51 protein-coding genes, 1 tRNA gene and 4 pseudogenes (1 of these 56 cut by a window edge) are annotated in these 57,671 nt (G+C 51.5%); 28 read left to right on the forward strand and 28 right to left on the reverse strand.

Features of this window, described 5'->3' with window-relative positions; all coding sequences use genetic code 11:
• Positions 1-438: the final stretch of a LysR substrate-binding domain-containing protein gene (locus tag A4S02_RS08720; RefSeq protein ID WP_228142333.1), read on the forward strand. 444 nt of this gene lie to the left of the window's left edge; only the last 438 of its 882 coding nucleotides appear in the window; the start codon falls outside the window, past its left edge; its stop codon occupies positions 436-438.
• Here A4S02_RS08720 and A4S02_RS15140 read toward each other — a convergent pair.
• Positions 341-1,098 (reverse strand): IS5 family transposase gene (locus tag A4S02_RS15140; RefSeq protein ID WP_099046885.1). Its coding sequence is split into 2 segments (ribosomal slippage): positions 341-777 and positions 777-1,098, totalling 759 coding nucleotides; the frame shifts between segments, so codons are not numbered across the junction. The genes A4S02_RS08720 and A4S02_RS15140 overlap by 98 nt on opposite strands.
• A gap of 186 nt (positions 1,099-1,284) precedes the next feature.
• Between A4S02_RS15140 and A4S02_RS16305 the strand changes: the two are divergent.
• A pseudogene (locus A4S02_RS16305) lies at positions 1,285-1,620 on the forward strand (FUSC family protein); the annotation flags it as partial.
• Between the two features lie 104 nt (positions 1,621-1,724).
• Positions 1,725-2,300 carry an FUSC family protein gene (locus A4S02_RS16310; protein ID WP_265733682.1) on the forward strand — a complete coding sequence of 192 codons (576 nt, stop codon included), beginning with the start codon at positions 1,725-1,727 and terminating at the stop codon, positions 2,298-2,300.
• A 322-nt stretch (positions 2,301-2,622) separates the two neighbouring features.
• Here the strand turns inward: A4S02_RS16310 and A4S02_RS08740 are convergent.
• Together A4S02_RS08740 and A4S02_RS08745 are read right to left on the reverse strand one after the other, a co-directional pair.
• Positions 2,623-2,699, reverse strand: a tRNA-Arg gene (locus tag A4S02_RS08740).
• Between the two features lie 119 nt (positions 2,700-2,818).
• Positions 2,819-3,928, reverse strand: a complete 1,110-nt coding sequence (locus A4S02_RS08745) for an alpha/beta fold hydrolase (RefSeq protein WP_070323532.1) — start codon at positions 3,926-3,928, stop codon at positions 2,819-2,821.
• 60 nt (positions 3,929-3,988) lie between these two features.
• Between A4S02_RS08745 and A4S02_RS08750 the strand changes: the two genes are divergently transcribed.
• The gene (locus tag A4S02_RS08750; RefSeq protein ID WP_019087819.1) at positions 3,989-4,204 is read left to right on the forward strand and encodes a zinc-finger domain-containing protein; all 216 of its coding nucleotides are present in this window, start codon (positions 3,989-3,991) and stop codon (positions 4,202-4,204) included.
• 94 nt (positions 4,205-4,298) lie between these two features.
• Positions 4,299-6,491 (forward strand): protein-disulfide reductase DsbD family protein, encoded by a 2,193-nt coding sequence (locus tag A4S02_RS08755; RefSeq protein WP_070323533.1) that lies wholly within the window; start codon positions 4,299-4,301, stop codon positions 6,489-6,491.
• On the opposite strand, the gene A4S02_RS08760 is transcribed toward A4S02_RS08755, so the two are convergent.
• From A4S02_RS08760 to A4S02_RS08800, 9 genes are all read right to left on the reverse strand, one after another.
• Positions 6,488-6,826, reverse strand: coding sequence for a DMT family transporter (locus A4S02_RS08760; protein ID WP_003624383.1), 339 nt, complete (start codon positions 6,824-6,826; stop codon positions 6,488-6,490). The two genes, A4S02_RS08755 and A4S02_RS08760, sit on opposite strands and share 4 nt — an antisense overlap.
• Positions 6,827-6,844: 18 nt before the next feature.
• Positions 6,845-8,113 carry a serine--tRNA ligase gene (serS, locus tag A4S02_RS08765; RefSeq protein ID WP_070323534.1) on the reverse strand — a complete coding sequence of 423 codons (1,269 nt, stop codon included), beginning with the start codon at positions 8,111-8,113 and terminating at the stop codon, positions 6,845-6,847.
• Positions 8,114-8,116: 3 nt separating this feature from the next.
• The gene (gene tatC, locus A4S02_RS08770; protein ID WP_070323535.1) at positions 8,117-8,947 is read right to left on the reverse strand and encodes a twin-arginine translocase subunit TatC; all 831 of its coding nucleotides are present in this window, start codon (positions 8,945-8,947) and stop codon (positions 8,117-8,119) included.
• On the reverse strand, positions 8,944-9,612 hold the full coding sequence (gene tatB / locus A4S02_RS08775) for a Sec-independent protein translocase protein TatB (RefSeq protein ID WP_157885537.1): 669 nt from the start codon (positions 9,610-9,612) through the stop codon (positions 8,944-8,946). Before tatB ends, tatC begins: the two co-directional genes overlap by 4 nt.
• A 72-nt stretch (positions 9,613-9,684) precedes the next feature.
• On the reverse strand, positions 9,685-10,551 hold the full coding sequence (gene scpB, locus A4S02_RS08780; protein WP_070323537.1) for an SMC-Scp complex subunit ScpB: 867 nt from the start codon (positions 10,549-10,551) through the stop codon (positions 9,685-9,687).
• Positions 10,548-11,465 (reverse strand): segregation and condensation protein A, encoded by a 918-nt coding sequence (locus A4S02_RS08785; RefSeq protein ID WP_019087825.1) that lies wholly within the window; start codon positions 11,463-11,465, stop codon positions 10,548-10,550. Before A4S02_RS08785 ends, scpB begins: the two co-directional genes overlap by 4 nt.
• Before the next feature lie 20 nt (positions 11,466-11,485).
• A complete protein-coding gene (locus A4S02_RS08790; protein ID WP_070323538.1) occupies positions 11,486-12,463 on the reverse strand; it encodes an SPOR domain-containing protein in 978 nt (325 codons plus the stop codon).
• Positions 12,463-14,262: an arginine--tRNA ligase gene (gene argS / locus A4S02_RS08795; RefSeq protein WP_019087827.1), complete on the reverse strand. Its 1,800-nt coding sequence runs from the start codon at positions 14,260-14,262 to the stop codon at positions 12,463-12,465. Before argS ends, A4S02_RS08790 begins: the two co-directional genes overlap by 1 nt.
• Before the next feature lie 47 nt (positions 14,263-14,309).
• Complete coding sequence (locus A4S02_RS08800) at positions 14,310-15,530, reverse strand: deoxyguanosinetriphosphate triphosphohydrolase (RefSeq protein WP_082246801.1); 1,221 nt, start codon at positions 15,528-15,530, stop codon at positions 14,310-14,312.
• A gap of 123 nt (positions 15,531-15,653) precedes the next feature.
• Here A4S02_RS08800 and A4S02_RS08805 point away from each other — a divergent pair, with 123 nt between their 5' ends.
• Together A4S02_RS08805 and A4S02_RS08810 are read left to right on the forward strand one after the other, a co-directional pair.
• A complete protein-coding gene (locus tag A4S02_RS08805; RefSeq protein ID WP_019087829.1) occupies positions 15,654-16,022 on the forward strand; it encodes a HesB/IscA family protein in 369 nt (122 codons plus the stop codon).
• The gene (locus A4S02_RS08810; protein ID WP_019087830.1) at positions 16,019-16,804 is read left to right on the forward strand and encodes an exodeoxyribonuclease III; all 786 of its coding nucleotides are present in this window, start codon (positions 16,019-16,021) and stop codon (positions 16,802-16,804) included. The genes A4S02_RS08805 and A4S02_RS08810 overlap by 4 nt, the downstream gene beginning before the upstream one ends.
• A 60-nt stretch (positions 16,805-16,864) precedes the next feature.
• On the opposite strand, the gene A4S02_RS08815 is transcribed toward A4S02_RS08810, so the two are convergent.
• From A4S02_RS08815 to A4S02_RS08830, 4 genes are all read right to left on the reverse strand, one after another.
• The gene (locus A4S02_RS08815; protein ID WP_070323539.1) at positions 16,865-17,683 is read right to left on the reverse strand and encodes an alpha/beta fold hydrolase; all 819 of its coding nucleotides are present in this window, start codon (positions 17,681-17,683) and stop codon (positions 16,865-16,867) included.
• 124 nt (positions 17,684-17,807) lie between these two features.
• Positions 17,808-18,848 carry a glycosyltransferase gene (locus tag A4S02_RS08820; RefSeq protein WP_228142335.1) on the reverse strand — a complete coding sequence of 347 codons (1,041 nt, stop codon included), beginning with the start codon at positions 18,846-18,848 and terminating at the stop codon, positions 17,808-17,810.
• Positions 18,849-18,969: 121 nt separating this feature from the next.
• Complete coding sequence (locus tag A4S02_RS08825; RefSeq protein WP_070323541.1) at positions 18,970-20,007, reverse strand: ELM1/GtrOC1 family putative glycosyltransferase; 1,038 nt, start codon at positions 20,005-20,007, stop codon at positions 18,970-18,972.
• The gene (locus tag A4S02_RS08830; RefSeq protein WP_070323542.1) at positions 20,000-21,325 is read right to left on the reverse strand and encodes a lipopolysaccharide biosynthesis protein; all 1,326 of its coding nucleotides are present in this window, start codon (positions 21,323-21,325) and stop codon (positions 20,000-20,002) included. The genes A4S02_RS08825 and A4S02_RS08830 overlap by 8 nt, the downstream gene beginning before the upstream one ends.
• Positions 21,326-21,668: 343 nt before the next feature.
• Between A4S02_RS08830 and pqqA the strand changes: the two genes are divergently transcribed.
• The 5 genes from pqqA (at position 21,669) to pqqE (ending at position 24,873) form a co-directional block, all read left to right on the forward strand.
• Complete coding sequence (gene pqqA, locus A4S02_RS15145; RefSeq protein WP_014457297.1) at positions 21,669-21,749, forward strand: pyrroloquinoline quinone precursor peptide PqqA; 81 nt, start codon at positions 21,669-21,671, stop codon at positions 21,747-21,749.
• A gap of 88 nt (positions 21,750-21,837) precedes the next feature.
• The gene (gene pqqB / locus A4S02_RS08835) at positions 21,838-22,749 is read left to right on the forward strand and encodes a pyrroloquinoline quinone biosynthesis protein PqqB (protein ID WP_070323543.1); all 912 of its coding nucleotides are present in this window, start codon (positions 21,838-21,840) and stop codon (positions 22,747-22,749) included.
• Positions 22,746-23,486 carry a pyrroloquinoline-quinone synthase PqqC gene (gene pqqC / locus A4S02_RS08840; protein ID WP_070323544.1) on the forward strand — a complete coding sequence of 247 codons (741 nt, stop codon included), beginning with the start codon at positions 22,746-22,748 and terminating at the stop codon, positions 23,484-23,486. Before pqqB ends, pqqC begins: the two co-directional genes overlap by 4 nt.
• 20 nt (positions 23,487-23,506) lie before the next feature.
• Entirely contained in the window at positions 23,507-23,782 is a 276-nt protein-coding gene (gene pqqD, locus A4S02_RS08845; RefSeq protein WP_026019183.1) for a pyrroloquinoline quinone biosynthesis peptide chaperone PqqD, read from the forward strand.
• Complete coding sequence (gene pqqE / locus A4S02_RS08850) at positions 23,779-24,873, forward strand: pyrroloquinoline quinone biosynthesis protein PqqE (protein ID WP_070323545.1); 1,095 nt, start codon at positions 23,779-23,781, stop codon at positions 24,871-24,873. Before pqqD ends, pqqE begins: the two co-directional genes overlap by 4 nt.
• A 69-nt stretch (positions 24,874-24,942) precedes the next feature.
• Here the strand turns inward: pqqE and A4S02_RS08855 are convergent, their stop codons facing one another.
• Positions 24,943-25,956 (reverse strand): hypothetical protein, encoded by a 1,014-nt coding sequence (locus A4S02_RS08855; protein ID WP_070323546.1) that lies wholly within the window; start codon positions 25,954-25,956, stop codon positions 24,943-24,945.
• A gap of 138 nt (positions 25,957-26,094) precedes the next feature.
• Positions 26,095-26,775: an ATP-dependent Clp protease proteolytic subunit gene (locus tag A4S02_RS08860; RefSeq protein ID WP_019087840.1), complete on the reverse strand. Its 681-nt coding sequence runs from the start codon at positions 26,773-26,775 to the stop codon at positions 26,095-26,097.
• Between the two features lie 46 nt (positions 26,776-26,821).
• On the opposite strand from A4S02_RS08860, the gene A4S02_RS08865 reads away from it, so the two are divergent.
• The 5 genes from A4S02_RS08865 (at position 26,822) to recJ (ending at position 33,602) form a co-directional block, all read left to right on the forward strand.
• The gene (locus A4S02_RS08865; RefSeq protein WP_070323547.1) at positions 26,822-27,994 is read left to right on the forward strand and encodes an OmpA family protein; all 1,173 of its coding nucleotides are present in this window, start codon (positions 26,822-26,824) and stop codon (positions 27,992-27,994) included.
• Positions 27,995-28,131: 137 nt separating this feature from the next.
• Positions 28,132-29,364 (forward strand): LL-diaminopimelate aminotransferase, encoded by a 1,233-nt coding sequence (locus A4S02_RS08870; RefSeq protein WP_019087842.1) that lies wholly within the window; start codon positions 28,132-28,134, stop codon positions 29,362-29,364.
• On the forward strand, positions 29,361-30,674 hold the full coding sequence (locus tag A4S02_RS08875) for a homoserine dehydrogenase (protein ID WP_019087843.1): 1,314 nt from the start codon (positions 29,361-29,363) through the stop codon (positions 30,672-30,674). Before A4S02_RS08870 ends, A4S02_RS08875 begins: the two co-directional genes overlap by 4 nt.
• Positions 30,675-30,754: 80 nt before the next feature.
• Positions 30,755-31,753, forward strand: a complete 999-nt coding sequence (gene glpX / locus A4S02_RS08880) for a class II fructose-bisphosphatase (protein ID WP_019087844.1) — start codon at positions 30,755-30,757, stop codon at positions 31,751-31,753.
• Positions 31,754-31,769: 16 nt separating this feature from the next.
• Positions 31,770-33,602, forward strand: a complete 1,833-nt coding sequence (recJ, locus tag A4S02_RS08885; RefSeq protein WP_070323548.1) for a single-stranded-DNA-specific exonuclease RecJ — start codon at positions 31,770-31,772, stop codon at positions 33,600-33,602.
• 93 nt (positions 33,603-33,695) lie between these two features.
• On the opposite strand, the gene rpoH is transcribed toward recJ, so the two are convergent.
• Positions 33,696-34,655, reverse strand: a complete 960-nt coding sequence (gene rpoH, locus A4S02_RS08890; RefSeq protein ID WP_019087846.1) for an RNA polymerase sigma factor RpoH — start codon at positions 34,653-34,655, stop codon at positions 33,696-33,698.
• A gap of 249 nt (positions 34,656-34,904) precedes the next feature.
• Complete coding sequence (locus A4S02_RS08895) at positions 34,905-35,918, reverse strand: RluA family pseudouridine synthase (RefSeq protein WP_019087847.1); 1,014 nt, start codon at positions 35,916-35,918, stop codon at positions 34,905-34,907.
• 47 nt (positions 35,919-35,965) lie between these two features.
• Between A4S02_RS08895 and A4S02_RS08900 the strand changes: the two genes are divergently transcribed.
• Positions 35,966-37,084, forward strand: coding sequence for a FecCD family ABC transporter permease (locus tag A4S02_RS08900; RefSeq protein WP_162272819.1), 1,119 nt, complete (start codon positions 35,966-35,968; stop codon positions 37,082-37,084).
• The gene (locus A4S02_RS08905) at positions 37,081-37,893 is read left to right on the forward strand and encodes an ABC transporter ATP-binding protein (RefSeq protein ID WP_070323550.1); all 813 of its coding nucleotides are present in this window, start codon (positions 37,081-37,083) and stop codon (positions 37,891-37,893) included. The genes A4S02_RS08900 and A4S02_RS08905 overlap by 4 nt, the downstream gene beginning before the upstream one ends.
• A gap of 19 nt (positions 37,894-37,912) precedes the next feature.
• Here the strand turns inward: A4S02_RS08905 and A4S02_RS08910 are convergent, their stop codons facing one another.
• On the reverse strand, positions 37,913-39,376 hold the full coding sequence (locus A4S02_RS08910) for a protein adenylyltransferase SelO (RefSeq protein ID WP_070323551.1): 1,464 nt from the start codon (positions 39,374-39,376) through the stop codon (positions 37,913-37,915).
• A gap of 281 nt (positions 39,377-39,657) precedes the next feature.
• On the opposite strand from A4S02_RS08910, the gene A4S02_RS08915 reads away from it, so the two are divergent.
• From A4S02_RS08915 to A4S02_RS08930, 4 genes are all read left to right on the forward strand, one after another.
• Positions 39,658-40,758, forward strand: coding sequence for a branched-chain amino acid aminotransferase (locus tag A4S02_RS08915; protein ID WP_070323552.1), 1,101 nt, complete (start codon positions 39,658-39,660; stop codon positions 40,756-40,758).
• 187 nt (positions 40,759-40,945) lie between these two features.
• Positions 40,946-43,747 carry a DNA polymerase I gene (gene polA, locus A4S02_RS08920; protein WP_070324228.1) on the forward strand — a complete coding sequence of 934 codons (2,802 nt, stop codon included), beginning with the start codon at positions 40,946-40,948 and terminating at the stop codon, positions 43,745-43,747.
• A gap of 4 nt (positions 43,748-43,751) precedes the next feature.
• Complete coding sequence (locus A4S02_RS08925) at positions 43,752-44,372, forward strand: SCO family protein (RefSeq protein ID WP_070323553.1); 621 nt, start codon at positions 43,752-43,754, stop codon at positions 44,370-44,372.
• Positions 44,373-44,467: 95 nt separating this feature from the next.
• Positions 44,468-45,214 (forward strand): lysophospholipid acyltransferase family protein, encoded by a 747-nt coding sequence (locus A4S02_RS08930; RefSeq protein ID WP_019087855.1) that lies wholly within the window; start codon positions 44,468-44,470, stop codon positions 45,212-45,214.
• An 80-nt stretch (positions 45,215-45,294) separates the two neighbouring features.
• Here A4S02_RS08930 and proP read toward each other — a convergent pair whose 3' ends face one another.
• A complete protein-coding gene (gene proP, locus A4S02_RS08935) occupies positions 45,295-46,755 on the reverse strand; it encodes a glycine betaine/L-proline transporter ProP (RefSeq protein WP_019087856.1) in 1,461 nt (486 codons plus the stop codon).
• Between the two features lie 353 nt (positions 46,756-47,108).
• On the opposite strand from proP, the gene A4S02_RS08940 reads away from it, so the two are divergent.
• Positions 47,109-47,441 carry a hypothetical protein gene (locus A4S02_RS08940; RefSeq protein WP_070323554.1) on the forward strand — a complete coding sequence of 111 codons (333 nt, stop codon included), beginning with the start codon at positions 47,109-47,111 and terminating at the stop codon, positions 47,439-47,441.
• 197 nt (positions 47,442-47,638) lie between these two features.
• On the opposite strand, the gene cydB is transcribed toward A4S02_RS08940, so the two are convergent.
• The 3 genes and pseudogenes from cydB to A4S02_RS08955 all read right to left on the reverse strand — a co-directional run.
• Entirely contained in the window at positions 47,639-48,655 is a 1,017-nt protein-coding gene (cydB, locus tag A4S02_RS08945) for a cytochrome d ubiquinol oxidase subunit II (protein WP_208858875.1), read from the reverse strand.
• Between the two features lie 5 nt (positions 48,656-48,660).
• Positions 48,661-49,534 (reverse strand): annotated as a pseudogene (locus tag A4S02_RS08950) (cytochrome ubiquinol oxidase subunit I); the annotation flags it as partial.
• 156 nt (positions 49,535-49,690) lie between these two features.
• Positions 49,691-50,251 (reverse strand): annotated as a pseudogene (locus A4S02_RS08955) (cytochrome ubiquinol oxidase subunit I); the annotation flags it as partial.
• 490 nt (positions 50,252-50,741) lie between these two features.
• Between A4S02_RS08955 and A4S02_RS08960 the strand changes: the two are divergent.
• The 4 genes and pseudogenes from A4S02_RS08960 to A4S02_RS16355 form a co-directional block, all read left to right on the forward strand.
• On the forward strand, positions 50,742-51,773 hold the full coding sequence (locus tag A4S02_RS08960; RefSeq protein WP_070323555.1) for a Dyp-type peroxidase: 1,032 nt from the start codon (positions 50,742-50,744) through the stop codon (positions 51,771-51,773).
• A gap of 1 nt (position 51,774) precedes the next feature.
• Entirely contained in the window at positions 51,775-52,569 is a 795-nt protein-coding gene (locus A4S02_RS08965; protein WP_070323556.1) for a family 1 encapsulin nanocompartment shell protein, read from the forward strand.
• A 432-nt stretch (positions 52,570-53,001) separates the two neighbouring features.
• A complete protein-coding gene (locus A4S02_RS08970; RefSeq protein WP_408736031.1) occupies positions 53,002-54,492 on the forward strand; it encodes an amino acid permease in 1,491 nt (496 codons plus the stop codon).
• A pseudogene (locus tag A4S02_RS16355) lies at positions 54,492-55,148 on the forward strand (hypothetical protein); the annotation flags it as partial. The gene A4S02_RS08970 and the pseudogene A4S02_RS16355, both read left to right, overlap by 1 nt.
• Positions 55,149-55,174: 26 nt before the next feature.
• On the opposite strand, the gene tnpC reads toward A4S02_RS16355, so the two are convergent.
• From tnpC to tnpA, 3 genes are all read right to left on the reverse strand, one after another.
• Entirely contained in the window at positions 55,175-56,785 is a 1,611-nt protein-coding gene (gene tnpC, locus A4S02_RS08980; RefSeq protein WP_070323557.1) for an IS66 family transposase, read from the reverse strand.
• A 63-nt stretch (positions 56,786-56,848) separates the two neighbouring features.
• Positions 56,849-57,196, reverse strand: coding sequence for an IS66 family insertion sequence element accessory protein TnpB (gene tnpB, locus A4S02_RS08985; RefSeq protein WP_020944072.1), 348 nt, complete (start codon positions 57,194-57,196; stop codon positions 56,849-56,851).
• On the reverse strand, positions 57,193-57,552 hold the full coding sequence (gene tnpA, locus A4S02_RS08990) for an IS66-like element accessory protein TnpA (RefSeq protein ID WP_070323187.1): 360 nt from the start codon (positions 57,550-57,552) through the stop codon (positions 57,193-57,195). The genes tnpB and tnpA overlap by 4 nt, the downstream gene beginning before the upstream one ends.
• Between the last annotated feature and the right edge of the window lie 119 nt (positions 57,553-57,671).

Consider the following 57,671-nt stretch of genomic DNA (forward strand, 5'->3'; position numbering starts at 1 on the left):
CTGATCCCCTCAGAAGGGCCTTTTGATACGCATGCCCTCTATCAAGAACAACACGTATTGGCTGCTGGCGAAGGTATAACACTCCCTCACACGCGCCATTGTTCATGGGAAACCATCGGTCAGTTGCCTTTGGGGCTCCTTAACTCGCAAATGCGTAGTCGGCAGTTTATAGATGCAGCGTTTCGTGAAGCCGGCGTAAAACCGTACATCATGCTAGAAACAAATGCTTTGGAACTTCTGCACACAGAAGTGCTTGCCAGTCGCCTTGCAACCATCCTGCCGGTAGCCGCCCTTCCTGAACGCAGCGGTATATTACAGACACGTTTGCTAGGCTCAGGACTCATAGCCAGAACAAGACGGTTGCGGCGAGGCAGACTGCGGAGAAGAAGACGGTCGGGCATCTGTCATAGCGTGTTGCGACCCGTCTCCAGTCCTTGAGCCTGCCGAACATGATCTCGATACGGTTGCGTCTTTTGTATTTCCGTTTGTCGTATTTGACCGGTTTTGCGCGAGATTTTCGACCAGGAATACAGGGTTTGATCCCTTTCTCCTCCAGGGCCTCTCTGAACCAGTCAGCGTCGTAGCCCCGGTCTGCCAGCATCCATTCGGCTGATGGGAGACTGTCCAGAAGGGCAGCGGCACCAGTATAATCACTGATCTGACCTGCTGTCATGAAGAAGTTGAGCGGACGTCCGTTCCGGTCAGTGACAGCATGCAGCTTCGTATTCATCCCGCCTTTGGTCCGCCCGATCAAACGGCCTGGGCCCCCTTTTTTAACCGCAGGCTCGAAGCCGTGCGATGGGCCTTGAGATAGGTCGCATCAATCATGATTGTCTGAGGCTCTGCCTTGCCAGTAGCCAATCCCTCCATCATGCGGATGAAGATCCCCATAGCACTCCAGCGCTTCCAGCGGTTGTAGAGCGTCTTGTGTGGACCGTATTCCCGGGGGGCATCACGCCAGCGCAGACCATTTCTGTTCACGAAAATGATCCCACTCAACACACGACGGTCATCAACGCGAGGTTTGCCATGGCTCTTCGGGAAAAAGGGCCGCAGACGATCCATCTGTTCCTCGGTCAGCCAATACAGGTCACTCATCTTCAGTCTCCTCACAGAGGCTGAATCAGATTTCCGCAATCAAATCAATGGGTCCTGAGCCTAGAAATGGGCCCGCATTCTCATGCCGCGGATCATGCGCGTGCAGCTTTTGCAGGCATGATTACCATGCTGGCCCGCGGATATGGCCTTGCCCTGACGCATCAACTCACACCAACAGAACGCACCATGCTGGCTGATGAAGCAACCATTCGCCAACATATTCAGGCCTGCATGTACCCAAAATCAGGAGATCATTTCCGTTTTAAGCTGCAATCTCGCAGGCATGCCGTAGAAGCCATGGATAACGGTATCCGGGCCTGTTTGGGCATTCTGGGGGCGTGGCTTGTGTGGGAAGTGACGGCATGGCCCGCTGGCCCTACGTTTTTTTCTTTTGTTTCGCTCGTCTATGGCTTGCTGGCCACGCGTGAAAATCCGCTTTTAGCGGCCGCCCCTTTTTTTAAGGGTGCTTTATGGTGCGGGCTCATTGCTGCTTTGTACGCGCTACTGGTTATACCCGCCATTACAGCGCCAGAACTTCTGGTTCTGTTCCTGTTTATTCCGATGATTATTGGCGGGCTGGCTGCGCGACACACACACACACAGCAGGATATGCTTTTTCATTCAACATGTTCCTGCCTGTGCTGCTTGGCCCTGCCAATCAGGGCCGATTTGATGAGCAATCTTTTTTCAACACCATTCTGGCGTTTCTGGGGGCTGTATTGTTCGCCCGGTGGACTTTTCTCATTATCTTTCCCTTCCGGCTTGATTCTCACATGCGCCGCACACGCAGATGGATAGAAAAAAGCCTTAATCACCTAGCCCGTACAGGTGATAGAACCCTGCCCCATATCTGGCTTTCCAGAAATGCCGAAAGCCTTGTAAGAATTATCAACACCTCCAAGTCTCTCCCTCAGGAAAAAACGGAGCATTACATTCAAGAACAGATCTTATACATGGTGAAAGGCCTGTATCTGATCTTTCTGCGGGATACTTTGAAAGATAAAACACTTCCCGAGGCTTTAAAAACCGAACTCAAAAAAATCCTTCGGATCTGGGCATCCGGTAGCCCTGTGCGCATGCAACAAACTCAGGATTTTCTAAACAGACTGAAGCAGGAAGATTTCCCACCTTCTACTCCAGCCCAAGCGCTCATGGAAAAAATATGCACATATCTGCATGTTCTGGCTGCCCCCATGAAATAATGGCTTTTCAGCCCCGTTCACGGTTTTGCATATTTGACGCTGAAAAACTTACAGCCCGAAAGAATACTCCGTATGCCTCAACCTAAAAACCATACACCAAATACGGATCAGGCAACACACCGGACTGCTAAATCTCAAACAAGAGCCAATTTGGGGAGCGGCGCCGGTATTACCGCATTTTTAGGTTTTATCGGATTTATTGCTTCCCCTCGGGCAAGCCTACGTAGCCTATTGGAAGATGCAAAAGACCATTACCGCCGCAAAAAGTAATGCTCAGCGAGACAAGCTGTATGCCACCAAAACTATCAATAATTTTAAGGGATGGTGGACCCGGCGCGATTCGAACGCGCGACCTTTGCCTTCGGAGGGCAACGCTCTATCCAGCTGAGCTACGGGTCCGTGCGCCTTCCCTAACGCAATTCAGGGGTATTTGCCAAGCCTCTATCTGCATTATCCTGATAACTTCCGCAGATGGCGTTTGCTCCGTATTCCGGCCCTGTGGTTCTGGATAGATAGATTTAACGCGCCAAACCATCGAACCATGAGGCCGGAAACCACTTTCCCTCCGACTTTACCGGGTTTTGTGCCTGCCATGTGCTGGCCGCAACATCTCCACCTGATGGCAAAAAACTGTCTGGTTGCGTGATCCAGCTTAGCATGTCCTGCATCACCTGTTTGCCATTTTTATCACGCAGCAGCAAATGGTGGCCGCCGGAAATCAGATCCAACCGCGTGCTTTTGGGCAGGGTTTCCCATACTTTGGCCATCGCTTTGGAGGGCACAAGTTGATCTTTATCCCCATATACACAAAGCAGTGGCCCTTTCATCTGCGGCGCCACGGCAGCGGCCTGCCTCATCAAGCTCACCAACCCGCGTAAGGCCTCTAGCTGGGTAGCTCTCAAAGTAAGTGGATCAAAATACAGGCGCAAAAGGGCTGCCGGATTATCACTTGCCACCACATGCACGGGCAGTTCCCGCCCTGTAACCAAGTGGTGTGGGAAAAGCGTTGCCAGAACATCCAGCGGAATATCTGCTCCAAGCCCCAGATTCCACACAGCAGGCGCTAACAGCAACGTGCCTGCAACAGATGGAGCATCTGACTTAGACATGAGAAGCATGAGAATAGCGCCCCCCATACTTTCCCCAGTCAGATAAAGCGGTATCTGGGGATTTTCTTGCTGAAGAATAGCTATTTCTTCACGCACATCCTGCACCATACGCTCTGCACCCGCCCATTCTCCACGCTTTGGGGCTTCTCCAAAACCGCGTTGATCAGGCGCCACCACCGTTATGCCTTGTCTGGCAAAAAATGGCGCAGGTTGCTCCCACGCATCACGGCTATCGTTAAACCCGTGCAGCGCCAACAATATGCCCCGAGGCTGCCCTTGTGCCTTCCATACGCGTGCTGGAAGCACCACCCCATCCGCTAGCGTAAAGATGCGATCAGGCGGAACCAGCCGAGCAGCTGCAGCAAAACGTGGTGAAGGCTTTGGGGGATCAGGAAGTTTCATACTGCATCCTGTCAAACTCAAACACACAACCAATAACGCGCAACCGTATCGTCCATATCTGCTCACGCGCATGGGAAGATAAGAAAGGTGCAAAACCATAGCCCAGACAGCTATCATGCACACAGCCAGCACATGTTGTTCATTTGGGCATCATAGCAAAAAGGGAATACCACACCTATGTTGATACAGCCTGCCAACCCTGTGCCGCATCCCAAACTAGGGCATGTTGAAACCATTATGGTGGACAAACGCAAAATTGCCTGCGATGGCGGCTTGGGCGCGCTTGGGCACCCGCGCGTATGGCTGAAAATTGGCGGGCATCAAACCGTATGCCCCTATTGTTCACGCCTGTTTGTACTACAACCAGATGCCGAAGCCCCAGCAGAACACTAACTGCTTTTTCTACATCCTGCGTCTTCAACAACATCAGCTTACAATTACAGGTGAGTTTGGCCTATGCTGCGCGCTCCTTACCGCAGAATGCACCATGAGTTTGCCTGTTATGCCCTTTTCGCGTCTTACTGCCTTTAGCCTGCCTTCTGCTCCTGCCTCGATGCAGACAAAAGGCAACGGGCGTGGCCTTGTAGGCTGGTTGACTCTTCCTGTTGCCATTTTGGCAGCAGCGCTTGTTTATTCACATCCTTCAGCCGCAGCAGAAAGTTCTCAGGTTAAAACCGGCCATAGCATTGCAAGCCTGATAACCGCGTCTGATACAGTTGGCGCTAATAGCCCCTTACACATTGCTTTGCGGCTACAACTTCAGAATGGTTGGCACACATACTGGCAAAATCCGGGAGATGCGGGAGACCCTCCAGCTATCACCATCAATGCTGATGGCGCGTTGCAAGGCAGCACGCAAACCATCCAATGGCCGGTTCCGCAACGCATCCGCGATTCTTCACTTATGTCTTACGCCTATACTGGCGATGTAATCCTGCCTCTGGAACTTCCTCTTCAATCAGCAGATCAGAAATCAGACAAGGTCAACATCATGGCGCATGCAAGCTGGTTGGTGTGTGAGCATGTATGTGTGCCCGAAGAAGCTGATCTTGCGCTCACATTGGATAAAGGCCCACCTGCACCTTCTGCTCAAGCCACTTTGTTTGAGCAAACATCGCAGCGCACCGCTGTGCCTTCACCTTACGCAGCAACTTTTTCCTCTAACGGCATTTTACAGCTAACTGGCAAAGATCTCAGTCCTTCATCCGTATCCGATGCGTGGTTTATGCCGGAACAACAAGGAAAGATTGCCGAAGCCGCTGAGCAAAAAACCATCATCCGCAATGGCTCTGTAACGCTGCATCTTAAGCCGACTACAAACTTTTCTGCCCTGCGATCTTTATCTGGAATTGTGGTTTTAAAGGATAAAGCCGGCACAGAACGCGCCCTACAAATTCATGCCAGCCTTGGCACACTTACCGATCCAGCAGAAAATACACTCGCTGCTTCTGCCGGATTTGTGCAGCAAATGCTGTTTGCCTTTATTGGCGGCCTTATCCTAAACCTGATGCCCTGTGTATTTCCGATCTTGGCCATGAAAGCTCTGGCAATCACCCGGCTCGGACATGCGGCAAGACGAGAACAAATTCTTAGCGCAGCATGTTATGCAGTTGGGGTTATCGGCAGCTTTACTCTATTGGGCGCCACCATGATGGCGGCTCGTCTAACAGGTTCTGCCGCAGGCTGGGGCTTCCAGTTTCAGTCCCCTCTTTTTGTGGGAATGATCTGCTGGTTGCTTTTTGCCATGGCCCTGAACCTTCTGGGCGTATTTGCTTTCTCTGCCGTATCTCTCAATAGCTCACCTCATACACGCCACCACTTGTGGAACGATATTTTAACAGGTGTACTTGCTGTTGTTGTGGCCTCCCCCTGCACAGCCCCTTTTATGGGCGTGGCTATTGCTGGGGCTCTGTCTGGCCCTCCTATTGCTGGGCTTACCATATTTGCAGCACTCGGGTTGGGTTTAGCCCTGCCCTACCTGCTGATTGCAACATTCCCTTCCTGTGCCAGAATTCTGCCGCGCCCCGGCGCATGGATGGTCTATTTGCGCCAGTTTCTGGCATTTCCCCTACTGGCATCCTGCGTATGGTTGTTATGGGTTGCCACGCTGGAAGGTGGCGCTTCCATAGTTGTCTTGCTTGGATCTGGCATGGTGCTTTTGGGGTTGGCCGCATGGGTGTATGGTCTGGCCCAGACACATCAGAACACATTATCTGATCGCAAACGCTTTGCCTTGCACGGTTTGGCATTATTGGCATTACTTGGGGCACTTTCTCTCCTGCCCGTATTACGCCAACAAGCAGCAGCTCCATCTTCTGCCCAAGGTATGACCTTGCCCGAAGGCGTAGAAGCTTTTTCCACCGCGCGTCTACAAACCCTACATGCCAGCGGCAAAGGCGTGTTTGTAGATATGACAGCCGCATGGTGCATTACCTGCTTGGTAAACGAACGCGTGGCGTTAGATGTGCCGGAGGTGCGCGAGGCCTTTAAAACCCAGAACGTCAGCCTGCTGCGTGGAGATTGGACAGCGCACGATGCCGCCATTACGGCCTTCCTACGCCAACATGGGCGCGATGGTGTACCTTTTTACCTGTTCATTCCGGCTAACGGAGCGCCCATAACGCTGCCACAGGTGCTCACACCGGGGTTGGTTATTAAAACCATCAGTTCCACACGTTAATGTTGTATGGAACCTGAAAACAGATTGATAACCAGCACCCCAACCATAATTAGGCCAATACCAATAAGGGCTGGTGTATCTAGCATTTGTTTGAAAAACAACGCACCAATGCCAGAAACCAGCACAATACCTACCCCACTCCAGATGGCATAAACAATGCCCGTTGGAATGGTTTTGAGAGGGATGGATAGAAAATAGAAAGCACACCCATACGCAGCCAGACTGGCAACAGCATAACCCCAACGTGCAAACCCGTGCGAGGCTGTGAGCAAGGATGTGCCGATAACTTCAGATACAATGGCAATCGCCAAGTATAAGGAGGGTTTGGAAACCATTGTATCTAAGCCCTATTTTTAGCTGATTTTTTCAACGCCCCCCATATATGGGTGCAGAACATCCGGCACGCTAACAGAGCCATCTTCGTTCTGATAGTTTTCCATCACCGCAATAAGGGTGCGGCCTACAGCAAGGCCAGAACCATTCAGCGTATGCACAAAAACAGGTGCAGCACCCGCCTGCGGACGATAACGGGCATTCATGCGACGGCCCTGAAAATCCCGTGTATTGGAGCACGAAGAAATTTCCCGCCAAGCCCCCTGCCCCGGCAGCCATGCTTCCAGATCAAAGGTTTTAGCTGCGCCAAACCCGGTATCCCCTGCGCATAGCAGCACACGGCGGTAAGGAATATTTAGCTTTTCCAGCACCTTTTCTGCACAGCGCGTCATGCGCTCATGCTCGGCATCGCTTTCTTCTGGCGTGGTTACGGAAACCATTTCCACTTTTTCAAACTGATGCTGGCGGAGCATTCCACGCACATCTCGCCCAGCAGCCCCTGCCTCGCTTCGGAAACACTGGCTCAGTGCTGTCATACGCAATGGCAGTGCCGATGCTTCCAGAATATCGCCAGAAACAGAAGCTGTAAGCGGCACTTCTGCTGTGGGAATAAGCCAGCGGCCATCTTCCGTGCGGAAAGATTGATCTGCAAATTTTGGCAGCTTGTCTGTTCCGTACATGGCATCATCATTCACCATGACAGGCACTTGAGTTTCCGTATAACCATGTTCGGTAACATGCAGATCCAGCATAAACTGGCCCAGTGCACGTGCCAGACGCGCGATACCACCACGGAGCACTACAAAACGTGAACCAGAAAGCTTGGCTGCTGTTGCAAAATCCATCTGCTTCAGCGTTTCACCCAGCTCAAAATGCTGCTTGGGTGTAAACGTAAAGGCAGGCTTTGCCCCCCATTCATGCTGCACCACGTTTGCGCTTTCATCCGGGCCTTCAGGCACGGTAGCATCCAAACGGTTTGGCAGATTGGCCAAAAGTGCTGTGCTTTCACGCCCCAGCACATTCACCTGTTCTTCCAGCGCTTCCATTTCTGCGCGCAAGGCCAAGCCTTCGGCTTCCAGATCACTGCTATCACCACCATTCCGCTTCAGGGTTCCAATTTCACGCGCCAGTGCTTTGCGACGCCCCTGCTTTTCCTGCAACACGGTCTGGGCCTGGCGGCGTTCTCCATCCCATGCCAGCAATTTGGCAGAAACAGGCTCCACCCCACGGCGGGCAAGATCGGCATCAAAAGCAGCGGGATCAGCCCGCAGGGCGCGAATATCATGCATGGGTCAAGGAACCTCCTGCTGGGTGTTGGATGTATCTTCCGCTTGGCTGGCCTTCCACTTCGGTTCGACCAAGCGCGCGCAGATAATGGAAATTTCGTAAAGTAAGACCAACGGCACGGCCAGACCGATCTGGGTAATGACATCTGGCGGCATCAGAATAGCGGCGATAACAAAAGCGCCCACAATGGCGTAGCGACGAAACCGGCGGAGCATATCTGCCGTAACAATGCCCACACGTGCCAGAAGCGTAAGCACCACTGGCAGTTCAAACGCCACGCCAAAAGCCATGATCAGTTTCATGACCAGAGAAAGATATTCGGAAACCTTGGCTTGCAGTTCAATCTGCACGCCATCATGTCCTGCGCCTGCTGTTTGGAATGACAGGAAGAAACGCCATGCGATGGGGAAAATAAAGTAATAAGCCAGCGATGCCCCAACCAGAAACAGAATAGGCGTTGCAATTAAAAACGGAGCAAAAGCGCGCTTTTCCGATCGGTAAAGGCCGGGGGCTATAAAAATCCATGCCTGCATGGCCACAACAGGAAAAGACAGAAAAGCCGCGCCAAAAAACGCTACACGAATATAGGTGAAAAATGCCTCATACAGAGCAGTGTAAATGAGATGCGGCTGTTCACCCTGCTGGCGCATAATTTCACCCAACGGGCGCGCCAGAAACAGATAGATATCACCTGCGTAGTGGTAACACAGCGCAAAACACAGAATAAAAGCCGCACCTGCCCACAATAAACGACGACGCAATTCCAGCAGATGTTCGATCAACGGCATTGGCTGATCGTGAATAGGATCTTCCCCCACGGTTTCGTTTTCGTTCATGGTTGATGATCCATTATCTGCTGTTCTGGCTCAGCCCCTTTTGGCGGCTCTGGCTGTATATCCACATCCTGCTGCCAAGCCGACCGGCTTGGGCCAGATACGCGCCCCAATCTTTCACCCGGCGCCACACTGCGCCCACCGTGCATGATGCGCACTGGTGGCAAAAATGCTGGTGGGTGTAAGCGTTCCTGCTCTTTCAAAATGCGGCGCACAATATTGGGCGGCAATTCTGGAGGGGCACTGGCAATATCTTCATCGGTTACGGCTGGCTCATACGTGCTGGGCACATAAGCAGAAACATTGGTTGTGCTTTGTGTGCTGGAAGCTGGCATATCCAATGCACGAGGGCCTGCGGGAATATGTTTTTCAGCAATTTGTGGTGGAGGGGCGAAGGAGCTGCTTAACGTGCCATCGGAATCAATGGCCTTCATGATCCGGTTGCGTACATTGAGATTTTTGAGATCTCGAACCTGATCGCGCACTTCTGTCAGATCAGCTTCACGCACCATTTCATCAACGTGAGACTGAAACTCCCCCGCCAGTTTGCGTGCCTTTTTCACAGCCCCTGCCAGCCCACGAATGGCCACGGGCAAATCCTTCGGGCCGATGACGACCAGAGCCACGGCGCCAATCAGCGCGATTTCAGACCAGGCAAAATCAAACATGGGCAGTTCCGTTGCTGCACGCACCGCACGGGAAAAACAAAAATGCCCGCGCAACTAGATGCAGAGTATCTATCATGAGCCTTCTGGCGCGGGAACATGCGGTTTTATGCTTTCTTCCGCAACTTCTGGCGTTATCTCTGCCTGCGCATCTATATTTTCAGCACCTTCGGCTAGATCAACCTCCGTTTGTAACGCACTATCCGGTTCTGCATCAGCGTCTGATGTATCAGGCGTATGTTCCGTTTGGTCTGTGGACTCTTGCGCGCCTTTTGCAAAAGCAATTTCTGTTTGTGGCCGCCCCATTGCCCCTGCATTTTCAGGCACTTCCACCAACAGTTCTTCCCTACGTGGCAGGTCAGCCAAAGAGCGTAAACTAAAGTGACGTAGAAAATCCTGAGTTGTGCCCCACAACACCGGCCGCCCCGGCACTTCCTTGCGCCCTTTTGGCATGATGAGTGCAGATTCTATCAGCGTATCCAGCACATTCTGCCCAAGGCTTACGCCACGTATTTCTTCTATTTGCACGCGCGTGCAGGGCTGGTGATAAGCAATAATCGCCAGTGTTTCCATAACCGCGCGTGAAAAACGGCGAGGCCGTTCAAGCACACGCGTAAGAGCTGGCGCCAAATCTGGCGCTGTCCGAAACTGCCACCCTCCGGCTATTTCAACAGGCATTACACCTCGGCCATTGTAACGCTGCACAAGGGCTTGCAAAACGGCCGTAACAAAAGCGGCCAGATTATCTACACCATCTGGCACAAGCTGGCGCAATTCCAGCAACTCCGCCAAGCGGCGCGCACTTACGGGTTCGGTAGACGCAAAAATAAGTGCTTCAGCCAAGCGTAGAGCTTCTTCTGAAACCATAGTGTTTTCAGGCTGAACCACCTTAATGGTCTCTGCACTTTCAAAAGCAGTATTATCCGCTGTGTCAGTGGTCATGCATTTTGTGCTTCTTCTGTGGAAAGGGTGCTTTCAGCGCCATCATGCCCAGGTTCGTGAGTTTCTTCATGCGGGCGCAACATAATCTGCCCAAACACCTCTTCCTGCCGCAATTCCAGCCTTCCACTTTTTGCCAATTCCAGCCCTGCAATAAGTGTACCTGCCACAGCAGCACGCCGTTGGCGCACAGCATCTGCACCTTCTGCCTGTTCAGGCAAGACATCTGGCAAAAAAATATCCAGACTGCTCCAGCCCGGTGGCGTTTCTCCTAACAGACGTGTCAGCCTGCTTAAGGCATCTTGCACTGTCCAGAACCGTAACGTGCGTGGCGCATAAATACGCTTGCGCGCATTACGCCGCATGGCTGCCATATAGGCCCGCATAAGCTGTGGCATATCCAGCGCCAGACCAGAACGGTCTATTTCTACCAGATCTTCTGCTACACCACGGGCAAACACATCCCGCCCCAATCTGGGTCTGTCATCCAGCCAGCGGGCCAGTTCACCCATACAGGCAAGCTCTATCAGCCGCTCCTGCAACAGTTCTGCGGCTTCTTCACCTTCTACGGCGAGTTCATCATCCGGGGGAAGTAGCAGACGGGATTTAAGCCATGCCAGCCATGCCGCCATAACCAACCAGTCTGCGGCCAGTTCTAACCGAACCCGACGAGCATTTTCTACAACGGCAAGATATTGTTCTACCAGTTGCAGAATAGAAATACGCGCCAGATCAACCTTTTGCGCCCGTGCCAGATCAAGCAGAAGGTCCATAGGGCCTTCAAACCCCTCCAGACGCAACAAAGGCACACGTGGCACCTGCTCTGCCTGCGTATCAACATGAGCGGGCAGCACACCGGAAACCTCTGCTGGGCTTAGCGCACTTTCAACATCTGCCTGCGTGTGTCCTGCTTCCATTCTGCCAGACCAGTTACAGCTTACTGCCGCACTGCCATACACGCCATGCCGCGTTCTCGCACTGCAGAACAGAATTCACGCGCAGTTGCCACAGAAGCAAAGCCTTTTACCCGCAAGCGATAGAACGTGGCATTATTCTGCTCCGTCCGCACGAAGGAAGGCGTGCTATCTCCGAATAAGGTGGGATAACGAGACTTCAGGCGTGACCACTCCTTACGTGCCTCATCTTCGTTCTGCACCGCAGCCAGCTGCACCTGATACTTTCCACCCTCTACACCGCCATGTGGCACAGTTGATGTTTTTGTATCAGCCGGCGCTGCTTTACTTGTTGCAGCAGTATCCTTGGTTGGAACAGGCGTGGCTGGCTTGGGTTTCGGGTTATTTTCAACCGATTGCGCAGCCGCAGTATCCCCTTCCTCTCCGCCAGTAGAGGCTTCAGTTTCTTCCTGCGCAGGAGTGCTTTGTGCATCTGCCGAAGGTGCCGCTGCCGTTGGTTCTGCACCTGCTCCTTCAGCTCCTATTGCCGGAACTGGTGCCCCCTCTGTCTTACCAGAATCATTCCCTCCCTGTGCGCCGTATTGGGCAGCCAAGGCTTCGGGATTAGGTTTTTCTGGGGCCGGAACAGGGTGTGCTTTTGGGTCACCTTCCTCATCCGGCATGGCAACAGAATCAAGCTGCATTCCACCCGGATCAACCGGCTTTGTGCGCATAGAAACCGGCGGCGGCCCCATAATGGCGATGCCATGCTGATGGTGCCCCATCAGCGCCCAGCCACCAATACCCAACACCAGCAAACCACCCAGACCGGCAGCCCCATAAACCAGACGCCGCGTGCCCGTATCACTACTTAAAAAGCGGGTCAGCACGTTCTCCGTTGGGCGGCTACCCACAGCAGATGGCCGCGTAGGTGCTGGATCTTCGTAATCCATGCTCATGCGCTCACGCGCACGGCTGATCCTGTCATCTGCTGAAAATTTGGGGCGGTCTTCATCACTCATCAGCGCATTTCCTCCACGGGTTCCACACCCATGACTGCAAGACCAGAGCGGATAACTACCGCCGTAGCTGCAACAAGGGCAAGACGCGCACGGGTGGACTCTACGGCATCAGGCTGAAGGAAGCGCAAAGAGGCATCATCCCGGCCACGATTCCATAGGGCATGAAAATCACCCGCCACATCGGCAAGGTAGAAGGCCACACGATGGGGTTCCCGCGCAAGCGCTGCGGCTTCCACCATACGCGGCCATTCTGCCAGACGGCGGATAAGCGCCATTTCGGCATCTGCTGTCAGAGATTCGAGCGATGCAGAGGCAAGAGCACCATCGTCCGTATCACCATACACGGCGGCTTCTGCTGCGGCCCGCAACACGGAGCGGCAGCGTGCATGGGCATACTGCACATAAAACACCGGGTTATCGCGCTGCTGCGCTACAACCAAATCAAGATCGAACTCCATCTGGGCGTCGCTCTTGCGGGTCAGCATGGTAAAGCGCACCGCATCACGCCCGACTTCATCAATCAGATCACGCAAAGTAACAAACGTACCAGCACGTTTGGACATTTTAACGGGCTGCCCATCACGCAGAATATGCACAATCTGGCATAGCACCACTTCAAGCGGCACCGTATCGCCCGTAATTGCCTTAACGGCGGCCTTCATGCGTTTGACGTAACCACCGTGATCGGCACCCCAAACGTCAATCATCATCTGCGCACCGCGCGCTACCTTGTCTGCATGATAGCCAATATCGTTGGCAAAATAGGTATTGGTGCCATCAGACTTGCGCAGCGGGCGATCAACATCATCCCCAAACTGAGTGGAACGGAACAGAAGCTGCTCGCGCTCTTCCCAATCTTCCGGCAGCTTGCCTTTGGGTGGCTCCAGCACGCCTTCATACAACAGGCCCTGCTGTTCGAGCTTGCTGATAGCCGCATCTGTTACGCCACGGCGCAGCACTTCGGCTTCTGATGTAAACACATCATGATGCACGCCAAGGGCTGCCAAATCTTCCTTAATAGCCGTGAGCATATGCGCCACGGCAAAACCGCGCACTGTTTCCAGCCATGTGGCTTCTGGCGCTGGCAGAGGCGCCCCATCGGCATCAGTTTCTGTCAGCTTGTTTCCGTATTCCGCAGCCAGTTCCATACCTACGGGAATAAGGTATTCCCCTTGATATTGCAGGCCACCCGGTGCCAGCGCAGAAAAATCATCCTGCGTCATTTTGGTACCAAGGGCTTGCAGGTAACGCCAGTAGGCTGCCCATGCCAGCGCCCTGACCTGTGCACCGGCATCATTAATGTAAAATTCCTTGGTAACAGCAAAGCCTGCCTTGGCCATAAGGTTAGCAAGGGCATCCCCCACCACGGCGCCACGGCAATGCCCAACATGCATTGGCCCTGTTGGGTTGGCGGAAACATATTCCACATTCACCCGTAGGCCCTTGCCTGCCTGAGATGCCCCATAGGCTTCACCCGCATTCAACACTGCGGGCAGGATGCCGCGCATGACATCGGGCTTGAGCGTAATGTTGACAAACCCCGGCCCTGCAGCGGCTACAGAGGCAACTCCTTCTACCTTTTGCAGGGCGGTTACCAGATCAGCCGCAATATCTGCCGGTTTACGGCGTGCCACCTTGGCCAGCAGCAGAGCGGCATTGGTTGCCATATCTCCGTGCGAGGGGTCTCGCGTTGGAGTCAGTTCCACGCGGGCCAGCGTTTCTTCCGGCACATTGGGCAGCAGTTCCTGCACAATGGCCAGAACATGTTGACGGTAACGCTGAAACACACAGTCAGACATAAAACACTTAACCCCGTAATAGTAAGAAAGCGCTGGAAGCGCGTTTATCAGCCTGCAACAGACAGGTCCGTCAACCGTCTATGTTCTTCCATCGCATAGCGATCTGTCATGGAAGCTACATAATCCGCCACCACACGCCGTAACCCTGTGGCATCTTTTCCCTCTGCCTCCCGCTGCCATTCAGCCGGCAACAGAGATGGCGACTCCGTAAGCGTATCAAAAAGCTCCGCTGTAACGTGCCGGGCTTTATGCGTCATACGGTTCACACGCCAATGCCGATACAAATGAGCAAACAGAAACTTACGGATACCTTTATTGGCCTGAGCCATGGGTTCGTGAAACGCCACGACTGGGCCGGAAGCAGCACGTATATCCTCCACATGCCGAGGCGCCAGCCCCTGCAAGCGTTCACGCGTGCAGATCAGCACATCCGTAACCAGTTTATGAATAACCCGGCGCACCATTTCATGGCGAATACGTTGTAAGGTCCGCTTATCCTGAGAAGGCAGGTCAGCCGCAGCCTTCCGCACTTCAAACAGTTCTTCCCCCACCACTGGCACATCCACCAGATCATCCAGCGAGAGCAGGCCCGATTTCACGCCATCATCTAGATCATGCCCGTGATAGGCAATGTCATCTGCCAGCGCCGCAACCTGCGCCTCGGCTGAGGCATATGTGGAAAGTTCCAGCGGGAACAGCGCATCCAATTCCAGCAATCGCGCAGGCGCACGTTTAACTGGGCCATTATGTTTGGCCAGCCCTTCTAACGTCTCCCACGTCAGGTTCAATCCATCAAACGCCAGATATCGGCGTTCCTTCAACATCACCTGCCGGAGGGCCTGCGTGTTATGGTCAAACCCGCCCCATTCCTGCATATGAGCAGACAGTGCATCTTCTCCTGCATGCCCAAAGGGTGTGTGCCCTAAGTCATGCGCCAAAGCGACGGCTTCTGTCAGATCTTCATCCAGCTTTAGAAATCGAGCCATGGAGCGAGCCACCTGCGCCACTTCCAAAGAATGCGTCAGGCGCGTACGAAAGAAATCTCCCTCATGGTTCACAAACACCTGAGTTTTATATTGCAGGCGGCGAAAGCCCGAAGAATGAATAACCCTATCCCGATCACGCTGCCACGGTGAACGTGTAAGAGATTCTGGCTCATCATACAGGCGGCGCGCTCGGCCTTCTCCCGGTTGAACGGCATAGGGCATCAGATCCCTGCATTCTGTCGTGTCTGGCACCCCTGCGGTTTCCTTTGCTGCACGGTCCACCAGCCTATTGCCGGCATCTAATCCGAATGAAACTTATAGGAGTTTAGAATATTCCGCCAAAGTTGACTATTCTTGGCATCTTGCCCCTTCAAACCAGAGGGCGCGCAAGCTATTTAAGAGAGTATGACACAGCCAACACCCTTTTCCGTTTCGGAATCTGCAGCAAACCGCATTGCCAGCGTGATTGCCAAAAAGCAGGTCACTGCCGCCCCAGAAAATCCTGCACCGGTTGCCATGCGCGTATCTGTAGAAGCCGGGGGATGTAACGGCTTTCAGTATCTTTTTACACTCATCCCTGCGGCTGATATTGCAGCGGATGATACGCGCATAGAAAGAAACGGCGCACTGGTTGTGGTTGATCCTGCCAGCATGGATTTGCTGGCAGGCGCAGAGCTTGATTTTGCAGACAAGCTGATGGGCGCACATTTTGCAGTGAACAACCCTAATGCTGCGTCTTCCTGCGGCTGTGGCACAAGCTTTTCTGTGGCATGAAACTCGCAACTTGGAACGTAAACTCCGTCCGGCAACGCCTGGATCTGGTTTTGGATTGGCTAAAGCGCGAACAACCAGACGTGCTGATGATGCAGGAAATCAAGTGCGAGACGGACCTGTTCCCTAAATCTGCGTTTGAGGATGCTGGCTATGGTTGCGCCGTAGTAGGGCAGAAATCCTACAACGGGGTTGCCACCCTTGTGCGCGGAGATTTTAGCGTAACGACTGATCATCTCCCCAGTTTTTCAGACCCAGCAGCGCGGTATGTAGAAATACGCACCCAAGGTGTTGTGTTAGGTAATCTGTATCTGCCCAATGGCAATTCGGGCGGAGAACAGGGCTATGCCACCAAGCTTGAATTCTTAAACGCCCTTACAGCCCGCGCGCGCTTGTTGCTGGCAGAAGAAACAGATTTTGTATTGGCGGGTGACTATAATATCTGCCCTGCCCCCATAGATTGCGCCCCCGGAGCCCTTGGCCCAGAAGATGCGCTTGTACGCCCACAAAGCCGGGCCGCGTATCGGCGCCTGTTATGGTTGGGGCTGACGGATGCTTTACGGGCAGTGCACCCAACAGGCGCAGCTTACACATTCTGGGATTATCAGGCCCGCGCGTGGGAGAGAGATTGTGGGCTGCGGATTGACCACATGCTGCTTTCGCCTCGCCTTGCAGAACGGCTGCAAACCGCTGAGTCAGATAGAAATGAACGCGCTATGCCGCGCCCATCTGACCATGTGCCATTTATTGTGACGTTAAAAGACCCAGCCAAACCAAACGTTTAAAACGTAAAAACCCCGGCGTAATTCTACATTGCGCCGGGGTTAAGTTACGTGCCTAAAATATCAAACTCTTGCGTCTTGAACCGAGAGAAAATCCTTTAAAGCCGCGTTAAACAGCTCTGGTGCCTGCAAAAAGGCGAAGTGGCTTGTATCTGGCAAGAGCATCAAAGAGGCATCAGGAATATGCGCGGCAAGATAATCCAGATGTGAGCGGTTGATCATCTCATCCCTGTCTCCATCCACAATCCATGCCGGGCAGCGGATAGCAGCCATCTGATCTTCCGTGAACAGTGCATCGTGCTGCCACTGCCAAAGGCCCCAAACATCTTTATAGAATGTCCCGAACTGGTCAGGCGTAGGAGAAAGCCGCTTATAATCCTGCTCAGCACGTTTCACAAATGCATCCACCACTGGGTTATCACCACATTGCATGTTCAAGCCAGCCAATGACATATGTGGGCCATATGCAAAAATACGTGCAATTTTATCCGGATACGTTGCCGCCAGAATAATACTCTGCACGCCACCATCGCTCCAGCCGATAATACTGGCTTTAGGGATTTCCAGATGTTCCATGAGCCGTGCAATGTCATGCGCCATCTGTTTGTAGCTCATGGGTTTATCGCCAAGCGTGCTACGCCCATGCCCCCTGCTATCAACAATAATCACACGGTGCGTTGGGGCCAGAAATGCCGCCTGCAAACCCCAGTAATCTGAGTTTGCCATACCACCATGCAGCATGATGACGGTATCTGCCCCCGCGCCACCTACTGCATAATATAACGAACACCCATTGATCTGAGCATGCTGCCCCTTGAAATTTGCCAAGGGTGCGGGCGTTGTCGGCAATGTTTGCCAACGTAAGTGTTTGCGATCAGACATGCCTCTTCTCCTTAAATCACAATGCAACGGGATATTTTCTGCCCGTTCATTTCTTCAATTTAGGAGCTTATTTTGTTATAACAACACCAGGGCAACCCATCATACCAGTTATACAGAATTTCTTTCAAACCATTGGAGGGGGTGTTTGAAAATCTGCGGCTTTGCCTGCTTTTACGGCCTGCACAATCAACTTCCATCTTCTATACACTAAGTGTGGATGCTGGAAATGATAGTAGATACTCTGCTTGTTTTTAAAAATAATCTTCGACAAAAAATATAAAATAATATTCGCATCATAAATATACTTATTTTTTACAAACTTTCTTTCAATATAAACACGATTCCGAATGGAAAAATAAGTTCGGGAAAAGTTTTCTTCTTCACGCAGCCAATGCTGTAATGCGGAATCATTGACCTGCCATGATAGTTCCAGATCTTTCAGGACACTATTCTGGCACGCCCAAATTTGCCCTCCGGTTTCTGTAATCCGCAGAGTAAAGTCATAATCATCAAAATAAAGAAAAAGACGCATATCCGGCAGGCCTATTTTTTGAATCCAGCTTTTATGAAACCAGAAACCACCATAAGCCGACATCTGCATTTGCAAACATTTTAGCCCATCCTTCTGCCAAACCTTTGCTTTTTGCTTCCGCAGCAACGTTTGCATGGAAAAGCCAAAAAATGAGTTTTTTGTAATGCCGTGATACTTACAGGTTTTAAAAAGTTTCTTATATGTTGTTTTATCTTCTCTAAAACTGCTTAGGCATATTTGCGCATTTGCGCCCATACCTGTCCATGCTTTGGAAAGGGCATTCAGGGAATCTGGCTCAGGCCTGTTATCATCATCCAGCACCCAGATATGCTGTGTATTTTCACGCGCCGCCGCCGCTTGAATAGCAGCATGAAAACCACCGGCAGAACCAGTGTTGGTTGGCAAACGCACAATGGTGAGACGATCTGTCCCGAATATTTCTGGCAATCTGGCAATTTCTGCCGCCACACTTTTTTCCGTGCCGTTATCTACAACAACGGCAGACCCAGCACCTGCACCAAAAACACCTTCTAAAACCTGCTTTAGAAATGGAACTCGGTTACCATACGTCACAATGGCCGCGCATGTTCCTTGCAGAACTGTCTGCTTATTCCGTTCAAGAGTATCGTGCATGCACCTGTCTGCCCGTTGTGAAATGCCGTTATAAGTCGTCAGCCGAAACAGACTTCCTAAAGGCAGAAACCATAAACGTGGCAAACATTGCCACACTATCCAGCATATCTAATGCTGATGCTTATCTGGCAATAAACAAAGGCAGTTTCATGATACTCTCATAACATTTTTGCATATCATCATCCCGCCGGGGTGCATCTGGCTGCCATCTCAACATTTGTGCAGAAACCTGCGGTGTTACCAAATGGATATAATTCTGCTTGGCCAAAGTGGAATGCCACTTATCAAAGCATGTTCCACTTCCCAGCCAACCACGGCGTACGAACCCGTTGCGGATATTTTGCAGCCCCCACCGATCTACACTGGCTTGCAAGCGTGTCATGAAGCTGTGCTTAGGCCGTAATGGAAACAACCATACAGGCACACCTGTGCGGCACGCATCTGCCAACATGGATGCACTGTCTCCGGTTACAACAAACCTGCCAGCTTCCCGCAAAAACTTCTGAAACGGGTTAACACCTTTCCGGAACGTGTAAATCTGCATTGGAATGGTTTTGCTGATATCTTCCAACCACCCTTCAGCCTCAACAGGGGTTCTTGGGCTTGTAAACACATGCAAAGGTTCATGATGCGCTTGTGCCAGTTCATGGCTGAAACGTAGCAGTTTATATGTGTCCTGCTTACTCAGAAAAAACTGCCGCGATGGCGCGCCATATAAAACAATGGTACCACCATGCCGCGTAGATGGGTCTATTTGCGGGATAAACGTCTGGCTTTTATTTGCACCATTTAAGGGAAACCTTAAGCGTACTACATTGGATGCTGCTGGATAATCATCTTGCGGCAGAATAATTATCAGATCCAAATCGGCTGCGGGCACATGGCTTGGCCGCCCCAATTGCACAATAGCTGGCATGCTTTTACAATGTGCACGCAATGCCAATGCAGCCTGCACTGCATTCCCAAAAGACAAAATCAGCCGAAGGTTTTGAGTATTTGGAATCTGCTCCGGCAATCTGAAATTTGCCTCAAGCGGAATAATTTGGCACGGCAACCCAAGCATACCTGCCAAGGCCCTACACTGTGCCATTTCACCGGCGCGGTGGGTATCCAGTATCCATACCTCAGATGTATCAGAAACCGGAGCTACCTCAGCCATTGCCTCTTCCAAAATCCTGCTTTCGGCTCATCAACAGGTAAGGCACAAGGCGCGTCAGGAAGATCACCAACTCGCCTATCAATGTTGCCAGACCTGCCCCAGTCATCCCCAATCCTGAAGTTAGAAAATACAGCAAGGGCAGTGTTACGCACATTGTAAACAACCGCCCCAGCAAAATCTGATGAGCGCGGTTGAGAGAAACCAGCAAAGGCTCTAGCGGCACATCCCATAAATCCAGAATGGCAGTTAATATCATCAACAGCAAAAGCGTGCGGGTGCCAGACCACGGCACAGTCAGCAGCACGTGCAATAACCAAGGCCCCAGCACAAAAACAATAGCCAGCACCGCTGCCGAAAATACGCCTAGCACTTGCAAGATACGGTGCGTGACCTGCCGAATGGATGCCCAGTCTCGCTTATCTTTCAAAGCCACCAGTTCTGGATACAAGGCTGGAGTCATCATCTGGGCTGGGCGAGCCAGACCATCAGAAATTTGCCATGTCACGTTATAAATGGCGGCACTCTGCGGCCCAAGAACGGCACCTACAATCATCACCGTCAGACGGGAAGAAAGCCGTGCAAGCGCCTGATTGATGCTGACAGAAAAAATAAAGCGCCAGATACCTTTGATAGGGCTTACCCAAGGCACGCCAAATATACGGAAGTTCTGCAAACTATCGGAGCGTAAAAGCAGATACGCGCCCATTCCGTAATTGATAAAGAATGATGCCGCCGTTGAGATATACCAGATCACCAAAAAGCTGGTGAAAGACCAATGCCAAAACAGCCCGGCAAGGCTACCTACCAAACGGATCAGCCCACTTCCGCTATCTGCCAGCACTGAAAGTTCATACCGATCCAGCAGCCGCATAACGCCCATGGCGCCGCCTGTGTTCATGAACAAAATAACAGTCATGTACCAAAACGGCGTGGCAGAAGAGGCATCTCCCCAGCCCAAAAGATTTCCGAACCATTCACACAGCAACAAGGCAACGCCCATACCTGCCACCGCACCTACGCCATCTAACAACATGCAATGGCGTAAGAGCATCTGAAACGGATGCCTGTCTCCATTACGGTACAAACTGCTGCCGTATTGCAGCAATGGTTGCCAAGATTGAAACCGCAACCCAGCCGAACAGGAAAGAACAAAGGAATTGATAAGCAGTAGAACACCGTAATCCTGCAAGCCCAATGCGCGTGCGGAAACAGCCGTGGTTATAAGTGACAAAACAGCGCAAAACCCGCGCCCCCCCAGAATATACCCGGTATTGCGAAAGACACGGACAAACAGCGCCTTAACCTGACTACTCATCATGCGTGCGTCTTACCCCAACCGCGTATCTGGTCATTCATCTGTTTCCTCCCCGGCATAGTTACCCCGCTGGGCTAAGGCCTTGCCTGTGTGGGCTGCTTTAGAAGACTCCGTCAGCCAAGACAAATCTTGCACACATTTTGTGCGGTTGCGGTGTACAGCCCCTCTTTTATTCACAGTTGCGTGAAAATAGGCCCCCTACCCGCCTGTTTGGAGGGTAAAATACTTGCGTGATAGACATTTTTCATCACACTGCAAGGCGCAAAAGCGGCTTTTTCCTGCGGATCTTTATCTCAAGAACCTGTAGGAATCTGCGCTGTTTCAACTCAATCAAGGAGACAGGCTCATGGCTTGGACTGCACCAAAAGTTACCGAAATCCCGTTGGGCGCTGAAATCAACAGCTACGTTTGCGGCCAGAAGAAATAAGTCAGGGTTATACCCAGCTTAGCCGCCAGCCATTACCGGTTTTAACGCCGGTTTTGCACTGGCGGCTTTTTTATTTAGATGTGTTGTTATGCTTGAGATTGTTGTTCTTGGTGCAGGTGCAGGTGGTGGTTTTCCGCAATGGAATTCTAACGCCCCCGCTTGCCGCCGTGCCCGTGCGGGAGACCCCGCAGCCCTTTCCCGCACTCAGGCATCCATTGCCGTAAGCGGAGATGGCCAGCACTGGTATGTGCTCAATGCCTCGCCCGATCTGCGCACCCAGATCAACCAGACACCGGATATGTTCCCGCGTGAGGGGCTACGCTCCACCCCTATTTCTGGCGTTGTTCTCACAAGTGGAGAAATAGATGCCATTACAGGCCTGTTAACTTTGCGGGAACGGCAGCATTTCAACCTCTATGCCACACAGCCTGTTCTGGATCAGCTCAACGCAAACCCTATTTTCAATGCCTTGGATCGCACACTTGTTCCGCGCCATGTCATGCAGCCAGAACACCCTATTGCCTTGATGCCTGCTGGGTTTAGCATCACGCCATTTATTGTGCCGGGTAAAGTGCCCCTTTACGCAGAAAAGGCTGAAAACCCTGCTGAAATCATGAGCAATGGGGAAAACATTGGGCTGGAAATAACGGATGGTCACGCCCGCGCCCTGTTTATTCCCGGCTGCGCGATGATGACGGATGCCCTACGCAATCGCATAAACGGTGCAGATGTTGTGTTCTTTGATGGCACATTGTGGACGGATGATGAAATGATCCACGCCGGCCTGGGCAGCAAAACCGGCCACCGCATGGGCCATATGTCCATTGCAGATGCGCCAGATGGTACCATTGCTGCCTTCCGCCCCCTGCATGTGAAACGTAAAATTCTCATCCACATCAACAATTCCAATCCTATTCTGCTGGCCGATTCTCCAGAACGCCGTGCCGTAGAACAAGCTGGATGGGATGTTGCATTTGATGGAATGAAAGTCTCGCTATGACCAACCAACCGCTCACACCAGATGAACTAGAAAAAGCCCTGCGTGCCATAGGCGCAGAACGCTACCATAATCTGCACCCTTTCCATCGTGCATTGCATGACGGCAAGCTGAATAAAGGGCAGGTTCAGGCATGGGCGCTGAACAGATATTATTACCAGGCCAGCATCCCCGCTAAAGATGCCTCTCTCCTTGCGCGCCTTCCCACTGCCGAACTGCGGCGTGAATGGCGGCGACGACTGGAAGACCATGATGGCACAGAACCGGGTTCTGGTGGCGTAGCCCGCTGGTTGAAGCTAACAAATGGGCTTGGGCTGGACCGTGCCTATGTAGAATCGCTTGAAGGGTTGCTACCCGGCACGCGCTTTGCGGTAGAGGCCTATGTGCATTTTGTGCGTGAACGTTCTGTGCTGGAAGCTATTGCATCTTCCCTGACAGAACTGTTCTCCCCCACCATTATCAGCGAACGCGTTTCGGGCATGTTGCAGAACTATGCCTTTATTACTGAAGAAACACTGGCTTACTTTAAGCCGCGCCTCACACAGGCACCGCAGGATTCTGCTTTTGCGCTTGCTTACGTAAAGGAGCACGCTCGCACAGTAGAACAGCAGCAGAGTGTATTAAACGCACTGAAATTTAAGTGTGGCGTGCTGTGGTCCATGCTGGATGCATTAGATTATGCTTATGTCACACCCGCTCGTATTCCACCGGGCGCTTTCCGCCCAGAAACTGCAGCATGAGCCTAATATCTGATACTTCAATGGTTTCTAAAAACAGCATCCTCCGCTTTGCGCGGGGTACACGCCTGCAATATGACCGCGTGCGAGAAGTATGGTTCATTCAAGCACCTGAACGGGCCTTTCATGCAGACCCTATCGCGGTTGAAGTGCTGCAACTTATAGATGGCACCCGCAATGTGGAGCATATATTGGATCTGCTCTGCCAAAAATTTTCTGCCCCGCGGGACGTTATCGCACGAGATGTACTGGATCTTTTACAGGATCTGGCCACCAAGCAGGTTTTGCTAGCAGTATGAGTGCTCCTCCACCGCCCATGAGTTTGCTTGCAGAGCTAACGCACCGGTGCCCTCTGCAATGTCCTTACTGTTCCAACCCCTTGCAACTAGAGCCACGCACGCAGGAGCTTAGCACTCAAGACTGGAAACGTGTGCTGAGTGAAGCTGCTGAAATGGGCGTGTTGCAGGTTCACTTTTCTGGTGGTGAGCCTATGGCACGGCCAGATCTGCCCGAACTTGTGGCCCATGCAGCCAAAGCAGGATTATACAGCAATCTGATCACCTCCGGCGTGCTGCTTCACGCCAAAAACCTGCAAGAGCTGGCTAATTCTGGGTTAGACCACATTCAGCTTTCCTTTCAGGATTCCGAAGCTGAGAGCGCAGACCATATTGCCCATATGAAGGGTGCCCACGCTAAAAAGCTTGAAGCAGCACAGCTTATTAAAGCCGAAGGCCTGCCTCTCACACTTAACTTTGTAATCCATCGGCAAAACTGTGAGCGTGTGCCTACCATGCTGGCCTTGGCTGAACAGCTTGGGGCCAGACGCGTAGAAATTGCGCATACGCAGTATTATGGCTGGGGGCTGCTCAACCGTAATGCGTTATTACCCAGTCGTGCTCAGGTGGAAGATACAGAAAAGGTGGTTGCAGAAGCGCGCGTGCGCCTTGCTGGCCGCATGAGCATAGATTTTGTAACACCAGATTATTACGCAGATAGGCCCAAACCCTGCATGGGTGGATGGGGCCAACGTTTTCTAAACGTTTCCCCCGCAGGCAATGTGCTGCCATGCCACGCAGCAGAGAGTATTCCGGGCATTCAGATGCCTTCTGTTGCAGAAGGATCTCTCGCTAACATTTGGGAAAATGCGCCTTTGTTCCGCCTGTTCCGTGGCACAGATTGGATGCCTGAACCATGCCAATCTTGTGCATTCAAGGAAGACGATTGGGGCGGATGCCGCTGCCAAGCTTTGGCACTAGCGGGAGATGCTACAGCGACTGACCCTGTATGCCACCGTGCACCGGATCATGATCTTATTGCCCAAGCCATAACAGAGCGTCCAGAAACGCCGCCGCCTTTTCATTATAGGCGATATGGCAACGACAAAGTTTAAGGCAGATAAAAAATCACCCAGCCAATCCGAACAAAATAATCGGTCTGGCTGGGATAATCTTAAAACAAATTAAGCTGCTGTTTTACGGTTTGCCTTGAAGACACCGCTTGCGAATTCCCAGCACCTTCCGACATCACGAATAACGCGTGCAATGGCAGGCGTGGTTGTGGGGCGAAGCAGGCGCGGATCATAGCCGGAAAAACGCCGGTCATCCTCATCCAGACAAAGCTGCATGAAATCAGGCAAATTGATCTGAATATTGGTAACTTCCTTGGTGCCAGTTACCGTAAAGTTGTTGTCCTGCGTATGTACCTGGCCTTCATCATCCACCGTACGCACAAGAGACAAGCGCTCGTAACCAAGGAAAGCCCAAACAGCCAGAACCTTCAGTTCAAAGTAAGGCCGCCGCCACCAAGGCATAACAGCTCGGTTCCATGCCAGCCAGTTGGCAAACAGAAGGATATGGCGGCATTCCTCCTGCATAATGGGCTCAAACGTATCTGTTAGTTCAGGCGGAAAATAGCCGGAACGCTTGGCCAGCTCAAACATGCCAAAAGCAAAAAAACTATCTGCACATTCAGAAAAGCCTGTCACCAGATAAGCCCATTCAACGTCCTTAGGCTCAACGTAAGGTGGTTCCGGCGCCATGGGAATATCATAGGCTGCCACCATTTTGGACAGCACTTCCTTATGCCGGTTTTCCTCCCACGCATTGCGGGAGATGGCATCCTTCATATCCGGGTCTGTAACCAGATTGGCATAAGCAGCCATACGCAGGCGGGCCTTGCCTTCTGTCTGTACGGCAATATCCCAGATCGGCAGGGAGGTCACGCGCTTGAGCGTTTCCGGGTCCAACTTAGGCCACTTAATAACGGATGGCCTGTAAGGATTAAACGTCTCGCGGAACATGGCCGCCAAGGCCTGTTTATGTGCCTCAGACCCCGGCTTAAGCGGCCCTTTTACGGGGCTTACCCAATGGCGGGCCCGATAATCAGCCTCTTCCACTGCTGCCTCATTGGGCGGCGGGGGCAGATCATCCATGCTTTCAGGCAGATGAGAATAGATATCGCTCAGAGAACCCATGTGAGGAACCTGTTTTCTAGGGATCTCGCCTGATACGACACCCAACCGTTTGGGCAGACATTCTGGCAGATCCAGTAACGCAAACGCGCCTGCCTCGCCCAATCCAGAGATGGAAATGCGAAGCAGGCGCGATGTGTATTAGTGCAGATCAGATAGCTTTGAAATGATCTTGGTCACTAAGCCGTAATCAATCGCTTCCTTGGCGGACATCCAGTAGTTACGATCCGTATCTTTTGCGACTTTTTCATAGCTGTGGCCGGTTTCCTTGGCGAAAATCCGGTTCAACCGTTCACGCATCTTGATAATTTCACGTGCTTCAATGTCGATATCCGTTGCCGGGCCACGCACACCACCCATCGGCTGATGCAGCAAAAAGCGCGTATTTGGCAGGCAGAATCGGCGATCTTTATGGCCAGCAGCAAAAATCAGCGCCCCAGCAGACGCCACCCAGCCTGTACCAATCATGTTGATTGGTGCAATCGAATCGACAAAGCGGATCATGTCATGGATCGTGTCACCACTTTCCACATGCCCACCGGGAGAGTTGACGTAGACATCAATCGGCTGGTCAGATTCACCTGCCAGCGCCAAAAGGCGGCCCGTTACATCACGGGCGATTTTGTCATCAATCCCGCCAAAAATCAGCACTTTCCGCTGCTTGAACAACTTGTGTTCCAGTTCGCCATGCGGGGCGCCGGCTGTTTTTTCTTCTGCCTTCTCCGGGGTTGCCGGAGTTTCCGGTTCGTCATCCATCTTGATGGCGTTACGGGGGAAAATGCCCGTCATTGCTTTCTCCGCATGTTCTGTATCTGTGTACATTTCCTTATCCTGCGCTGCCTAAGCCTGCCTGCCAAGGGGCAATCATGTGCTGTCTCGCCAGCCGGGACGGAAAAGGGTAAGGTGCGCTCCGTCTTACTGTCTGGTTTCCATTAGTCGGAGTATCCGCGCTGCCATGCCGCAACCCTGCTTAGAACACAAGCGGACACTCCGCAGCGCCATAGGTCTAAAACCTGCTGTACGGCTTGGAATGCTCATGGCCTCTGGTGCGCTTCTTCTCGGCGGGTGCAGCCCCCATAAAGATGCGGTTGATGGCACGCTTTCTTGGGTGCAGCACATGCGCGGTGGGGTTATTGCCTCCCAACGGCCACCGCCGCCGGGCATTTATGACCCCTACCCGCACGTTGGCCTTACCCCCACACAAGCGCCGGAAATGCCTTCTCCCCAAGACCGCGCGCTGGTGACTCAAGGACTTATTCGTGAGCGCAATCTGGCTTATCGGACAGTAGCTGCCAATGGCAGTCTTATCCCCGATATTCCGCCCCCGCCTTCTGCTGCGGCGCAACCTCCTGCAAAAAGTGCGGCGCCTGTATCTAGCTCGTCCACCCAGTCAAATGGCGCTGCACAGGATGGTTCTCAACAAGCCAGTTTGCCGGAAGGCGTAAGCGGCGCCATTATGGATGCAGCGGATTCCTCACCAGACCAAAACGCACAAAGCTCTGCTTCCCAAGCCGGCAAAGCGTCTTCCAAAGATAGCCATGCCAATAAGAAGCAGGATAAAACAGCGGAAACCGAGCCAGAAGTTGGTTTGCCAGAAGTGCGCCCAAAAGCCGCACAAACAGAAATACCTGCTTCCGATATCCCGCAAATTCCAGATGGGCCGCCCACAGCACCATCATTTCCGGGTTTTGATGTGCCCTCCGATGCGCACGTGCCGGATACCATCAAGCCAAACTATGATCTGGTTGATGTAAAAGGCACTTCGTTCCACTTTGTGTCGCAGTCAGATGTGCTATCCAGCGGGCAGGAAAATACTCTTAGCAAGCTCAAGGCGGATCACCCTAATGGGCCATTCTTTATCCGTGGGTTCGGTAATGCCCTTTCATTGAGCGCTCAGGATCAGTCCGATGCCGTAAAACTTGGGCTTTTACGAGCACAACGCTTAGCAGCAGCTCTGATAAAGCTTGGTGTGCCTTCCGCCAGCATTCATGTGCGGGGTGATGCCTTTGGCACGGGCGCTAAAGTGGCTGCCAGCCCATAAAACCTCATATAAAAGCGTCATTCCAGCATTTTGGGCAGTGTGAGGAGTTGCCTGTTCTGTTCTGACGATTACTATGCTTCTTCCCACAAACCTGCGGGGGTTCCTTACCCCCTGTTTCTTTAGAGCATCAGAAACCCATGACTGAAGAGTTCCATCGCATCCGCCGCCTGCCGCCTTATGTATTTGCCTCGGTAAACCAGGCCAAGGCAGCAGCCCGCGCGCGGGGCGAGGATATTATTGACCTCGGCATGGGTAATCCTGACACTCCTACCCCGCCACATATTGTCAATAAGCTGCTAGAAACGGTGCAGGACCCACGCACCCACCGTTATTCCGTCAGCCGCGGTATTCCAGGGCTACGCAAGGCGGTTGCGGGATATTATGAACGTCGCTTCCATGTTGGGCTGGACCCGGACAAGGAAGTGATTGTCACACTGGGCTCCAAGGAAGGTCTGGCCAATCTGGCTTCGGCTATTACCAGCCCGGGGGACACCATTTTGGTGCCTAACCCCTCCTACCCCATTCATCAGTTTGGCTTCATTATTGCTGGGGCTTCGATCCGCTCCATTCCGGCAACACCGGATGAAAACATGCTGCGTGCGCTAGAACGGGCTGTGCGCCATTCCGTGCCCAAGCCTACTGCACTGATTGTAAACTTCCCATCCAACCCAACTGCGTATCTGGCTGATCTGGATTTTTACAAGGAACTGGTTGCCTTCTGCCGGAAGGAAGAAATCTGGATCCTGTCTGATTTGGCATATGCTGAAATCTATTTTGGTGATCTCGTGCCCCCTTCCATTCTGGCCGTGCCGGGTGCGAAGGATATTGCCGTAGAATTCACATCTCTTTCTAAAACCTATTCTATGGCTGGATGGCGCGTTGGCTTTGCCGCAGGGAATGAGCGCCTGATTGCAGCACTTACCCGCATTAAATCTTATCTGGACTACGGCGCCTTCACCCCTATTCAGGTGGCTGCTGTAACGGCCCTAAATGGCCCGCAGGATTGTGTGGCTGACTTGCGCGCTCTTTATAAAGACCGGCGCGATGTGCTAATCCGCGGCTTGCATGGAGCTGGGTGGGATGTTCCCTCCCCAGAAGGTTCCATGTTTGCTTGGGCTCCCATTCCTGAGCCGTTCCGTGAAATGGGCAGCGTTGCCTTTTCCAAACTTCTTCTAGAAGAAGCTGGCGTAGCTGTGGCCCCCGGCCTTGGCTTTGGTGAATATGGTGATGACCATGTTCGCATCGGGCTGGTTGAAAACACCCAGCGCCTGCGCCAGGCCCTACGTTCTATTCGTGGGTTCCTGTCCGCACATGGTATCTCGCCGTCTTCTTCTTCCTCTACCAAAAAGCCGGAGCCTGTTGCACCGTGACATCCTGTTCCAATTCTTCTCCTCTTCGTCTTGGTATTGCCGGTCTGGGCACGGTTGGCGCGGGCACTATTCGCCTGCTGCGTATGAATGCAGATCTGCTGAGCGCACGCGCAGGCCGCAAACTGGAAGTGGTGGCCGTAAGCGCCCGAGATCGCACGCGCGACCGTGGTATAGATGTTTCCACCCTGCGTTGGCATGAAAACCCGTTGGATCTGGTTTCAGACCCAGATGTGGATGTTGTTGTAGAGCTGATTGGCGGAAGCGAAGGCCCAGCCCGTGCGCTGGTAGAAAAAGCGCTATCTGCTGGCAAACCTGTTGTAACCGCCAACAAAGCTCTTCTTGCTGTGCATGGCTCTGCCCTTGCCAAGCTTAGCGCAGACAATCACGCACCACTGCTTTTTGAAGCTGCTGTGGCAGGCGGTATTCCTGCCATTAAAACAGTGCGGGAAGGTCTGGCAGCAGACAAACTTCTGCATGTTGGCGGCATTCTGAACGGCACATGCAATTACATCCTAACCGTAATGCGTGAAACGGGTAAGGATTTCGATCTGGTGCTGAAAGATGCGCAAGATCTGGGATATGCAGAAGCCGATCCTTCCACCGATATTGATGGTATTGATGCCGCCCATAAACTGACAATTCTGGCTGGTTTGGCATTTGGCCGCCCTGTGGCGTTCGATTCCGTGCAGGTAGAAGGCATTCGTCAGATTGGCGCCATTGACTTTGCTTTTGCCCGCACCCTGGGGTACCGCATCAAACTTCTGGGCCTTGCCCGCCTAACAGATGCTGGCCTTCAGGCACGTGTTGCGCCATGCCTGCTGCCCCACAATGCACCTATTGCGCAGGTAGACGGCGTGTTTAACGCTGTTGTGGCTGAAGGTGAATTTGTAGGCCGTATCATGCTGGAAGGCCGCGGTGCCGGTGCTGGCCCAACGGCCTGTGCTGTAACGGCTGATCTGGTTGACATTGCCCGTGGCCACACCATTCCGGTATGGGGCGTGCAAGCCAGTGCGGAACCCGCATTGCGCGCTTGCCCGGCTGGCACCGGAGCAGGTGCTTTCTACCTACGCCTGATGGTAGAAGACCGCCCCGGCGTTATTGCAGATATTACAGCAGTCTTGCGGGATTGCGGTGTTTCCTTGCGCAGCATGCTCCAGCATCCTGCAGAAAATGAGACAACACCGTATGTTCCGCTTGTTCTGGTTACGCATCAGACATCGGAAGCCGCCATGCAGGATGCCATCACCAAAATAGATGCCCTGAGCGTGGTGACGGACAGCCCTGTGATGATTCGGATCGAAACAGCCTGATTCTAGCCACCTTTTCCGGTATCATAGACTTTGCCACCTTTTCCGGTATCATAGACTTTTAAGCAAGGATCCTGTTTCTGATGTCTGATTCCATAGGCCCCTCCCCTTTTGTTGTTTCTGACCGCAATCTGGCGCTTGAGCTGGTGCGTGTAACGGAAGCCGCTGCTCTGGCTTCCGCCCGATGGACAGGGCGCGGCCGCAAGAACGATGCTGATGGCGCTGCTGTAGAAGCCATGCGCACAGCATTTGATACTGTCGCCATTGATGGCATGGTGGTGATTGGTGAGGGGGAAATGGATGAAGCCCCCATGCTTTATATTGGTGAAAAAGTTGGCTCTGGCGGCCCCGGCATGGACATTGCCGTAGACCCTCTGGAAGGCACCAACCTTTGCGCCAAAGATATGCCAAACGCCATTACCGTGGTGGCATTGGCAGAGCGTGGTAACTTCCTGCATGCGCCAGACATTTATATGGACAAGATTGTGGTCGGCCCCAATCTGCCTGATGGCGTTGTTGATCTGGATAACTCCATTGAGAACAACCTGAAAAATCTGGCCAAAGCCAAAGGCAAAAGTGTTCAGGACCTTCTGCTCTGCACGCTGGACCGAGAACGGCATGAAGACATGATTGCCCGTGCCCGTGCTGCTGGTGCGCGTGTGCGCCTGCTTACAGATGGGGATGTAGCTGGCGGCATTGCTGCCTGCCTTGATACCAGTCAGGTTGATATTTATGTGGGCTCTGGCGGTGCACCTGAAGGTGTGTTGACTGCGGCTGCCATTCGCTGCGTAGAAGGGCAGATGCAGGGTCGTCTGCTGTTTGAAGATGATGGGCAGCGCGAACGTGCCCGCAAAATGAACCCCGGCAAAGACCCAGACCGCAAGTTAGGCCTGCATGATCTGGCTGCCGGATCTGTGCTGTTTTCTGCCACAGGCGTTACCACTGGCACATTGCTGCGTGGTGTTCGGCAGTTGCCGCACCAGGCCATTACGCACTCTCTGGTCATGCGTTCCAAATCAGGAACGGTGCGCTTTATCGAAGGACACCATAACTTCAAAACCAAAACATGGGCTCCGCAATAAGCAGCTCTGAATTTTGATGCAAAGCAACACCTTGCAACTTGCCGAACACTCTGAAGAAGCTTCCACCCCTGCTGTATTGGGGGTGGAAGCCAGCTTTATTGGGCGGCGTTGGGTTTGGCGTGCCGGAGCAGAAGACCCTGCTCTGATGCGCTTGGGCGCTGCTTTGGCACAACAACTGGGTATTCCGGAAATTGTTGGCCGTCTGTTGGCCATGCGCCAGATCACACCAGATCAGGCCCCTCATTTTCTGGAACCCAAGTTGCGGGCACTTATGCCCGATCCTTCCAATCTCACAGATATGGATAAAGCTGCCGCCCGCATGGCCAAAGCTATCCAGAACAATGAAGTGATTGGTATTTTTGGTGATTATGACGTGGATGGCGCCTGTGCCTCCGCCATTCTTGCCTCATTTTTTGAAGAACTCGGCTGCACCGTTCATACTCATATCCCGGACAGAATGACCGAAGGATATGGCCCTAACGTAGCCGCACTGGATAATTTAGTGGCGCAAGGCGCTTCCATACTGATTTGTGTGGATTGCGGCACCACTTCGGCAGATATTCTCTCTCAAGTGACAGATAAAGCCGATGTGATTGTGCTGGACCATCACAAATCGGAAGATGCCCTTCCCCCTATTCTGGCAACAGTTAACCCCAACCGGCCTGACTGTTCCTCTGGCCTGCACCATATTTGTGCCGCAGCGCTCGCCTTTCTGGCCGCAGTTGCCACTACGCGAGACCTAAGGCGTGCAGACTGGTTTACAGCAGACCAGCCTCCGCCCGATCTTATGCGCCAGCTTGATCTGGTGGCCTTGGCAACGGTTTGTGATGTTATGCCGCTACATGGGCTTAACCGTGCGTTTGTAACGCAAGGGCTTAAAATTATGGCCCGCCGCCAACGCACTGGCCTGAATGCCCTTATGGAAATTGCTGGCGTTACCAAAGCTCCGGATGCTTTTTCCTGTGGCTTTGCATTGGGGCCGCGCATCAATGCAGGTGGCCGTATTGCAGAAGCTGCCCTAGGCCTCCGCCTGCTCCGTTGCCCAGATAATTTTGAAGCACGCCAGATGGCCGAACGTTTGGATGCTGTAAACCGCCGTAGACAAGGTGTTGAGGCCGACATTCTGGATCGGGCCATGCAACAGGCTGAAGCTCAGAAAGAAGCTGGGCATGCTGTTATTATGCTGGCCGGAAAAGATTGGCACCCCGGTGTTGTTGGTATTGTAGCAGGACGTATTAAGGAACGGTTCAATCGGCCCGCCCTTGTTGGGGCTGAACAGGAAGATGGCACCATTAAAGGTTCTGGCCGTTCTGTTCCCGGTTTAGATCTTGGCACCGTGATTATTGCGGCACGCCAAGCAGGAATGTTGAAAACCGGTGGTGGCCACGCCATGGCTGCAGGTTTTTCGCTTACCGCAGATAAACTGGAAGATTTTCATACCTTTCTGGATACGCGGTTGGCACAGGCGGCCACACTTCCTGAAAAAGTGCCTCTTACAGTGGATGCAGTGGTAGCCATTTCTGGCGCCACAGCAGAATTGGCGCAGGATATGGGAGCCCTTGCCCCATTTGGTGCCGGAAACCCGGAGCCTCTGTTAGCTATACCCCGTGTAACAGTCATACGGGCAGACCGCATTGGCCGAGATGGCAACACGCTGCGCCTGCTTTTAAAGGGTGAAAATAATGGCCGGTTGAAAGCGCTACTGTTCCGTGCGCATGAAAACCCTTTAGCAGCCAAACTGGAAGACACAACACGCCCTGCCCTGCATCTTGCTGGGTATCTGCGGGCAGAAAGTTGGAATGGCAGAACAGATGCCACATTTTTTATTCAGGACGCTGCGGCTGCCTGATAGTAAGCCTGCTTAATACACACCCAAACAAATAGAGCGCGTATAGGCGCTTCCTGCCTGCATGATCTGCAAATAGGAAACGCCATAGCCCTTTTACGTATTCTGGGCCGTTTCTTCGCGCCGGGCCTGAACTTCCTTTTTCATGGCCGCCTGCACTTTTTCAAATGCACGTACTTCAATCTGACGCACCCGCTCGCGCGAGATACCATATTCGTGCGCCAGTTCTTCCAATGTTGAAGGATCATCCTTCAACCGGCGTTCCGTAAAAATCCGGCGTTCACGCTCATTAAGGTTTTCCATAGCGGAAGAAAGCAGTGCTTTCCGGCCAGAAAGTTCTTCGTTTTCAGCGTAAACGTCTTCCTGATTAGTATGATCATCAACCAACCGGTCTTGCCATTCACTATCCTGATCGGCCCGCATAGGCGCATTCAAGCTATGATCTGGCGCAGCCATGCGGCGATTCATATCCACCACATCCTGTTCAGATACACCTAGCGTAGTGGCAATCTTGTTCACTTGTTCTGGCTTCAGATCACCATCATCAATAGCCTGCATCTGCCCTTTCAGGCGCCGCAGATTGAAGAACAGCTTTTTCTGAGCCGCCGTTGTGCCCATTTTCACCAAAGACCAGCTATGCAGAATATATTCCTGAATAGCTGCCCGAATCCACCACATGGCATATGTGGCCAAGCGGAATCCTTTTTCAGGATCAAACCGCTTTACAGCCTGCATCATGCCAATATTACCTTCACTAATCAGCTCATTGATTGGCAGGCCATAGCCACGGTAACCCATGGCAATTTTGGCAACCAGACGCAGATGAGATGTGACAAGCTGATGCGCGGCTTTAACGTCTCCCTTATCGCGCCATAGACGTGAAAGACTGAGTTCCTCTTCTGGTGTAAGGAGAGGATATTTGCGGATTTCCTGAAGGTACCTTGAAAGATTGTTTTCAGGCCCAACATTGATAACGGAAGATACCATGTGTTGACTACTCCCCTGAACTGGAAACTCCCTTGAATGCTTTAGGTTCCCGTAACGACCGCAAAACATTCATAAAATGAGGCAAGATCCAGTCATGCGATGGACAGATGTCTTAATCCTCAATCCCTCTGCCCTCCGTATGAGCGGCAAACTGAAAAGAGGTTCTCCCACTAGTTCGGCTACGGTTTCCTAGGCTTAGTGGGTGCAACAGGGTGCGCTGGAAAAAGCACACGTGTCAAGAATTCTAAGATGCATGGCAGAAGACAGCCACATTTCTGGACCTGTACGGTCCTGTTTACTGCTTCCGAATCGAAAAACCTATTCCTGATCTGCTTTTAGGCTATGCTCCAATGCCTGCATATCTTCAGGCATCGGGGTTTCAAACAGCAATTTTTCACCCGTTCTGGGGTGTACAAATCCCAACCGCGCCGCATGCAGAGCCTGACGTGGGAAATCCAGCGCAGCCGCACGGGCCGCAGTTGGCAGAACACGAGACGCTGCGGGAATCCGACGCAAATACAGCGGATCACCTATTAAAGGGTGTCCGTTTGCAGAAAAATGCACGCGGATCTGATGGGTACGCCCTGTTGCCAGCTTACAGGCTACAAGCGCAGCCCCCGTGCCAAAAGCCTGCAATGTGCGATAATGCGTGAGCGCCCATTTCCCGCCTTTGGGCGTAAGCGCCATGCGCTTGCGGTCTCGCTTATCGCGCCCGATAGCTCCTTCAAAATCTCCTTCTGCTGGATTGGGCAGTCCCCAGCAAAAAGCCAGATAGGCGCGGTCTATTCGGCGTGCAGCAAAATCTTCAGACAAAGCCTGATGCGCCATTTCTGTTTTGGCCGCCACCATTACGCCAGAGGTATCTTTATCCAACCTATGCACAATACCGGGCCGGCGTTCTCCGCCAATGCCCTTCAGGCTTTCCCCGCAATGCGCAATCAGGCCATTTACAAGTGTGCCTGTTTCATTTCCCGGTGCGGGATGCACAACCAGACCGGCCGGTTTATCCAGCACAATCAGATCATCATCTTCGTACAAAACAGTAAAAGAAATATCCTCACCTTGCGGCACTGCGGGAGCGGCGGGGGGAATGGTGAGCACCACTCTCATGCCTGCACGGGCTATGGCTGCGGGCTCCCTTATGCACACGCCATCACACACAAGATGTCCTTCTTCAATCAGGCTTTTGATGCGTGAGCGTGAAAGCGTTTCTATTGTGGCAGACAGAAAACGGTCAATCCGTTCCCCAGCCTGCTCTGGCGGTACTGTAAAGGATGCAGGTGTTTCCTTTACAGGCAAAGATGGATCATAACCATTTTGCATTATAACCATCTGTGCCAACACCCATCCGTTTTTTAAGTTTCATGCAGAAGGAAAAGATGAAAACGCACAAAGCCTTTTCCACTGCACACCGTCAAGCGCAGGATATCATGCCGGGCACCAAGAACACGCCGCCAGATATCACTGCTGTGCAAACCATATATCGTGCCAGCATCTACAAACGGCTGTTTATCCTTGTTTGTCTGGCTGCGGGCGTTGTGCTTTCAGTTGGTGCCAATTTTATGGTTGGACCAGCTCACCTCTCCCCAACCCTATTTTTGCATACACTGTTCAACCCAGCTTCTGTGCCGCAACAAACTGCCATTATTGTGTGGCAGATTCGGATGCCTTACGCCCTGATGGCAGCCTGTATAGGTGGCGCTCTTGGCTTGGCAGGCGCAGAAATGCAGACAGTTCTGGCCAACCCATTAGCCAGCCCGTTTACATTGGGCGTTTCCGCCGCCGGGGCTTTTGGGGCTTCTTTAGCTATTGTTTTGCAATGGCACATTGCAGGCGTGCCCGATAACTGGCTGGTCGCTGGGTGTGCCTTTGTATTTTCCGTATTTTCCGTTTTTGCGCTAGATATGCTGACACGCTTTCGACAGGCAGATACCAGCACAGTTATTCTATGCGGTGTTGCTCTTGTTTTCTCGTTTCAAGCACTTGTTGCTCTCATGCAATTTGTCGCCAGTGAAGATACGCTACAAGATCTGGTTTTCTGGACACTTGGTAGCCTAAGCCGCGCCACATGGGCCACTCTGGCCTTATTGGCTGGAAGTTTAACTCTTATTTTTCCACTGTCTCTGCGGTCTGCTGGTAATCTAACTCTTTTAAGAATGGGGGAAGAACGTGCCGCTAGCCTTGGGGTGGATGTTCCTCACCTGCGTCGGGCAGCCCTTTTACGCATCAGTTTTTTATGCGCACTTTCCGTTGCGTTTGTAGGCGTTATCGGATTTGTGGGACTAGTAGCCCCTCACATTGCACGCCGACTGGTGGGAGAAGATCACCATTTTAGCCTGCCTGCCAGCTTACTAACTGGCGCACTTGTTTTGTCTGTTTCTTCTTTGGTTGCCCGTATTTTGGTGCCGGGTATTGTTGTGCCTCTTGGCATTATTACATCACTGGTGGGTATTCCATTTTTTCTGGCCATTATCCTTAAACAGCGGCCAATGGTATGACAGCAGATAAACCTTTTTCAGGCCTGATAGCGCACAATCTTACTGTCCGTTATGGGCGAACTATGGTGCTGGATAATCTGACAACACCTTGCTTTCCACATGGGCATATCTGCGCTCTGCTTGGGCCAAATGGTAGTGGCAAATCCACCTTACTACGTGCCATGAGCGGCCTATTGCCCGCCCAAGGGTGTGTTACGCTTGATGGTATGCAACTTACCAGCCTGCGCTTGCCTGAACGCTCCCAACACTGTCTGTATCTCCCGCAAGCGCTTCCCGCGCCCGTCAACATTACTGCGTTGGAAGCCATGCTGGCTGCAAAACGCACCACGCCCAACAGACAAGAGCAAAGTTTTACAGACACCCCAAACGGGGAAGATATTCAGGTTTCCCTAAACCTTCTGGAACAGTTTAATATTGCCCATTTGGCGTTGCGAAAATTGAATGAGCTTTCTGGAGGCCAACGCCAGCTTATTGGTCTAGCACAGGCTCTTGGCCGCCAACCGCACGCCCTGTTGCTGGATGAGCCACTTAGCGCACTAGATCTGCACTATCAGTATGCCGTCACAAAATTGCTCACGCAGATCACCCGCGCAAATAACCTTGTCACGTTGATGGTGCTACATGACCTGAACATCGCATTGAACTTGTGCGATCTAGTGTGTGTGCTTCACGAAGGCCGCATTATTGCCTCTGGCCCTCCGGCGGAGGTTTTAACTCCAACGCTGCTCCGCACCGTGTACCGCGTAGAGGCACGCATTGAAACGACAGCCGATAACCACCGATTTATTGTCATTACCGGCTGCATATAAGAAACTACTCCTAACCTTATTACGTCCCGCAAAAGGTGTATCTTACGCGCTCTTCAGGCTGGGGTGGTTGCGTATACCGCATCATACCTGCCTGCTTTGTATAAGGTGAAGCTGTAAGGCGCAGCATTTCTTCAAACAACGTGTAGTCATCATTGTTTACGGCTGCACTTATCATGGCCTCTATCAGATGATTGCGCGGGATATAACACGGGTTTACGTGGCGCATATTTTCCGCCCGTATAGCTGGAGCGTCCTCCGCTTCTTGCGTTAAACGCTGCCGCCATTGGATTAACCATGGCTGTAAGCCATTTAGTGTATCAGACACATATTCACCTGTTATCACGCGCTCATCACTCAAGCTGCGGAATGTATTGGTGAAATCTGCCTGGTGTTCCTGCATTTGAGCAAACAAAGCGTGAAAGAATGTTTCATCCTCCGCTTGCTGTGTCTTCAAACCAAGCTTTGCACGCAATCCCGCAAAATATGCGCCATGGAATAACCCACCAAATTGCTCAAGCGCCTGCCCTGCCAAAGCAACACTTTCTTCTTCATCTTCAGAAAAAAGCGGCAGCAAGGCTTCCGCCAAGCGTGTAAGATTCCATAGGGCAATTGTCGGCTGGTTGGTAAAGGCGTAACGCCCGCGTTCATCAATAAAGCTAAACACGGCATTAGGGTCATACTGATCCATAAACGCACATGGGCCGTAATCTATGGTTTCCCCTGATACAGCCATATTATCCGTATTCATCACACCATGAATAAAGCCAACCAACATCCACTGAGCTATAAGCTTGGCTTGGGCCGCAATAACCTGTTGAAGAAACGCCAGATACGGCATTGGGGCTTGTGCTGCCTGCGGGTAATGCCGGGCAATGGCAAAGTCTGCCAAAATCCGCAGACCTGCCACATCCTGCCGTGATGCAAAATACTGAAATGTGCCAACCCGGATATGGCTGGAAGCCACACGCGCCAGAACAGCCCCAGGCAACATGGTTTCACGTAAAACAGTCATGCCTGTTTTTACGGCCGCCAATGCACGGGTTGTGGGTATACCCAAAGCATGCATGGCTTCACTCACTACATATTCACGCAGTACGGGCCCCAGCACAGCACGGCCATCTCCCCTACGGGAAAACGGCGTGGGGCCAGAACCTTTAAGTTGTACTTCCCATACGTGGCCCTGAGCATCCTGTACATCTCCCAGTAACAAGGCACGACCATCCCCCAAATGCGGATTAAAACTGCCAAACTGGTGGCCTGCATACGCCGTGGAAAGCGGATCCACACCTTCTGGCATGGCGCTACCAGCTAACATGGCCACGCCCTGCGGGCTGGCCAGCCATTCTGCGTCCAACCCTAGTTGTTCTGCCAAAGCATAGTTCAACCGGATCAGCTTAGGAGCTGGTGCAGGAGAAAGAGGTGCATTGGCATAAAACCGCTCTGGCAATGCTGCATAGCTTTGTCGGAAAGGAAGTGGTGCCATAACTCATTTCTCCGGAATAAAGACGGAAAGTGCCTAGGTGGCTCAATAACGGCCTGTGTTGCTGAAAACAGCATCCATTCCGCCAGATGCAAACCCGCCCCACGGGGCATGTCTACCTGGCTCTCTGGCACATAAAGCATGAACATGATAGGAAAAGCCCCATCACGCCTGCCAACTCAGACCTATGATATAAGAACGTCTGAAAGCAAAAAAAGAACCGAGGCAACGGAGCCGCCAGACTATCTGGTTCAGACCCCACCGCCGTGGAGACAGCAGAACCCATGACCACCGAATCTGACACCGCCTTCAAGATTACCCGCAAAACAGACATCACTCCCGCAGCAGAGCGGGAAGCCATGCTGGCCAATCCGGGTTTTGGCCGCGTTTTTACCGACCACATGGCTGTTGTCACCTATACGGAAGGTAAGGGCTGGCATTCTGCTGAAATTCTGCCCCGCCAACCGTTGATGCTGGACCCAGCGGCATCCGTACTGCATTACGCGCAGGAAATTTTTGAAGGTATGAAGGCCTATCGCACACCCGATGGTAGCGTGCAGCTTTTCCGCCCAGATGCTAACGCTCGCCGCTTCCGCCATTCTGCCGAACGTATGGCTATGGCGCAGGTGCCTGAAGACCTATTTCTGGATGCGGTAACCCAACTTGTGAAGCTGGATAAAGACTGGGTGCCTAAGCCAGAAATCGGCACGCTGTATATCCGCCCATTCATGATTGCGACGGAAGCTGCTCTTGGCGTGAAGCCGGCATCTGAATTCAAGTTTATCGTGATTGCTTGTGCCGCTGGTGAATATTTCTCCAAGGATGCTGGCCCAGTTTCCGTATGGGTAGAAGAACGCACTGTACGTGCCTCCCGCGGGGGAACCGGCACTGCCAAATGTGGTGGTAACTACGCCGCCAGCCTAACGGCACAGATGGAAGGCAAGGAACACGGCTGCCATCAGGTTCTGTTCCTTGATGCGCAGGAACGCCGCTGGCTGGAAGAAATGGGCGGCATGAACGTGATGATGGTGTTTGAAGATGGCACCTTGCAAACACCTCCACTGGACAGCGGCACCATTCTGCACGGCATTACCCGCGATTCCCTTCTAACCTTGGCGCGTGACCGTGGCCTGAAGGTAAAGGAAGAACGCTACGCTATTGATCAGCTTTATGGTGATGCCGATTCCGGTAAGCTGAAAGAAGTATTCGCCTGCGGTACCGCTGCTGTTGTGACACCGATTGGTACATTTAAAAGCACAGAAGGCGGCTGCACCATTGGCAATGGCCAGACTGGTGAAGTTACCAGCAGCCTGCGTAAGGCTTTGTGCGATATCCAATTTGGCCGTGCAGCAGACACGCATGGCTGGGTTAAAAAAATTGGCTAAGTTGCAGATATTCTTCCTGTAAACATACCCCTATACCCCGGCCTTGGCCGGGGTATTTGCCTGTTACGGACCTTAACAGCCGACAGAAAGCCGGGTGCCCAATGCTGGACATCAAAACACAAGGGGCATATCCAAACCCTATGGCATTCTTTCTGCCTTCCCTTCCGCTTACACGGTTTGCATTAGTATGACAGAAACACCCCATCTGGTTCTGGTAGATGGCAGCGGCTTTATTTTCCGCGCCTTTCATGCCCTCCCGCCCATGACCAGCCCAGAAGGTGTACCAGTAAATGCCGTTTACGGCTTTACCACCATGCTGGCTCGCTTGCTGAAAGACCATGTAGGCACGCATCTAGCTGTGCTGTTTGATGCCAGCCGCCAGACATTCCGTTCAGAAATCTATCCACAGTATAAAGCGCATCGCCCCGAACCGCCTGAAGACTTGCGCCCCCAGTTCAGCCTGATCAGGGAAGCCACACAGGCCTTCAATGTGCCGGGCATCGAACTCCCTGGCTGGGAGGCAGATGACCTGATTGCATCTTATGCAATGGCCATTCGGGCACAAGGCGGCACATGCACCATTGTTTCATCTGACAAAGATCTGATGCAACTAGTGGGAGACGGCGTTTGCATGCTGGACCCCATCAAACAAACACCAGTTGGCCCTGCTGAGGTAGAAACTAAATTTGGTGTCCCCCCCACAAAAGTGGTGGATGTACAGGCCCTGATGGGAGACCCCACAGATAATGTACCCGGCGTGCCCGGCATTGGCCCCAAAACAGCAGCAGCTCTTGTGCAGGAATATGGCACGCTGGAAGCTGTTCTAAATGCTGCGCCGGAGATGAAAAAATCCAAGCGGCGTGACATGCTCATCGAACACGCCAATGCTGCACGCGTTTCTCTCCAGTTGGTCACCCTTGCCACTGATGTTCCGCTGCCCGTGCCAGTAGAAGAACTCAACACGCGTGAGCCAGATATGCTGATTTTGGCAGACTGGCTGGACCGTATGGGATTTCGTTCCATCCTCAGCCGTATGGGGCTTGGCCACCCTTCTGGCGCCCATGCACATCGTGCTGCCAGAAAAGTCGCCGCGGCATCAGTGGCCGGAGCTACCACACCCGCTGATGCGGCATCGGCCCCCGATGCATCTGTGCTTTCTGCCCCGTATCATGATTATGAAACTGTGCGCACAGCAGAAGCCCTGCAAAAATGGGTAAGCACAGCACAAGAAGCCGGTATCTGTGCGGTGGATACAGAAACGGATGGACTAGACCCGCTTGCCGCCAATATTGTCGGGTTTTCTATTGCAACGGCTCCGGGCAAAGCCTGCTATGTGCCTTTAAAACACGAAGGTACTCTAGAAGCACCTACAGGCGAACAACTTGCGGTTGATGCAGCCCTTAAACTTCTGGCGCCTCTTTTGCAGGATGATGCCGTTTTAAAGATTTTCCATAATGCCAAGTTTGATCTGCTCATTCTGGATCATGCAGGCATTCCGGTATCCAGCATCACCGCTGTAGATGATACAATGCTGATCTCTTACAGCCAGTCTGCTGGGCTACATGGGCAAGGTATGGATGAACTTTCTACCCTGCATTTAAGCCATACACCCATCACGTATGACAGTGTAACAGGCACAGGCCGCAACCGCCTGCCTTTTGCGCAAGTTCCTGTTGAGACTGCCACCAAATATGCAGCCGAAGATGCCGACGTAACTTTACGCCTATGGCATGTGCTGCATCCTACGCTGCGCGCCAACAAAGCTCTGGCGCTTTATGAGCAGATTGAACGCCCACTTTCGGCCATTCTGGCTGACATGGAAAAAGCTGGCATTGCCGTAGATCGGGCAGAGCTTGATCGGCTTTCCAAGGATTTTGAAGCCCGTATGCTGGGCATGGAAAACGATATTTACGAAGCCGCCGGGCGACAGTTCAATATCGGCTCTCCCAAACAACTTGGGGAAATCCTGTTTGATGAAATGGGCCTGAAAGGCGGCAAACGGGGTAAGGCTGGGGCTTGGAGCACAGATTCCTCTGTCTTGCAGGATCTGGCTGACCAAGGGCACGATCTGCCTGCGCGTATTTTGGCATGGCGGCAGCTTGCCAAGCTAAAATCCACTTATACGGATGCGCTATTACGCCAGGCTGGGCGCGATGACCGCGTGCACACATCCTTCCAGATGGCTATTACCTCCACAGGGCGTTTATCTTCTACTGACCCCAACCTGCAAAATATTCCAGTACGCACGGAAGAAGGCACACGTATCCGGCAGGCCTTTATTGCGCCACCGGGCAAGAAACTGATTTCTGCTGACTACTCGCAAATCGAACTGCGGCTACTGGCCGATGTTGCCAATATTCCAGCTTTGCGTGAAGCTTTCCAGCTTGGGCAGGATATTCACGCCCGCACAGCATCGGAAGTTTTCAATATTCCACTTGATGGTATGGATGCTCTGACACGACGGCGCGCCAAAGCTATTAACTTTGGTATTATTTACGGTATTTCGGCTTTTGGGCTTAGCAAACAGCTTGGTATTCCTGCGGGTGAAGCACGCACTTATATAGATGCCTATTTTGCGCGGTATCCCGGTATCCGTGATTATATGGAGCGCATGCGAGAAGAAGCACGCACCCACGGATATGTTCTGACACCTTTTGGCCGACGTTGTTATGTGCCTGGTATTCATGAAAAAAGTGCTGCCAGACGCCAATATGCTGAGCGGCAAGCTATTAATGCCCCCCTACAGGGTGGTGCTGCAGACATTATAAAACGCGCCATGGTGCATTTGCCGTTAGCCTTGCAAAAGGCAGGCTTTGGCGCAACACGCATGCTCCTACAGGTGCATGATGAACTGTTGTTTGAAACAGATGAATTAGAAGCCAAAGCTGTGGCGGCAATTATTAAAAACGTTATGGAAGCAGCGGCAGATCTTGCTGTACCGCTGGTTGTAGAAACCGGAATAGGCCAGAATTGGGCGGAGGCACATTAAGACCATGACACCGGCTGGAAAACGTATAGCCCTCATGACCTTTGGCGTGCTGGCTTTGGCAGCTGCCGGAGGTTACACCGCCACTCATCTGGCCTTAAAACACGGCGTGCAGCTCAACACTTATGGCAACGAGGTTGGGGGGTCCTTCCGCCTTATGGATTCCACAACAGGCACCATGACGGATCAAACCTTCCGTAACCGTTGGATGCTTGTTCTGTTTGGTGCCACGCATTGTGCAGAAGATGCTTGCGCCCCTGCCCTGCGTAATATGTCTGCGGCATTGGACCAGATAGAAGGTGGCAGGCACAACGCTGTTATCATTTTTGTAAGCCTTGACCCAGATAGAGATGATGCAGAACGCCTACGCCAATATGGTGAAAGTATTGGCCCGCGCGTTGTAAGCGGCACAGCAGCTCCCTTTGCTTTGGCTGATCTGGCAAAGGAATATCATGCTCCTATTGAAAAAGTACCAGATCCTGAATGGACATATACCATGCGGATGTCCCCACAGTTTGTAGTTATGGGGCCAGAGGTACGTTACAAGGGGATGATTGATGCCCGTGCAGATAGTACCCATATGGCTGAAGATCTGCGCCGTATCATGCAATCTCAGAACGGTGGGTAACCTACGCTAATCTATTGCCCCGCGCTTTATACGCTGTGGTGTAATATACGTGTTATGCTTGCCTTCTCTTTCTGCCAGAGCTGTACTGTTTTCTCATGTCGTTGTTTTCAAAATTGAGTACCAGCTTACGGTTTTATGCATCGCTTGCCGTTATTGGTATTATTTTTCTGGCACTGGATGCAGGCTCTTTCCTGCTCCGCCATGGGCTGCCAGAAGGGGCAAAACGCCGCAGAATAGGACAGGCATGGCTCTGTTTTATGGCCCGTCTTGCTGTGCGTTATCTTGAAGCTGCCGGTATTTTGGAATGTGACCTCGCAGAGCTTAATACCCTTAAGAATGTCCCCAACATTATACTGGTTGCTAATCACCCTTCACGGTTGGACAGCCTTATTCTGGCCTCTGCCCTGCCGCATCTGGTTTGCGTTACCAAAGCCTCCATCTGGGAACGCCCAACTTTGGGTAGCACGTTACGGACTGCAGGCTACGTTCGGCATGATAGCCTTTTGCGGCTAATTGGGCCAGCTTCTGAACGCCTGCAAGAAGGTAATCAGTTATTGTTGTTTCCCGAAGGCACGCGCTCCCGCGCAGGCACAGAACCCAGCCCCATGCAGCCAGGTTTTGCAGCTATTGCGCAGCGTACCCGTCTGCCAGTGCAGACTCTCTTGATCAAAACAGATTCACCCTACCTTTCTCAGGGCTGGTCTTTCCTAAAGCAACCTCCTCTCCCCATGCGTTACCAAATACAAACTGGCCCACACTTTCCTGCTCCTGCCAGAGATGAAGCCAGCGGACGTGCGTTACTTGAGGCTGTAGAAAACTGGCTGAAAGATCATCTGGCCTAAATGCAAAACAGGCTCAGCATGAAAATTTCATGCTGAGCCTGCATCATAGCGACAGTATTCCGAAGTATTTCCGCTTTATCTTATTCCTGATGGATAGGCGGCAACGTAGAATCTACTGTGATAGGGTGATCTCCCTGAAGGATCTTTTTAACTTCAGCCTCACTCCCCACTGCTGGTGGTGAGCCACGCAGAGGCATGCAAGCCGTTTCCTTCACTGTCAGCATTGTAACAATACCAACAACACCCGCAAACATGAGATAATAAGCTGGCATAAGCAGGTTGCCTGTGTGCCCAACCAGCCATGCTGTTACCAGTGGTGTTGTGCCACCAAACATGGAAACAGATACGTTAAACGCCATAGAAAGCGCAGTATATCTGATAGGCGTATAGAAAAGCGCCGGCAAAGTGGATGGCATGCTGCTGGTAAAGCAGACAAGAGCAAGACCAAGAAGCATCAGGCCCGCAAAAATCAGCCAATCATTCCCGCTCTGCAAAAGCAAAACAGAAGGAATAGACAGCACCAGAAGAGCAATACAAGCACCAATAATCATGGGGCGGCGGCCCAGTTTATCGCTTAAATACCCACCCATTACGTTCAATGGCATCATCATCAGCATGACGATGATAATCAGCAAAAGACCTTTGCTTTCCGCGTATCCTAAAGCCACCGTCAGATAGCTAGGAATGTACGTCAGCAACATGTAGTCGGTTACGTTAAATACCAGCACAAGGCCCATGCATTTTAGCAACTGCCGCCAATGCACACGCAGCAGTTCACCCCAACCCGGTTTTTCATCATCCCGCTGCGCAGCCTGTTCTGCATATGCCTGAAAAGCTGGCGTTTCTTCCAACCGGGAGCGCATATACACACCTAGCAGCCCCAATGGGCCGGCAATCAAAAAGGGAATACGCCATCCCCATTCCAACATGGCCGTATGGCTAAGGCCAATCTGCAAGGCTGTGACAATACCTGCACCTGCCACATAACCAGCCAGAGTACCAAACTCCAGCCAACTCCCCATAAGCCCGCGATTTTTATCGGTGGAATATTCCGCAATAAAGGTGGCGGCACCAGCATATTCCCCACCGGTTGAAAATCCCTGCACCAACCGAGCCAGCAGCAATAGCAACGGTGCCCATAAACCAATGTGAGCATAAGATGGAATCAGGCCGATAGAGAACGTGCCAATTGCCATTGCAATCATCGTAAAAGCCAGCACTTTCTGGCGTCCGTATTTATCCCCCAGTGGCCCAAAAACCATGCCACCCAGAGGCCTGACCAGAAATGCCACAGTAAACGTAGCAAAAGTTGCAATCAGACGGGTGGCAGCATCATCCGATGGAAAAAAGACCTGCCCCAGCGTAACGGCAATATAACCATAGACACCAAAGTCGAACCACTCCATGGCATTACCCAAAGCAGCTGCGCCCACTGCCTTGTTTAACATCTGGGCATCAACAACAGTAATGTCCTGCGGTTTCATCTGTTTACGGCGCTTAAACCAACCAAAATGCGCATGCGCCGTTCCAGAATCCTTCATAAAATATTCCCTCACCTCTTATTTCATACGTAATTTGCATCTAAAATATTATCATTATGCAGAAATTTATTCAATATTTTTCTAAGTTATACTATTTTACAAGATTCAATGTGGTATATTCATTTATATATTTAAAAACAATACTTTAAATAATTATCATGATCCTGCCATGTACAAAACAAATCCACATATCAAAGACGCAATACCAGTATGAACGTTGCATTTTTTTTGAATGAAAAATTCTTTGCACTCTCAAAGGAACGCCTCATATCCTTAAGCGGTTATAAGTAAGCTTCTGTTTTGATGGGTTCATCCTTTCTCATTCGCCTATACTCAGCAAAGAGAAATCCCTCATGTCACACATAAAACAAATCATGTACACGGGAATAGCTGTGGTGTGCTTTACAATGCCTACTTTTGCACAAAGCACTCCTAAACCGCAGAAGCCTGCACCTGCGCCCCACTCTTCCATTTACTCTGATGGAACAGGTGATAATATGATCGACAAGCTTAACAATGCCCAGCTCGATCAAAATTATCAGGGGCTTTACTATTTCCCTGGGCAAAAAATTCCACCTTTTAAAAGCACGCCGACCAGTCAATTAGAAAACTCTCGACCTGCCTCTAAAAATGACAAAAACACTTCAACAGAACAACAAAAAGAAAATACCGTTATTTCAAAATAAAATATCGTTTTTAAAGCATTCCCCCTCTTTGCAAGAAAGTAGGGGGGACTTAATGCCGAACTTATTTAGGGATCATCAGGTGTAACAAAGAAGCCCCAGCAAAAAACACTGCGGTGCTTAGCGTCCAGATTGCTACAAACCATCCAATCCGTGCCCCAATATTCTTTGGGGCACCATCTCCGTTTCCCTGAACAATTTTAGTGATAGCCATCTGTTTCCGTTACCTTTCCGCGAAACACACGATAGGAATAAATTGTGTAGGTTAGGATAATGGGCAGCAGAATAACTGTGCCTACAAGCTGGAACAATTGACTACTTGGAGGGGCCGAGACATCCCAAAGTGTCAGACCTGGCGGAACAATATAGGGCCAAACCGTAATGCCCAAACCAGAAAGGCATAAAAAGAACCAGCCCAAAGCACATAGAAATGGTCCTTTAGAATGCTCATGGCGCAAACCGCGCACAAACAGAATACCCAGCACAGCCACAAGAACCGGCACCGGAAGAACAAAAACAATATTTGGCCAATCTGTCCAACGGCGCAAATAGGGAGCGTGCAAAAGTGGTGTCCAAAGACTTACCGCTACAATCCCTACAAACAACCCTATAGCCAGCTTACTTGCCCAGCGGCGGCAAGATGCTTCTAGTGCTCCGGTGGTGCGCCAAATCAGCCAAGTTGCTCCCAACAAGGCGTAACCACACATCACGGCTAGACCACATAAAATGCTAAAAGGTGTTAGCCAATCAAGCGCCCTTCCGGCAAAAGCACCATCAACAACTTTTACACCCTGAACAACGCCACCCAGAATGGCACCCTGACAGAATGCAGCAATGCCAGAGCCGACCATGAAACCGACATTCCACAGTTTCTCGCGCCCTGTTCCTTGCGTCATGACCCGGAATTCAAACGCCACACCACGAAAAATCAGCGCCAGCAACATCAGGATGATTGGTAGGTAAAAAGCTGGCAGAAGCGTGCCATATGCTCCCGGGAATACGCCATAAAGTACAGCCCCACCCAACACCATCCATGTTTCATTGCCATCCCATACTGGTGCAATGGTGCTAACCATCACATTGCGTCGGCCTGGATCACGCTCCAATGCAAACAGCATGCCAATGCCAAGATCAAAACCATCCAAAATAACGTAGATCGAAATCGCCGCTACCAAGATAACGGCCCATATAATCGGGAGCCAATATGTAAGGTCCATTATATTCAAGCTCCTTTACCAGAAGAAGATTCAATAACTTCCGGATGCATACGTTCTGCCAAAATATCGGATGCATTTGCGGAGCTTGCTTCCTGCTCCCCTTCTTGCGGTTCATGCCCTAGTTGGCGCACCAAAATGCCAATGCCAGAACCGAACACAATGACATACACCACAACAAAAGCTGTCATTGTAACAGCCATGCTTGGCAGCATAATTGGTGAAACGCTCTGTGATGTTCTTAGCAGACCATAAACTGTCCAAGGCTGCCGTCCCACTTCTGTAGTGACCCAAACCACACAGCAAAGCAAGAAAACCCGCTGGAGCCATACACACTGCAACACGATGGAACACAGCGTTCGTAAACAAGGTGCGTGTGCGCCGCAGCCACAAAGACCAGAAGCCAACCAACATCATGAGCACCCCAAGTGCAACCATGATACGGAAGGAAAAGAAAATAACCTGTGAAGGCGGACGTTGATCGCGCGGGAAGTCTTTTAGCCCCGGCACTTTGCCTTCCAGACTATGCGTTAAAATCAGGGAACCAAGCAGCGGAACTTTTACCGCGTAATCCGTATGCTCGGTTTTCATATTGGGGATACCAAACAAAAGCTCTGGAGCACGGGCAGTGGAATCCCAATCCCCTTCCATGGCGGCAATTTTTGCTGGCTGATACTTTAGCGTATTCAGACCATGCGCATCACCCGCCATGATTTGTAGAGGGGCCACAATAGCTGCCATCCACATGGCCATGGAAAACATGGTACGTACTGGAGCCGTAGCCGTTTTTCCTTCACGCCGCGCTTTAAGCATATGCCACGCACCTGTTGCGCCAACAATAAATGCAACAGACAAAAAAGCCGCTAACCCCATATGCACTAAGAGCCCTTTTGGAAAAGGCCGATGACGCCGAAATAAGTATGGACGAGACCTCTACATTAACACGAGAATGACGGAAATCCGTTATTTCCTGATGCTATATGTGCGCTCAGTGAGGCTGATTTGGCGTCAGATTACGATTTTCCAAAAGGGCTCTAAACGGAATGGGAAAGAAGGATTAAAGATAATAGCCAACCAATCTGCTGGCATAAAACGCCCTGTTGTGGGGTCTATCATATAACCACGCGGCGTTTGCATCCAAGAGTTGGAAGACAGAATCCACGTCATGGAAATTAACGTGCCTACCGATACGCAGCACGTAGCAGCAAAATGCAGCTTACGCCCAACCTTGTTCATGCCGAATAGCATGATGCCAAGAAATCCGGCCTCAAGAAAAAATGCTGTCATAACCTCATAAGACAAAAGAACCCCTGTAATGGGGCCTGCCTTTTGAGAAAAAACCGACCAGTTTGTGCCGAATTCATACGACATCACCAGACCGGAAACGACGCCCATACCAAAAACAATTGAAAATACCTTGATCCAGTACCGATACAGATCAAGAAAAACAGAACGTCCAGTTTTCAGCCAGCATCCTTCCAATACAGCCAAGTAAGCTGCCAGCCCGATTGAAAAGGCCGGAAAGATGATATGAACACCTACAGTAAAGGCAAACTGGAAGCGCGCCAAAAGAAGCGCAATATCATGCGCAGGTTGCATAGGTTCTTTCCAAACTTATAATTATGGTGTTTTGACCGAAAATTGACGTTGGATATCAATAAAAACTCTATCTATACGCCATAAATTCTACGGATATGCATTATACATCGGAAATAACACCATCATGATTTAGCATTTAAGCTAAATCAATAGAAAGTGTTCGTCCAAGATATTTTGTTTATCTTATGATAAAAGATGCTTATCACAACAATTCATCATCTGATGGATGTGTTTATTTGATACCACCTTCCACCTTGCCACAAATATTGATCTGCCTATGCTAGGCATTAGAGCCCTTTTGGAAAAGGCCGATGACGCCGAAATAAGTATGGACGAGACCTCTACATTAACACGAGAATGACGGAAATCCGTTATTTCCTGATGCTATATGTGCGCTCAGTGAGGCTGATTTAGCGTCAGATTACGATTTTCCAAAAGGGCTCTTAGTCGTAATTTTATAACGCATCATATATTTAGGAGTTCCCTCACAGTGGTTACACCGCAGCCAGTTGATACGAAATTAACACAATCGGCCCTCTTTCTTGTGATGACCCTGAATGATGCCCCTGCGGTACGCACGCAGGTGCTGGACCTGCTTGGTGATATTTCTTCACTTGTACGCGGGGTCGGGTTTCGTATTCCAGATGGTAAATTAAGCTGTATTACCGGTATTGGATCAAATGCATGGGACCTACTTTTTGGCGCACCACGCCCCAAGGAGCTTCACCCTTTTCAGGAAATTAACGGCGTGCATCATGCCCCCTCAACACCGGGGGATCTTTTGTTCCATATTCGCGCTACGCGTATGGATTTATGCTTTGAACTGGCAACGGCCCTTACGTCCAGACTGGAAGACGTGGCAAAAGTTACAGATGAAGTACATGGTTTTAAGTATTTTGATGCACGAGATCTGCTTGGTTTTGTTGATGGCACCGAAAACCCAACCGGACAGGCAGCTTTTGCGGCAACAGTTATTGAAGATGAAGATCCATCCTTTACGGGCGGCAGTTACGTTATTGTCCAGAAATACCTGCATGATCTAAAAAAATGGAATTCTATTCCGACTGAAGTTCAGGAACACATTATCGGTCGCAAAAAAGTATCCGACATAGAATTGCCCGAAGCAGCCAAACCCAGCTATGCGCACAATGTTCTTACCAACATTGAAGAAAACGGGCAGCAGCTTCAGATTGTGCGTGACAACATGCCTTTTGGAGAAGTGGGGAAAGGAGAGTTTGGTACATACTTTATTGGCTATGCACGCTCCCCTGCACGCACAGAGCAGATGTTACAAAATATGTTTATCGGAAAGCCACCGGGCAATTACGATAGAATTCTGGATGTCAGCACAGCGGTAACAGGGGCACTTTTCTTTATTCCCACAAGTGAATTTCTTGACGATGCTCCCAACATGAGCACAGAAAATACGCAGGCATCTCCAGAACCTACATCCGCTCTTCACAACACAAAAGCACTTCATGGTTCTCTCGGAATTGGATCATTAAACAATAAGGACGCCTGATATGAACAACCTGCATAAACATCTCGCCCCTATTTCCCACGCAGCTTGGGCCGAAATTGAACAGGAAGCCTCTCGCACCATCCGCCGCAATCTGGCCGGACGGCGCGTGGTGGATACACCAGAACCAAAAGGCACAGCATTTTCCAGTGTCGGCACTGGCCGCAATAAACCGATCCAGCCCCTAAGCGATGGCATACAGGCCGTACAGCGCGAAGTGCTTCCTGTTGTTGAACTGCGTGTGCCCTTTACCTTATCACGCGAAGAAATTGATGCTGTAGAACGCGGCTCTCTGGATTCCGATTGGCAGCCCGTTAAAGATGCCGCGCAGAAAATTGCTTTTGCAGAAGACCGCGCCATTTTTGAGGGTTATGCTGCCGCTGGTATTACGGGTATTCGGAAAGCATCATCAAACCCTCTCACAAAACTGCCAGTTGCTGCAAAAGATTACCCTCGGGCCATTACCAATGCATTGGACACATTGCGCCTTGCTGGTGTGAACGGCCCCTATGCGCTCGTGCTTGGCACAAAAGCTTATCAAGCTGTGAGCGGCGGAGATGATGCTGGTTACCCTGTTCTCAAGCATATCGAAAGCCTGATTGAAGGTGAACCAATCTGGGCACCCGCTATTGAAGGTGCCTTTGTTATCTCCAAACGCGGTGGAGATTTGCAACTTGATATCGGGCAGGACTTTTCCATCGGTTATCTAAGCCATACGACAGAAACCGTTGAATTGTATCTTCAGGAAAGCTTTACCTTCCGCGTGCTTACAAGCGAAGCAACTGTCTGCATCGAGTAACTTTTTGGAGAGGTGTCGTGCCATTTACAATAAGATGGTCACGACATCTCACTTAAACATCCAATAAATATCACTATTTATCCTATTTTATGAATTAGCCATTCATTCGTATTTGACAAAAACAACTCTTGATTTAGATATTATAATATATTTTTAACTCCGATATATAATATATAAAAAAATTTTTACTTTATTATTTCAAATTATATTTAAGTAAATATAAATACACTCACTAAAATATTCCATATAAATTCAAATAAACCCTGTTGAGTTTATTTTTAAAAAACAATATATACATCAATTCTACGGCATTTCGATTCTGCAATGACTTCCCTGAATCTGCGATTACTGTTATTGCATTATCGAAACAAGGTGCGTTCCATAAAATATATTGCAGATTTCGCACTGTCTGTTGTCATGGAGATAGAAATTTTGGACACAAAAACTTCTTCATCCCACCCTCTTCAACAGACTTCAGAAGGATACAAACAAGCTTTAGGCAAACGTCAGATCCAAATGATCTCTATCGGAGGTGCCATTGGAACTGGCCTTTTTCTTGGTGCGGGAAGTAGGCTTCAGGCCGTAGGCCCTTCTCTTGCAATCGTTTATCTGGTTTGCGGCGTTTTTTCCTTCCTTATGCTCAGAGCATTGGGGGAACTGGTTATGTACCGGCCTACCAGCGGCAGTTTTGTTTCCTACGCGCTGGAATTTCTTGGGCCGCGCGCTTCTTATGTAGCTGAGGCACTTTCGTTCTTCAGTTGGGCCATGACGGGTATTGTCGATATTACCGCCATTGCCCTTTACATGCATTTCTGGGGTGTATTTGCTGCCGTTCCACAATGGGTTATGGCGTTAATGGCCCTTATGGTTATTACATTAATGAATCTTATTGGTGTAAAATGGTTTGGCGAGATGGAGTTCTGGTTCTCGCTTATTAAAGTTGCAGCACTTTTAATTTTTCTTGTTGTCGGAAGTGCTATTTTAGGGCTGCGCGTACCAATTGATGGACACACGACAGGCCTACAACTGATTACGGAGCATGGTGGCCTGTTCCCTCATGGGGCTCTGCCTGCGCTTGCCCTCATGCAAGGTGTTGTATTCGCCTATTTCGGCATTGAGATGATTGGCACTGCCGCCGGTGAATGCCAGAATATACGTGAAATTCTGCCATCTGCCATTAACAATGTTATTTGGCGGATCATTATTTTTTACGTTGGTACTGTTACTCTTCTTGTGCTGCTTCTGCCGTGGTCATCTTATCAGGCGGGTATTAGCCCATTTGTAACGTTTTTTTCCAAACTCGGTATCCCGGGGGTGGATTCCCTTATGAACATTGTCGTGCTCACGGCAGCACTCTCCAGCCTGAACTCTGGCCTTTATTCCACAGGCAGAGTGCTTCGGGCTCTGGCACTTAACGGATCCGCGCCACGGTATCTAACATATATGAACACACAGTCTGTTCCAGCAGCAGCCATTCTTACAACTGTTGCCATTTACCTGGTAGGTGTTGGACTAAACTACCTTTTGCCATCACAAATTTTCGAAATCGTACTCAACATGGCCTCTCTAGGGATTATCAGCACTTGGTGCTTTATTCTCTTATGCCAGATCAAATTACGTCAGGCTATTAAGGCTGGTCGTATTGCTCCTACGGGTTTTGCAATGCCCGGTGCTCCTTGTACATCATGGCTAAGTATTGTATTTTTTCTCTGCATTTTACTGCTGATGGCACTGGATTACCCAACCGGCACCATGTCTATTGCCGCCATTCCATTATTGGCTCTTGTGCTGATTATTGGATGGAAGTTCTCCAACCAGAAACCACACAATATTGTTCCACAAACACTCTCCTCGGTGGAACTTACTGATGATGCAGACTTTCCATGTGCGGAAAACACTCAAGTTTCCAAGGAGCACATTTGATGAGCAGCATTTTCAAAAATTTTCTCTATAAACCTTTGCGTTTCCTACTGCCTCTTGCCTTATCAGCCGTTACTGTAACAACATACTCCCCTAACGCACACGCGGCTGATCAGTGGTACACTGGGTCTCTGGTTTCTCCGTCAGGCCCCCTCTCTAAACAGGGCATGTTTCTTTTAGAACCTTATATGTACTACTCTGTACCTTCAGGTATGATAGGGCCACACAATAACAACGTGCCTATGTCCTCCCCTCGTCAGCAATCGGTTACCAGTTTTACCATTTACCGATATGCCCTAACGGATTACCTGAGCATTCAAACCACTCCGGCCATCAGTTATCGGTGGAAACATGGAGACACAACCAGTAGTGGCCTGAAAATGGGGGATGTGCCAGTTGATCTGATGTGGCGCTACCTTACAGCAGATCCCAAAAGGTTTATTCCCACACTTAACCTGATTACCGGCGTTTCCTTTCCTACGGGTGATTACTCTCACCTAGGACGTTCGCAGGATGGTGTTGGCAGCGGGGTTTACACATATCGCGCAACGTTAACCGAACAGTCCACTTACACCATGCCCAATAACCACGAGCTGAGGTTACGGTTATGGGCGACCTTCCGCCGCGCGCTTAACTCTGCCCATCTGAGAGATGTTACGTAACGGGCCGTTCTGGGCCGCCTTGATTATGCGACCTGTCTGTGCGGTGTATTCAGGGGTTGCCAATTCCATGGCAATAGTTCGTGGAGCCGATTGATCTTGTGCTCGTTGATACGGGCCAGGACGTCGGCGAGGTAATCGTGCGGGTTGATGCCTGAGAGTTTTGCGCTTTCGATAAGCGTCATGGCATCAGCGATGTTGTCGCCCCCGGCGTCTGAACCGGCAAACAGATAGTTTTTCCGCCCGACGCATACCGGTCGTATGGCCCGCTCGGCAGGATTGTTGTCGATGGCAACACGACCATCTTCGAGGAAGAGGGTAAAGGCTGCCCACCGGTTGAGCGCATAACGGATTGCTTTTGCCAGTTCCCCCTTGCCTGGGATACGGGCGAGCTGTGTTTCGCACCATGCGTGGAATGCTGTGACACGAGGGCGGCTTTTTTCCTGTCGGACAGCCAGACGATACGGAGCAGGAGACCCGGTGAGCTGCCGCTCGATATCGTAGAGTTCCCCGATCTGCTCGAGTGCTTCCCTTGCGATTGTCGAATCACTGCCCTTCCAGACATCATGGAAGGCCCTGCGGAGATGAGCCCAGCAGGCCGCTTCGCGCACATGCACGGTTCCCGTTGCATCGGGTTTATACAGATCCCTGAACCCCGCGTAGGCGTCAGCCTGCAGAATGCCCCGGAACTGTGCCAGATGGGTCTGGGGATTGATCCCCTTGCGATCGGGAGAGAACCAGTAGGCCACGGCGGGCGGATCACTCCCGCCCCAGGGGCGGGGATCGCGCAGATAGGTCCAGATCCGCCCTTCCTTCACACCACGTGGTTTCCCAGCCTGACGCAGGCGAGGATCAAGAACCTGGATGGGTGTATCATCGGCATGCAGCAGGTCTGCCTTTACGACATCCTGACGGATCAGATCTGTGAGAGGACGCAGAACGGCAACGGCCTGACCACACCAGTCGATCAGGGTTGAACGGGGAATGTCCACACCCTGACGGGAAAAGATCTCATTCTGACGATAAAGCGGAATGTGATCATCGAATTTTGAGACCAGGATATGGGCCAGCAGCCCGGGGCCAGCCATGCCCCGTGGGACAGGGCGCGACGGTGCTTCAGGCTGTACCATTGTTTCGCAATGACGGCAGGATTTCTTCAGCCGTGCCGTTTCGACAACTTTCAGTTTTGCCGCAATAAAGTCCAGTATTTCGGTGACATCTTCGCCAACGAGGCGTAGGGGACCGCCACAGGCGGGACAGGCCTCGCCCGGGTCGAGAACAATACGCTCCCGTGGTGTCGTGTCGGAAACCTTTGGTTTGCCGCGCCATCTGGGGGAAGAGACCACACCATCGCTGTCATCGTGCTCCCTGATGTCAGGAGAAGGATCGGCTGCCGCGATGGCGATTTTCACATCTTCAAGAAGCAGTTCGAGCTGTTCAATCTCACGGTCTATCTTTTCTGAACTGGCCCCGAATTTCTGTTTCTGAAGACGCGCGATCCGGATTTTGAGAGACTGGACAAGAGCTTCATACGCACGGGCTGAAGCGGAAAGCCGAGCCACTTCAGTCTGCAGGGAAACAATCATTTCCCTCAGGATATCTGGATCATCAGGCAGGACCGCGGGCGCATGCGTCATTATGAAAAAATAGCAGAAAACCCAATAAAAGACAAAAGGTTCTGCACGATCACGCCATAAAAATCAGGCCACGCGAGACGGTGGCGCAGACCAGGAAGGTCGTCTCCACTCCATGCCTTCCCACAGCATGGCCATCTGTGCGGCTGTCAGGCGTGCAACGCCATCTGCCGGCGAGGGCCATGGAAAACGTCCCTTCTCAAGCACCTTGTAATAAAGACAGAACCCCTGACCGTCCCACATCAGAAGCTTGATCCTGTCCCCACGGCGACCACGAAAGGCAAAGAGCGCTCCCGATGTCGGGTTCTGACGCAGCACGTCCTGTGCCAGTGCAGCCAGACCCGATATCCCCTTGCGCATATCCGTAACCCCGCAGGCCAGATAGACGCGCACACCGTTGCCCACGCCAATCATGCTGTCTCGGCAATCCGGATGATCTTCGCCAGAAACTCTTCTGCAGGATGTCCCGTCACCTTGATACTGCGGCCATTACGCAGCATAATGGCCAGCCCTTCATTATCATCGCCAGAGACCAGAGCAGGTGTCTTCACTGCAGCGACAGGAACAAACGCCACAGACTGATCCGGGGAAGACAGTCTGTGGCGGAAAGACGTCCGCCATTGGTAAAGATGTTGACGGGTCAGGTCATGCCGACGGGCCACATCCGATACACTTGCCCCGTCCACACCAACTTCAGCCAGTATCGCAAGCTTGCGTTCATCCGACCAGCGGCGACGGCGTTCAACGCCAATCAGGATTTCTTGAGCCATAGCTACCTCCCAAACAACGTCAATAACGACGTCGTTAACGACGGTAACTTACCAGGCACAATCCTCACTCATAAGGCGGTCTCAAGCGGCCGCTTACTAAATAGTCATCATCTACTGTT

Origin of the sequence: Acetobacter ascendens (genome assembly GCF_001766235.1) — a bacterium.
Lineage (GTDB): Bacteria > Pseudomonadota > Alphaproteobacteria > Acetobacterales > Acetobacteraceae > Acetobacter > Acetobacter ascendens.

Excerpts from the sequence above, each read along its gene's own strand:
- A4S02_RS08870 (WP_019087842.1), top strand. The coding sequence starts at position 28,132 with ATGACTGAAGAGTTCCATCGCATCCGCCGCCTGCCGCCTTATGTATTT.
- proP (WP_019087856.1), bottom strand. The coding sequence starts at position 46,755 with ATGAAGGATTCTGGAACGGCGCATGCGCATTTTGGTTGGTTTAAGCGC.
- A4S02_RS08785 (WP_019087825.1), bottom strand. The coding sequence starts at position 11,465 with ATGGAAGCAGGACACACGCAGGCAGATGTTGAAAGTGCGCTAAGCCCA.
- A4S02_RS08910 (WP_070323551.1), bottom strand. The coding sequence starts at position 39,376 with ATGGCACCACTTCCTTTCCGACAAAGCTATGCAGCATTGCCAGAGCGG.
- polA (WP_070324228.1), top strand. The coding sequence starts at position 40,946 with ATGACAGAAACACCCCATCTGGTTCTGGTAGATGGCAGCGGCTTTATT.
- A4S02_RS08760 (WP_003624383.1), bottom strand. The coding sequence starts at position 6,826 with ATGGTTTCCAAACCCTCCTTATACTTGGCGATTGCCATTGTATCTGAA.
- A4S02_RS08815 (WP_070323539.1), bottom strand. The coding sequence starts at position 17,683 with ATGTCTGATCGCAAACACTTACGTTGGCAAACATTGCCGACAACGCCC.
- pqqE (WP_070323545.1), top strand. The coding sequence starts at position 23,779 with ATGAGTGCTCCTCCACCGCCCATGAGTTTGCTTGCAGAGCTAACGCAC.
- tnpA (WP_070323187.1), bottom strand. The coding sequence starts at position 57,552 with ATGGCTCAAGAAATCCTGATTGGCGTTGAACGCCGTCGCCGCTGGTCG.
- A4S02_RS08805 (WP_019087829.1), top strand. The coding sequence starts at position 15,654 with ATGACACAGCCAACACCCTTTTCCGTTTCGGAATCTGCAGCAAACCGC.
- A4S02_RS08755 (WP_070323533.1), top strand. The coding sequence starts at position 4,299 with ATGAGTTTGCCTGTTATGCCCTTTTCGCGTCTTACTGCCTTTAGCCTG.
- recJ (WP_070323548.1), top strand. The coding sequence starts at position 31,770 with ATGCAAAGCAACACCTTGCAACTTGCCGAACACTCTGAAGAAGCTTCC.
- A4S02_RS08915 (WP_070323552.1), top strand. The coding sequence starts at position 39,658 with ATGACCACCGAATCTGACACCGCCTTCAAGATTACCCGCAAAACAGAC.
- tnpC (WP_070323557.1), bottom strand. The coding sequence starts at position 56,785 with ATGACGCATGCGCCCGCGGTCCTGCCTGATGATCCAGATATCCTGAGG.
- pqqD (WP_026019183.1), top strand. The coding sequence starts at position 23,507 with ATGGTTTCTAAAAACAGCATCCTCCGCTTTGCGCGGGGTACACGCCTG.
- glpX (WP_019087844.1), top strand. The coding sequence starts at position 30,755 with ATGTCTGATTCCATAGGCCCCTCCCCTTTTGTTGTTTCTGACCGCAAT.
- pqqB (WP_070323543.1), top strand. The coding sequence starts at position 21,838 with ATGCTTGAGATTGTTGTTCTTGGTGCAGGTGCAGGTGGTGGTTTTCCG.
- rpoH (WP_019087846.1), bottom strand. The coding sequence starts at position 34,655 with ATGTTTTGCGGTCGTTACGGGAACCTAAAGCATTCAAGGGAGTTTCCA.
- A4S02_RS08940 (WP_070323554.1), top strand. The coding sequence starts at position 47,109 with ATGTCACACATAAAACAAATCATGTACACGGGAATAGCTGTGGTGTGC.
- A4S02_RS08820 (WP_228142335.1), bottom strand. The coding sequence starts at position 18,848 with ATGCACGATACTCTTGAACGGAATAAGCAGACAGTTCTGCAAGGAACA.
- scpB (WP_070323537.1), bottom strand. The coding sequence starts at position 10,551 with ATGACCACTGACACAGCGGATAATACTGCTTTTGAAAGTGCAGAGACC.
- tnpB (WP_020944072.1), bottom strand. The coding sequence starts at position 57,196 with ATGATTGGCGTGGGCAACGGTGTGCGCGTCTATCTGGCCTGCGGGGTT.
- argS (WP_019087827.1), bottom strand. The coding sequence starts at position 14,262 with ATGTCTGACTGTGTGTTTCAGCGTTACCGTCAACATGTTCTGGCCATT.
- serS (WP_070323534.1), bottom strand. The coding sequence starts at position 8,113 with ATGCATGATATTCGCGCCCTGCGGGCTGATCCCGCTGCTTTTGATGCC.
- A4S02_RS08745 (WP_070323532.1), bottom strand. The coding sequence starts at position 3,928 with ATGATAGCTGTCTGGGCTATGGTTTTGCACCTTTCTTATCTTCCCATG.
- A4S02_RS08790 (WP_070323538.1), bottom strand. The coding sequence starts at position 12,463 with ATGAGTGATGAAGACCGCCCCAAATTTTCAGCAGATGACAGGATCAGC.
- pqqA (WP_014457297.1), top strand. The coding sequence starts at position 21,669 with ATGGCTTGGACTGCACCAAAAGTTACCGAAATCCCGTTGGGCGCTGAA.
- A4S02_RS08855 (WP_070323546.1), bottom strand. The coding sequence starts at position 25,956 with ATGGGTTCTCTGAGCGATATCTATTCTCATCTGCCTGAAAGCATGGAT.
- A4S02_RS08900 (WP_162272819.1), top strand. The coding sequence starts at position 35,966 with ATGAAAACGCACAAAGCCTTTTCCACTGCACACCGTCAAGCGCAGGAT.
- tatB (WP_157885537.1), bottom strand. The coding sequence starts at position 9,612 with ATGTTTGATTTTGCCTGGTCTGAAATCGCGCTGATTGGCGCCGTGGCT.
- A4S02_RS08895 (WP_019087847.1), bottom strand. The coding sequence starts at position 35,918 with ATGGTTATAATGCAAAATGGTTATGATCCATCTTTGCCTGTAAAGGAA.
- A4S02_RS08905 (WP_070323550.1), top strand. The coding sequence starts at position 37,081 with ATGACAGCAGATAAACCTTTTTCAGGCCTGATAGCGCACAATCTTACT.
- A4S02_RS08750 (WP_019087819.1), top strand. The coding sequence starts at position 3,989 with ATGTTGATACAGCCTGCCAACCCTGTGCCGCATCCCAAACTAGGGCAT.
- pqqC (WP_070323544.1), top strand. The coding sequence starts at position 22,746 with ATGACCAACCAACCGCTCACACCAGATGAACTAGAAAAAGCCCTGCGT.
- tatC (WP_070323535.1), bottom strand. The coding sequence starts at position 8,947 with ATGAACGAAAACGAAACCGTGGGGGAAGATCCTATTCACGATCAGCCA.
- A4S02_RS08830 (WP_070323542.1), bottom strand. The coding sequence starts at position 21,325 with ATGATGAGTAGTCAGGTTAAGGCGCTGTTTGTCCGTGTCTTTCGCAAT.
- A4S02_RS08930 (WP_019087855.1), top strand. The coding sequence starts at position 44,468 with ATGTCGTTGTTTTCAAAATTGAGTACCAGCTTACGGTTTTATGCATCG.
- A4S02_RS08810 (WP_019087830.1), top strand. The coding sequence starts at position 16,019 with ATGAAACTCGCAACTTGGAACGTAAACTCCGTCCGGCAACGCCTGGAT.
- A4S02_RS08925 (WP_070323553.1), top strand. The coding sequence starts at position 43,752 with ATGACACCGGCTGGAAAACGTATAGCCCTCATGACCTTTGGCGTGCTG.
- A4S02_RS08965 (WP_070323556.1), top strand. The coding sequence starts at position 51,775 with ATGAACAACCTGCATAAACATCTCGCCCCTATTTCCCACGCAGCTTGG.
- A4S02_RS16310 (WP_265733682.1), top strand. The coding sequence starts at position 1,725 with ATGTTCCTGCCTGTGCTGCTTGGCCCTGCCAATCAGGGCCGATTTGAT.
- A4S02_RS08860 (WP_019087840.1), bottom strand. The coding sequence starts at position 26,775 with ATGTACACAGATACAGAACATGCGGAGAAAGCAATGACGGGCATTTTC.
- cydB (WP_208858875.1), bottom strand. The coding sequence starts at position 48,655 with ATGGACCTTACATATTGGCTCCCGATTATATGGGCCGTTATCTTGGTA.
- A4S02_RS08825 (WP_070323541.1), bottom strand. The coding sequence starts at position 20,007 with ATGGCTGAGGTAGCTCCGGTTTCTGATACATCTGAGGTATGGATACTG.